Here is a 57,671-nt window from a genome sequence, read left to right on the forward strand (position 1 = left end):
TTGAATATACTTTCCGCCCAGTCCATGGAAAGTACCATCAATGAATAGTTTTGCGTTACCAACTATCGTATGCAGCCATTTCAACATGTCTTTGTCTGCATTGAACACATCGAATTTGTGGAAATACCTGTTTGCTAGAGGCTTTCGATAGCTTTGATACGCATCGCTTTCTACAATAGAACCTTCTTTTATATGCTCCCTCGCAAACTGCCCCACGGTAACACCCTTGAGATTTTTTAAGACATTCATTTGGACGTATTTCGGCTTACCGTTCTCATCTTTTGAAACAGCGACAGCAATCTTGATTTTATCAGTTCCTATGCCTCTTTTTGAACCTTTTTTCGTGCTACCGTAATATGTGTCATCGACCTCGACAATCCCGGACAACATATAGTTTCTGTTACGTTCTGACATCGCATACCTGATACGGTGAAGCAGAAACCAAGCAGTTTTGTATCCAATATTAAGCAGCTTGGCAAGCTGTGAAGCGGAGCATCCGCGTTTGTCGGAGACGAGAAAGTAGATAGCATGAAACCAAGTACGGAGCGGAAGATGCGTTCTGTGCATAACCGTGCCGCTTGTCAACGAAATCTGATTGCGGCATGTCATACATTGGAATAGCTTGCGGCTTCCGATATAGTAAAACTCTGTGCAACCACATTTTGGGCACACCATGCCGTTCTTTTTCCGTAGTTCGATAAGATGATTTTCGCAAGCTTCTTCAGTTCCATACTTTTCATTAAACTCAATTAGCGACATAATTTTTTTCTTTGCCATAACGCTTTTTCACTCTTTCTCGTTGTTATGGCTCTATTATATCATATCAGCTGTCCTATATTCAGGACTTTCCTAGCTGCGTTAAAGGGATAAGCATATAAAAGAATATGATAATTGCCGAAAAATAGTGTCTCTTGTCGCTCAGATGGACGAAAGCGCAGATGGAACAAGAAGTTATAAAATAATTAAAAAGGAACCTGATGGAAAAAGTCATGCGCGTGATATCGCTATGAAATATGGGATTGAGCGGAAAAATATTGTTGACAGAATAAAACATAACGGTGTTTAAAACGGATATTGATAAAATTAAGCCGCAGAATTTCTGCGGCTGTTTTTATGCTAAAACAATGTTTATTGAATAATAATGCTACTTACCGTTGAAGATGTTTCTGTATATTGGTTTGCCGCCGTCTAAAAAGTCCGATTATATCCCGATTTGAGAGGAAATTCAAGTCTGAGAAAGCTTACCGGGAGGGAATGTTAGCATCTCTTCTTGCGACAGCTGGGACTGACTAATGATGAAATCTATAGAAGGTTTTTATGCGGCTGTTAATGCACAAAGACTCATCTGCGTTCGTGTTAAAAAGCCAGTCAAAAACCGCAGGGACAAACTGGTCGGGATGCTTCATTGATTATTAAAATTAAAACGGTAATTATTAAAACGGCATTAAATAAGCCTTATTTTATAAGAGAGAAAAGCACATATACCAGAGCCTTTTCTCTCTTTAAGCAGTAATTATTTAATTGCCGAGTTAATAAATATTTTGTACAGACTATTTACAAAATATTAAAATCATAATATAATATCTATAATAAAAAGTAAATAATTTATACATAGTATTTAAGGAGCTATAATGTTTGCAAAAAGGATGACCGGCCTTCTGCTTTGTTTGGCGTTGCTGATTTTTTTGATGCCGTTTACAGCAATGGCGGCGACACAGACACAGAACGGATTACAGGTAAAGCTGACAACGGATAAGAGCGTTTATTCGGTAAATGAAGATGTGGCGGTTATCGTTACAGTAACAAATACGAACGACTTCGCGGTATCCAATGTGAATCTGGAGCTGCTTTTGCCGGAAGGAATGTCGGTGAAATCCGATGAGCCCAAAACGATCAACCTCGCGGCGGGGCAAACGTTGGACGTTTCTTTTACAGCTCAGAATGACAATTCGGGCAACGTACCTAAAACGGGAGACGGATATACGGCTTTGCTTATCGCTTTTATGCTTGCGGCAGGTATTTTTGCTTATTTATTAACTATGCGAAGAAGAACATGCCGTTCTCCATCGTGTAATTCTGCATCCGGATTAGTCTCCTCTTTAAAAAAGATATTTCCCAAGATATTGTCCCTTTTCCTTTGCTTCGCTCTTCTGATACCTAACATAAATGTTTTTCCGGTATCGGCAGAAACAAGCGGTAAGGATTTTACTGTTGAAGAGACTGTGACAATCGGCGGGAAGCAACAGAAAATCGCCGTCCGGATTTCTATTCTTTCATCTGACGGAAAGCTTACGGTGAGCTTTGAGACAAACGGAGGCAGTGAGATATCTCCCGTTTTGGTAACGAGCGGCAGCGAGCTTTCTGATGTATCGGTTCCTCTCAAGGATGACTATGTCTTTACAGGCTGGTATAAAGACAAAAACCTAACTGAAAAGTTTTATTCCGATGTTCCGGTATCGGAAAATATGACGTTGTATGCGTCATATACAGAGAGAGATTATAATTATCAGGAATACACGGATTCGGTCAAATTTATAAAAGATTGCGATAATGATATAGCAATTGAGGTTTTATCTTCAGAAACAATTACCGAAGAGAACATCGATGATTACATAACGATCAAGGATGAATGCGATGAAATTCCCGGGCTTGACGTAACGAGCATAGGCGGAGACGTTTATTCAATTACGCCGCAAGAACCGTATTACACCCCCGGAGATACATACGAAATGACATTGTCCGACTATGATGTTTCTTTTAACGACCAAAAAGAACAAGTCAGGACGATTGCTTTCAGTGTTTTCAAGCCGGAAACCTATGATGTCGCAAGAGACGACGAAATCGTATATCTTCTTTGGAGCGACGTGAACATCGAAGATGATGAAAACGGCGTATATAGCCTGACCGCCGCATTCGCACAGCAGAAGGGAATTGCGGAAGGCGTTACGATCTGCCTGTGGAACGGGCAATTCGATGAACAGACAAAGCTGCGTAATATTCTGAGCTGCGAAGCGGCGGAAGGATCTGATCCGCAGCGTGTTCTGCTTATTACCGAACCAAGCAATATAGAAGATATTTACAATAAACTTGACGTCCATTTAACAGAGATCATAGATCCTGAGGAATACATTGACTCTCTGGATACAAAACAAATAGAGCAAACGCTGAAAAACAGCGAAAGCACGTTGAAATTTACTAAATTTCTCGCGGCGGCGCTCGGTGAAAGCCGAACTGTTGCGGGGATGTCGTCATCTGCTTTTGCGGCGCCGACTGAAAACAACGATAAATTCAATCTTACAGTCGATGCCCTTGTAAGCGGCCTGACGATTACAGCATCCGTCGGTACGGCGCAGAATACGAATTTCCCGGGCGCGGCTTCAAACACATGGCTTGTATTGACGGTTCAGTTTGCCTACAACACCGTTATCAGCGGAAAAGTTCAGGTAGACGCCGACTTTACGTTTAAAGAATTTATCACGGTTTCCGTCGGAAAAAACATTGACTGGGAACCGTTTGTAAAATTCGATTATGACGTATGGCTCGACACCTATTCGCAAACCGAGGTCAGCTTCAACATACTTGTAAAAACGGTCAGTGAAGACAGCGATTTTATCAATATCACAGACGAAATACAAAATCTGATTGATAATGTTTCGGAAGACAATTCCGCCGTGCCGGGAATAATCAGCGAGGTTCTTGGATCAAAAGGCGATTATATCGATCTCGCCAAAATCGATCTGTATGAGCATACATTTAATATAAAAGAACCTGTTCCGGTCGTTCAGATAAAATTGGACATGGATTTCGTTGTCCGTCTGAATCTCGCTGTCGGCCTTTCGGCGAACAGCACGCTTATGTCTGCGAACCGCATCGGCATACGCGGAGGCAGAAGCAAGGATACCGAGGAGTACAATTATTCGCTCGAGGGTGACGGACGTCAAAGCTTTGATTTATACTGCGCCGGATATCTGGGAGTAAAAGCGGGTATAAGACTTACGTTAAGCGCGAATTTCATGGGCCTTGAAGACGTGGGCAGAGTGGGCTTTACCGGAGAAGTGGGAGCCTATATGGATCTGTACGGTTTTTTACAGCTGCATTTATTGAAGAACAATCAAAATGCCTCGCCTAATATCAACATAAACGGCGGTATTTATATGGAGGTCGGTATTTATGTTGAACTGAGTATTTTCGCAGAGTCGAAGATCTTTAAAGTAAAAGCGGAATGCTCTTTACTCGATAAAAAATTCCCGCTCTATTCTCTCGGGGACAGATATGTTCTTTACAGCTTTGAAAACGCGGGAAACACTGTTATAATGAATGCAAATTCATATCCGCTTGGCGGCGGAGGGCTGCTGGAGGTACAGATGCTTGATCTGACCACCGGTCAGCTTGTTCAGGGCAATTATTCTAAGCTGAAAAATTTCTATTTCAGTTTTTCTCATCCGTTTTTCTATATAGATGATAACGATAAAGAAAATCTGAAAGTCGCTCAGTTTGCTTTCGACACGTCGCATCAGGGTGTTTTTGTGCCGGTTAATACACAGCGCCTGGATGCTACGGTGGAAATTTATTACGGCGGTTCCAATCTCTGCTTCAGCACAAAGAAAAAAGGCTATACCTATAATGAAATTAAAATCATATGGATCGATCCGGGTGTAGACGCAAGCAAGATCGATAATTTAGATACAGTGACCGCAACATATGTTTTGAATTTGGACGGAGAAAAGACTGTCCTGCTTACAAAGCCGGTGCTTGCGGGAATGGTCGCCGGAGCATATGATTTGTCTGAATATACAGATTACGCGAAAGTTACCGGTTATGAAAACGACTGGAGCAATGCCATGTGGCAAGATACTGTGTATACAGTCGATATGAGTATGCTTCAGGTGCTTGTGTCGTATATGTACGTACATGACCGGGTATGGCAGTATAAAATATACGCATGCCAAAAGGATTCAGTCGCTCCGGATCCGAGTCCGGAGGAGTTGTCTACCGGACAGTTAAGAAAGTTCCGAAACTGGCTAAGAAGCGATTACCGTTTTCTGAATCCGTATCCGACTAAGACAATGAAAACGGACACGATCACGCAAAATGACATAGTGTGTGCCGATATGCTGGGAATGACATATACGGGCTATGATACAACGGCTCCGGTTTTCAGCTTTTCCGGTACATATAAGCAATGCTGTGAAAAATTTTATGAAAATCAAAAAACGATGAACACAATGCTACTCAAAGTGGCAAATTATGATTATATCGCTCCGCAGATCACATTCGTTTATCCTTCTATGAGATACCGTGTTTTCGGACAGGATATGTCGGTTTCTTTCCAGGATGAAACAAGATATAATGTATTTTATGATGAGATTCCTGCGCCGACCAAACACAATGTTTATCCCGGCTGTGATATACTCGGCTGGGATGAAAACGGAGACGGAATTGCGGATTATACATATGACGGTCTGCCTCCGGTGACTGAAAGTAAAAAATACAAGCTGATCGTTAAAATAAAAACATATACTGCGACCGTTCTCGACGCCGACGGAAATACTTTGGGAACAGAGACGGTTAATATCGGAAATCTGCCGGCCGCGATTTATACAAAGCCCGCTCATCCCTCGGGAAACGATAAATACCGGTTTGAATACTGGGAAGCCTCAGTTTCCGGCGGCGATTTTGTAAAGTGGGATGAATCGAAGGATTACGGGATGAATTCCGACTGGACTCTGCGTCCGGTATATGCCGAATATTACAATGTGACCTTCGACTATGGCGAGGGAAGCTATAACGGGAAGGACTGCGAAACCGTCTCGGTCAAAGCTGGGCAGTATATTTTATCAGAGCTGACTTCCGCCGTGCCGGTATGTACCGGAGACAATATAACCTATTACACCTTCGGTGGCTGGGACGGCGATTCAGTTGTAAATGTAAACCGAAACCTTGTTTTCCATGCGATGTATACACCCCATCCGGTTCAGTATACGGCAACGTTTGAGACTTCTGTCGGCCAATTCAGCGGAGGGACATCCACTGTGACCATGACGGGGAGCTACAGCGAATATATCACGTTTATCAACGACTTCCTTGCCTCAAACTCGCAGTTTTTTCATGTATATACGGATGATACAGTTTACACTTTCCATTCCTGGAGCATCTATAACGGGGAATATTCAGTGCGTTATGTGGCGAACTGGAGTTCCTCTGCGAGGACATACACCGTGGCTTTCGACGCTGGAGAAGGTCAATTCGGAGGCGGAATCACCGAGTATTCTCTTCCGTATTCCTATGGAGCGAACGCTGATCTTTCCTCTGCAAACGGTGCATATAAATCCGCCGATAATTATTATATCTACAAACTTGCCGGCTGGCGTGATCAGAACGGAAATGTATATGGCGTAAACGGAGTTGTCACTGTCCATGGAGATATGACCTTTACCGCAATTTATGAGCAGGACGGACATGTGCTTTACACCGTTACTCTTATTGCTGGAGGAGGTAAATTTGCGAATGGAACGGATGTGAAAACATTCGTCGGCGCTTATGGAGATCCGACGAACATTTCGGTAAGCGATCCTGTATGGGAGACGAATTACGCTCAGTATTATTATGTGTTTGACGGCTGGTCTGCCGATTTTCCCGCGACATTTTCAGGAAACCAGACGATCAGCGCAAGATACAGAACCGTTTATTACAACTATTCCATCACATTTGACGCGGGAAGCGGTTCGTTTGCGGGCGGCGTGAAAACAATCGGCCAAACATATCACTATGGAGATGAGATCGTTCCGCCTGACGATCCTTCCATACCGGAAAACGATTATTTCCGTTATGAATTTACAGGCTGGTCGCCGGCACTCACGGCTGGTCAAACCGTGGCTTACAACCGTACATATACGGCGGCCTATCGCTCGATATCCAAGAACGCGACTTTGCCGGCAAGCGGAATCAATGTGACTAAAAACGGAGTGACAGAGGATATCTGTGTTGGCAGTATCGCAGGCTATACCTATAGTATGATGGAAACCTACAATTCGGGAGTTTATATTCCCGTATTGACGATAACCGGAAACGGACTGACCTTCAGCGGAACAAGCAGCACGGTTTATGTTATTGTTTCCGAAACTGTCACGAACGTCACCTTCAATGGTCTCAATCTGTCCGGCGGCTATGAATATATGGACGGTGTTATCAATGTTCCCAAAAGTGTAAGTGCATTAACAGTACATATCACGGGAAGCTGCGTCTTCCGGAACACAGCTGAATACAGGAGCACCATGCGTATCGAGCGTCCCGCGGCATTTATTGGCTCGGATGAAAATGCCTCGATGCAGCTCGATTCGATCGAAAGTACGTTGATTTACAGCGTTAACGACCTCACCTTTGACACGCTGCATTTGACGATCTCCGCCGATAACGGCATCGACAATGACGACAGTTATGTATATGTACTGTCAGGGGATACTGGCGGAGAAGAACAGATTGTATGCAGCTTCCTGAATTCAAACGTGAATATCACTTCGGACGGCTTTGGGCTTTCGACAATGATGCTTTCATTAGTAATACGAAACAGTGTGTTCAACATCGATTGCGAGGGTTGTGCTTTCTCTGCTCTCGCCGTATTTACGGTTCAGAATTCTGCCATAACGGTCACAACGGAGCAAGGTGTCTATGTTGCCGGAGATGCCATGTTCTCCGGTTCGTCGCAAATCACGCTAAAAGTATCTGATTCCTCTATCGATATGCCGGTTTTGTGGGCTGACGGAATGATCAGTTTCAACGATTTTACAGGCAGCTTTGAGGCTTACTGGATCGACGAGAGCACAGGGCGCGCGGCTGTGTGCGCGGTCGGAGAAATACGCTTCGTTGAAAGCGGTCAGGAAGTGAGCTCCGCGGGTTATAATCTAAACGGGGCGGTAATCATGCTGTTCACAGATCCGGCAGGAAATTATTACAGCTTTTCGAATGTTGCAGATACGCCTGTGGCCCATGTCAGAATAAATTAATTATCGCGTATCATATCATAAAAACAAACAGCGCAGAGGCTTTTTAAAGCTTCGGCGCTGTTTGTTGATATAAAATCGAATTTCTTGCCAGGACTTCTTTTCAAAGAAGCCGCGTTCCTTAATACCTTTATGCGTTTTTAATGTATCTCCTCGTTTTCCGGTATATTTACCATTCTTTCCGCTTCGGCCTTCGCCATCGCCATGACACCGGCGTCGGCAAGACCTGCGAGAGCAAATACCGGCTGTCCGGACTGACGGGTTCCGAAGAAATCACCGGGTCCTCTCGACGCGAGGTCGAATTCGGCCAGCTTGAACCCGTCGTATTCCTCGCATAGCTTATTAAGTCGTTCTGATTCGCTTTGTCCGGAGGAATGCGAAGAAAACATAATCATAAAAGACTCCGCGCTTCCTCGCCCGACACGTCCGCGCAGCTGATGAAGCTGTGCAAGACCGAAGCGTTCCGCGTTTTCGACGATCATAACAGTCGCCTCCGGCACGTCGACACCGACTTCGATTACCGTGGTTGAAACAAGCACGTCAAGCTCTCCGCAAGTAAATTCGCGCATTATGCCGTCTTTTTCTGACGGCTTCATTTTTCCGTGCATCAGTCCGATCCTCAGTCCGGGCAGAGCATTTGCCGCCTGATCCCGGCGCGATACCGCATCGCACAGCTCCGCTCCCGTATCTTCATCATCCGGTTCTATGGCGGGGCAAACGATATATGTCCTGTGCCCGGATGTGGCTTCCTTAATTATAAGCGCGTCGATCCGTTTTCTCATATCGTCGCCGCAGAGGAAGGTACGCACGCGTCTTCGACCCGGCGGAAGCTCGTCAATAACCGATATATCGCGATCGGCATATAAAAACATGGCTAATGTGCGCGGAATCGGAGTAGCGGACATTAAAAGAATATGTCCTCCGCCGGATTTCTCCGCGAGCATATCGCGCTGACGGACGCCGAAACGGTGCTGTTCGTCGGTTATGACAAGCCCGACGTCAGATATGTTTACCCAGTCGGATATCAGCGCATGCGTGCCGAAAACAAAAAAACGCTGTCCGGACGCGGCTTGGGATAAAAATCTTTTACGCGCTGATGCCGGAGTGGAGCCGGTTATTAAAATACATTCAAATCCCGGTTCGGACATTTTTGAAAATAAAGCGGAAGCTTTTTCATAATGCTGTGACGCGAGAATTTCCGTCGGAGCCATCAGCATGACATTATATCCGTTTTTTAATACGGTAAAAGCCGCGCAGAAGGCGACGGCGGTCTTTCCGCTGCCGACATCGCCCTGTAAAAGGCGATTCATCGGCTTTATATGCTTATCCGAAGAAGGATTCCGGCATATATCGGAGCGAATTTCGGATATGACTCTATTTTGTGCGGAGGTAAGAGCAAAGCCCAGCGCGGAAAAAAAGCCGTCCAGCGAGACGGGATTCATCGGGATAGCAGTGGCGGCTGTACGCTCTGTTCCTGATTTCTGCATTTTAAGGGCGAAATCATAGAATTCGTCGAACGCCAGTCTGTTGAGAGCCGATTTAAGCTCCGTTTCGCTTTGCGGACGATGAACGGCGCGGACGGCGTCCGCGCGACCCATAAATCCAAGACGTGAAAGTTGTTCCGCGCTCAGGGTTTCCGAAATGACAGAGTCCGTTTCTCCCAGTACCAAGCCGATGAATTTTTCCGTCTCGCGCGAGCTTATTCCTTCAACGCAGGGATAAACGGGGCGGTATGGAAGCGACGGGTTAAATTCCTTTTCGCTCAAGGGAGAGCTTAAGTAGCGGACGCCGTTGAGCTTTTTGATTGCTCCCGTGAAATACCGCTTGTCTCCCACGGAAAAGCTGTTTTTTATATATGGATTGTTGAAATAGGTTATAACCGCCCGCGAGGAGTCATCAAAGACCGAAAATCTGACGGCCTTTAAACCGCTTTTCATCTTGAATAATGAAGGCCTTGAAGCAACAGTGAGGCAGAAGACACATGTTTTTCCTTCCGGCGCTTCAGCCAGATTGATTATACGGTTGATTCTGTATGAACGCGGAAACAAAAACAGCAGCTCGGAGACATTCGTGACCCCGAGCTTTAAATAATGTTCTGCTTTTACCTTCCCGATTCCGTTAACTGATGTCAGCGGACTGTCATAGAAGAAACGGAAGGAAGGCTTCATGCGCGTCTGGTTTCACCGAATACGATATCTCCGAATACTTTCGGATCCTTGAAATATGCGGCGCAGTCGTTATCGGAGGATGTGAAAAATAATATTTGATGCGAATCGGATTCAAGCATACGGCATAGACGCTTTGCGTTGTCCTTGTCGATATAGATGAAGCTTTCGTCGAATATCATCGGTACCTTGGATTTTAAAAGCTGTTCGGAAAAAGCAACGCGAAGCGCAATCATCGCAAGCTCCGTAAGTCCGCCGCCCGCCTTTGACAGGGGAAGTGTCTGAGAGCCTCTTTTATATTTAAGTTCAAAGTGCTCTCCGAGGACAAAGCTTTCGCCGGGCTTGAGCGCAAAGGAAATAAGAGCGTTTACCCGCGCAGAAACCGGCTGAACCGTTTTCTCTTCGAAAAGATCTATTTCGCGTGCAAGAGAATCGCATTTGAGCTGAACGGCGCGATATTTTTCAAGCTGCCCCAGCATGTCGTTCTCATTCTTTGTAACAAGAGACGAGATGTCACCGAGTTTTTCCGATTCCGCTTTGATAGCTGCAAGCTTTGATTCAAGCTCGTTCTGCTTTTCGTAAAGAACGTCATTCTGATGAGTCAGAAATGACAGCTCGCGCTCCAGCACGGCGAATTCATCGCTTATTTCAAGCGTGTCTTTCTTAATATCTGTACTGAGAAGCGCGCGGTATTGCTCTCGCTGGGCATTGAGGCTGTTTTCACATTCGAAAAGAGCGTCGTATTTGGACATAATCAAATCCGCTTTGGCAAGCGTCTCGGACGCGCTGAGCGGCGCTTTCGGAGCGGAAAGGGAAATTTCAAGCGTGGCGTTTTCCGCGGCTCCTATATCGCGGCGGATACTTGAGAGAGCGGATGCCGCTTCATTTTCAAGCCGGCGGCATTCAGCTTCAGCCTTTTCCAATGATTCACTGTATATATCATCGGATTTTTTATATGAATTGAACTGTTCACAAAGATCATCGAATTCGTTTTGCGTATCAAGATTCAAAGAAGAGAGAATGTTTTTCGCACCTTTTTTAAACAGAGAAGAACAGATGCCGAGGATTGCGGAAAATATAATTACCGCCGCCGTAATAAGGAGCGAAAAGATGAGTTCCTTCTCCATATAAAAGTATAAAAACGCGAAAGCGAATACGGCGATCAGTAAAAATAGCAGAGAAAACGCCGAGAAAAGGTTTTTAAAGCTGCGCTTTGTATCCAAAGCTGCGCGGGCGTTTTCAATTTCCTCCGCCTGACCGTCTTCAGGGAAAAGCTTACGGTTGATTTCGAGATTCTCTCTGGCCAGGTCGCAGCTTCCTTTTGCTTCGCGGAAATCCGCGTCGAGACGGCTGTATGCGGAGTAATCATTTTTTAAAGAGGCGAGAGAATCACGAGTCATACCGGTAAAGGCGTTTTTAGCTTCAAAGGCGAGGAGCTTTTGACGTTTTTCAATTTGCTGTATCTCGTTTTTAAGGCTGCCGGCATTCTCTGCGTTTTCTATCAGCTTGATATCATCGGCATAATTTTTCATGTCCGCTTTCAGAATGACCATACGCCTGTTATTGGCGGCCATACGTTTTTGAACGTCCTCCAATGCGCGTACCGTTTCCTCTTCACGGGTTTTATTCATACCGCGCTGCTGTGAACGGCTGTCAAATTCACGGCGTTCCGAAAGAAGCCTGTCGATCTCGCCTGATTTATCTTCATTCATAAGCGAGTTTCTTTCTTCAAGGACACGCCTGTATTCGGAATAAATGCCCGCCCCGTCTTTGTCGGAAAACGCTTCCGCCCAGGAGTCAAGCGCTTTCAGAGATGTCGCGGGATCGGTCAGATCATGCTGAACCAGGTTGTTTTGCTTTTGAGGAAGATAAACTGTACGGTCATATATATACGAATCAAGTCCGAGGAAAAACTTTCCCGGGGTTTCGTATATTTCTATGGCCGTTCCGTTTTTATCAGTTACTTTGACGCGTTCCTCAATTTCGGTGGCAGTGCGGATTATAACATACCGTACACCGTCGGCGCATATGGTCATTTCACCGTTCATGCGTTTATCGCCGTTCCAGGGAAAAATGTCGGAATGCCCGTCCACACCGTAGAACATAAAACGTATGAAATCGCATACGGATGATTTTCCGCAGCAATTATGCCCGATGAAAATATTTGTTTTCTCATCGGGACGAATTATGATATCACGCTTTCCCGCAAAGCGGATAAGATGAATTTCGCTTATAAATACATTTTGAAAGCTCATATTTCCGATATCCCGTTTTGATAATGTCGGGCGGACACAAAAGCATCCGCCCGCGAATTTTAATTATTAATAATCAACCAGAAGAAAATCAGGCGATATATTTTGCTTCTATCTGAGATTTAATTATGCTTTCTATTTCCGCGTTGTTATCGGACATGATATAGTAAACATAATTGCCAAAAGAACCGATAAGCGCATTGTCCGCCTTTTTCATAGAGGCTTCGTCATAGCCACGGAAGATGTCGGAGACATTTTTTGCGCGCAGCTTCATAAAGGCTTCGGTTGTTTGCTTTGTGGTGTCGAAAGCTGACGCGTCGGTCGCGGCGATTTTAAAAATTCCTACCTCGTTGGCGCTTGCTTCTCCGCCGGGAACCGACATGGCATAGTCTGAAAAGAGAGACATATCCGGAATGTTATTTTCAAGGTCTCCGTAAAAAATGGAAATTAATGATTCACGGTCGTCGCTTTCCATTGCGTCCATAGATGCCTTTGTATATTGGACATTGTCCCACTTTGCCGAAGCAATGGCGGCGGTGAGAATTTCTGACGGCGTGGCTGAGGATTCACGCGCTTTTTCGGAACAAGAGGAAAAAGCGAAAACGGAGAACGCCGAAATAACGGCGAGAATGAGACAATTGATTCTTTTCATTTAGGTAACAGTGCCTTTCTGAAAGCTGATTTATTTAAGGTGAAGAATGTACTTTATAATAGTATGATAACACACACCCGCGTAAAAATCAATCTTAATTATTGAAAGCCGTTTAATTTTTTGCGCCATGTTTTATTGACAGAAATGATATGGGAAGGTATAATATCAATGGCAATAGCAAAACGGTATTCAAAAATAATTCTTTTACAAGATGATATATAATAATTATGAATGCCGCGTAATCATCAAATTCGGAGTGATATGCCTTATATTACAGCCGCGAAAGAAGCGAGCGCAGAATTCACCGAGAAAAAATCGGTGTTTATATCATATATAAAGCCGATAGATACCGAAGCTGACGCACGCGGCTTTATATCGGAAGTATCCGAGAAAAATAATAACGCCACGCACAATGTTTTCGCGTATGTCAACCGCACGGGAAACGCCGTGCGTTGTTCTGACGCGGGCGAACCGTCGGGGACGGCGGGAGCGCCTGTCCTTGAGGTTATAAAGCGTGAGGGTCTTTTTGGCGCGGCAATTGTTGTGACGCGTTATTTCGGAGGTATTTTGCTTGGGGCCGGCGGGCTTGTACGCGCTTATTCGCGCGCGGCCGGTCTGGCAATTGAGGCTGCGGGCAAGGCGGTATTTGAAAAATACCTTACGGTCGATGTACCGTGTGATTATTCGCTGTCCGGAAAGCTTAAATATGAATTTGAAAAACGCGGTTATGCTGTTTCCGACACGGTCTTCGGCGAGCTCGTCACATTCCGTGTACTCTGCCCGGAAAGAGGCTTTGAAGCTTTTTCACTTTTTTTGGCCGATATTTCCGGCGGAAGGATTTCACCCCGCGTTACCGGTGAAAAATTTGCCATCGCATAAAAGCAAAGTTTATAAACAAGAATAGCATCAAACAGAAAGGCATGGTTATAACTATAGACAGCATTGACGCACCGATTTTAAAGGCGCTTTGCGAAAAAGCCGGAAAGAACGAAATGAGGATGCACATGCCCGGACACGGCGGCAGAAATTCCGACGGAATTCCGGACAGCTTGTTTAAATTCGATTATACCGAGCTTTGCGACACCGATAATCTGCTTGATCCAAAGCCGGACGGAATGATATCACGCTCAGAACATATGTGTGCCGATATGTATGGCGCGCTCGATTCGCTTTATTCCTGCGGCGGCGCGACACTTTGCATACAGACGGCTGTTGCCGCGGCGCTTCGTTTTTGCGGCAGGAGGAATCCGCGCGTTTTATGCGACCGGGTCTCGCATAAAAGTGTAATCAATGTGCTTTCGCTGCTTGAAATTGATCCGGAATGGTTTTTTATTGATGAGCTTACCGAAGAAAAGGTACTCGGAGCGGATATACTGGTATATACAAGCGCATCATATTACGGAGAGCTTGCGGATTCCGCCGCCATATGCTCTTTATGTCAAAGGCATGGGGTTATATCGATAGCGGACAATTCACACGCATCACATATCGCTTTTACCCGCCAAAAAAAGCTTCATCCTTTAAATAACGGCGCCGATTTTGTCGTGGATTCATTTCATAAAACACTGCCTGTGATGACCGGAGGCGCCGCGCTGCATATAGGCTTGGCAATGACACGATTTGGAACGCAAAAGGAAATAAGGGAATATTTGCTGTCGTATATGCGGCTTTTTTCGTCAACAAGCCCGTCTTTTACAATACTTGCTTCAATTGATTCGGCTCTTGCCGGCATCCGCGCCGGTATTGATCCCGATGAGGGCGGAATATGCCGCAGCTTTACCGATTCGGCAAGAGCTCTTGATGACCTCAGAAAAAGTATATGTGAGCTGTTTAATTTTAAAAGATATCAGGGAACTGAATACGACGCATTAAGGCTCAGTCTTTTCGGAAATTATGACTTCGGAAAGCTCTATTCCGCGCTTTATTCGGAAGGGATATGTGCCGAAATGTTTTCTCCGGACGCGCTTGTGATGATTCCCTTTTTCGGCTTTTCCTATTCGGACGCTGAGAGAATCTCGGCGGTTTTACGCAGATTGGCGCCGAAATTCCGCGCGGAACCGGTCGGCGTGAATGGGGCGGATGCGAACGCGACCGGCATTTACAGACGCCATATTCCGTTAAAGGGTGCTCCGGCATATGAAATGCTGTTTGCTCCGAAACGCTGTGTCGGATTGAGCAAAGCGGTCGGTGAAATATGCGCCGATGTATACGCCGTATATCCTCCCGGGATACCGGCGATAGTTCCCGGAGAAATATTCGACGCGGAAACCGCGGAGGCTCTTAACGGAGCCGTAAAACAAGTTTTCGTATATAATGTCTACTGAGGTTTTAGCAGTTGAAAAGCCAGCCAAAACCTGCGGTGTTCATTAAAATAATTTATAAGGAGTATATAATAATGAAGGAAGTTACAAAAGACACTCTTATAGGAGAAGCTCTGGAATTGGACGGCGGCATAGGTAAGTTTTTTCTTGAAATGGGAATGCATTGCCTCGGATGCCCGTCCGCGAGAGGAGAATCCATAGAGGAAGCGTGCGAGGTTCACGGAATGGATCCTGACGAGCTCGTCGAGAAAATAAACGAATATCTCAAAGACAAATAAGTTTGGAAGCTAAAAATTATACCTTGCCGGGTGAAAGGCTCGCGGCCTGCGCCCGGCTTGTTTCAAAATGCCGTGTTTTCGCCGATGTCGGAACGGATCACGCGCTTCTGCCTGCTTATCTTTTATCGTCCGGATGTGCCGGATCTGCCGTGATAAGCGATATAAATCCCGGTCCGCTTTCGGCGGGTATAACCACGCTTACGGAACGCGGACTTGATAAAAATGCCATAGCGGTCCTTTGCGACGGGCTTTCCGGTGTTATGGGATATCGCCCGGATGTTATTGTCATCGCGGGTATGGGCGGAGAAACAATTGCGGAAATACTTTCCCGCGCGATTTCTTCCGGAAGCTTGAAACCGGACAAAACAAGCTTTGTTCTGCAGCCGATGACAAAAGCTGAAAGGCTTCGCCAATATCTTTATAGATCCGGATTCTTTATCGAAGCTGAGGAGCTTGCGTCGGAGGACGGCAGAATATATGTTGTTGTTTTGTGTACTTATGACGGAATAAAACGAGAATGCTCTGAGGTCGAAGCATATATAGGAGCTTCCGCCGCAAGGCGTGACGCGCTTGCTTTGAAGTATTTTCTTAAATTGAAAAAGGCTGCTGCGCGGCGCGCCGACGGTCTTGCCGGAGCGGGACAGAAATTGCCCGCGGTAGAAGAAGAGCTTTCAGCTGTTCTCGACAAGCTGGTCAAGGAATGCGGGGATGCGCGGCTTCTTTGAAAAGAAGCCTGGCAAGAAACTCAATTCTAAATCTTCAAAATTAAAATTTTCTGGGATTCTTAAGGGCTCTTTTTTAAAGAGCCTCTTAAGCGGGGTTTGGGGCGGAGCCCGTAAAAATCTACGCCGGGGCATTTATTGCGAAAGCGGGGTTATCCCTAAAGAACAATTCTCAAACTCTCAAATTAAAATTTTCTGGGATTCTTAAGGGCTCTTTTTTAAAAGAGCCTCTTAAGCGGGGTTTGTGGCGAAGCCCGTAAAAATCTACGCCGGAGCATTTATTGTGAAAGCGGGGTTATCCCTAAAGAACAATTCTCAAACTCTCAAATTAAAATTTTCTGGGATTCTTAAGGACTCTTTTTTAAAAGAGCCTCTTAAGCGGGGTTTGGGGCGGAGCCCTAAATATAATATAATAATGGTAATAAAGAATGAACACATATGAATTTGCCGCCGCGCTTGCCGCGGCGCTTTCTGCTCCGCTGCCGTGGGACAACGACCTTGTCGCGGTATGTGCCGAGCCCGCACGGCAAATTAAAAAAGTACTGTGTGCGCTTGATGCGTCGCCGCGCGCCGTGGCATACGCCTGTTCAGGCAGTTTTGACGCGCTTTTAACTCATCATCCGTTGCTGTTCGATGTGCCGCGTAGAATTGCCGCCGGCGATCCCGTATCTGACGCCGTCATCTTGCTTATCAGAGCCGGAGTGTCGGCAATTTCGCTTCATACGCGGCTTGATCTCTCGCCGTGCGGGATAAACGCAGAGCTGGGCCGCCTTATCGGCATGGAAGGAGCTTTCCCTTTCGGAGAAGAGGAAATTCTGCTTGTCGGAAATATCGCTGAATGCTCTCCGGAGGAATTCGGAGCGCGTTGTTCCGCTGCCACAGGAGCACCTGTAAGGCTGTATCCCGGTTCCCGCCGGATTTCCCGCGTAGCCGTATGCTGCGGCAGCGGGAACGATCAGATATCTATAGCGTTAGAATCCGGCGCGCATGCGATTTTCAGCGGCGACCTTAAATATCATCCATCACGTTCAGCTTCCGACGCGGGACTAACCGTGTGCGACGGAGGACACTATTTTACCGAGAGATCCGCTCCGAGACTTTTAAATGAGCTTGTGATCAGGACATGCCCATACGTTGAAACAGAGATATTCGACGAGCCGGAGCTTGGGGGAAGGATAATTTTACCTTGAAGAATATATGCCTTTTCGCTTTGAACAGCTCTTATGTACATACAAACCCTGCGATAAGAGGCATCCGCCGTGCAATTGCCGCGGCGTTTCCGAGCGCAGGCGTTACGCTGATAGAAAGAACTATAAACGACAAACCGGAAACGCTTATAAGGCTGTTGTACGAATCCGGCTGCAGAATATTCGGTTTTTCTGTTTATATTTGGAACAAAGCTGAAATGATGTCATGCGCCTCTGCGATTAAACTGCTTATACCCGATGCTTTTATATTTTTCGGCGGACCCGAGATGTGCGGCCAGAAGGAGGCCGGTCTCCCGGTTATGAAGGAATGTCCGGCTGTCGGCGCCGTGGTAGAGGGCGAAGGGGAAATATCGGTTTGCACGCTTCTAAATGACTTATTTAAAGGTAAAGCTGATACATGGTATTTTACGCCGGATTCATCCGACGCGTTTGACGGGAGCTGTGTTTATAATCCGGAGGAGGATTTGTCAGGAAGGATAGTATATTATGAATCGTCGCGCGGATGTCCGTTTTCTTGCTCGTTCTGCCTATCCTCGGTGAAGAACGGAAACAAATCCGTGCGTGCGGTCGATCCCGAAAAGGTAATGAATGAAATAAGACCGCTTAAAAACCGCGGCATTCGCGTTTTGAAATTTATCGACAGAACGTTCAATTTTGACAAAAAGAGAGCGGCAAGGCTCGCAGATGCGATAATCAAAGAGAATTTTGATTTCCCGGTACAGTTTGAGTTTTGCGCCAGGCTTGTGGACGACGAGATGCTTTCCGTTCTGTCTGAGGTTCCGCCCGGTAAGATCCAACTTGAGGCTGGGCTTCAGAGCGCGGATCCGGAGGTGCTTTCGGCTGTCGGAAGATTTCCCGACGCAAATACCGAAGCGGAGGCGATATACCGTCTTTCGGAGATTAAAAATATTCATCTGCACTGTGATCTTATCGCAGGGTTGCCTATGGAGACATATGCTTCGTTCAGAATGGCTTTTGATTTACTTTACGGACACTGTGATATGCTCCAACTCGGCTTTTTAAAGCTGCTGCCAGGTACTCCGCTCCGTACCCAGGCTGAAAAATTCGGAATTAAATACCGTTCCGACCCGCCTTACACCGTGCTTGAGACGGCTTCGATGTCATTTAATGAGCTGTGTGCTTTACGGGGAATTGAGACGCTCGTATCGCGTTACGGTTCAGGTACGACATCTGAAATAATAAAGGGAATATCAGAAAACAGCAGCGCATTTGATTTTTACGAAGGCTTTTACCGCTTTCTTATTTCTCGTACACCGGAAGCCGACTCACTTTCGGGCGGTGTTTCGACAAGGCGGGCATTTTCAGAGTTGCGCGATTATTTGATTTTTTATGGTGTTGACGAAGAAAAACTGCGTCCCGTTCTGCGGCTTGCGTTTCTGCTGACCGACACAGGAGCATTGCCCGATTTTCTGCTCCCGGAAGAAAATGAAAAGCTTACAAAAGAAGAAGCGGGAAGATACAGGGCGCTCATACCGGAAGAAAGAAATGCTTATTTATATATAGGAAAATTCGGAAGCTCATGCGCCGCTGTTTTTCGGCTTCAGAAAACAGTTCGCGTATATAACGAAAAAGAAAGCGTTTTCAATTCTGAAATGAGCATAAATAATCCTGATATTCAAAATTTATTTACGATAAATATAAACATTGTACATTAATAAACTGTTATCCTATCATGTGATGTCTTGGTTTTGTGCATATTTTACAACAAAATATGTTTAAATTGTGCAAATCAAAGAATATATAAATTTAAGTTGATTAATATTGAATTTGATGTTATAATATAATGTAATCGGGTAATAACCCCGTTTGCATCAAGATTTTGACGCCTACTTCAAGGAGGAAGCTTTCCATGAAAAGAATTACTGCGTTATTGCTCCTCACAGCAATGTTTGTGGCAGTACTCGCCGGATGCGGCTATGACCCTGAGGACACCGGTTCCATTATCCCGCTGTATCTCGGCGCCGAACAAAGAAATTTCGATCCCACGCTCACGCTTTACGATAAGGATACCGTAAAATATCTTGAACTTATAAATGAAGGTCTCACCGTGGTCGGAGAAGACGGAACCATTTCAAAAGGTCTCGCGAAGAATTGGTATACCAAATTCGACGAAAAACGCGGTGAATATTACCTTTATATCGAGCTTTATCCGTCTAAATGGAATGACGGCCGCTCGCTTATTGCCGATCATATCGTATACGCATGGAAGCGTCTCCTTTCACCTGAAACCAAATCGCCCGCTGCCGCTCTGCTTTATGACATAAAAAATGCCAAAGCGGTAAAGGCCGGAGATATGTCGATAGATTCAGTCGGCATCGCTTCTGTCGACAACTTACTTATCGAAATTCAGTTTGAGAAAAAGATTGATGTCAATCTCTTCCTTGAGGCTATCGCCAGCCCGTCGCTTGTCCCGATACGTGACGATGTTGTCGTCGGAGCCAACGCGGCTACCTGGGCCACCACACTTGAAGAGCTTGCCACCAACGGACAGTTTACTATCAAGGATATGACCCAAAAGACCTCCTGCGTAATTGAAAAGGCGACAGCATATCGTGAGAACGATGAAGAAGATGTCAGCCCGATCAAATATGTTAAGCCGCTTCGTCTTCTCATAGATTTTACAAAGCCTATCAGCAAACAGATTGATATGCTTAAAGCAGGCGAAATATATTATGTAGGCGGGCTTGATAAAGCTGCATATACCGCAAACGCCTCATCGGCGAAAACACAGGCTATGCTTTCCGTTATGACGGTTTTCTTTAACTGCACAAAGCCCGCGCTTGCCAAGGAAGAGGCTAGACAGGCATTGAGCACCGCTCTTGACAGAAATCAAATCGCAGATATCGTGGGCGCTCCGAATAAGCCGGCAACCGGATTTGTAACGCCCGGAATTTTTGACTCAACTATGAAAACCTCCTTCAGAAGTGTCGGAGGAGACATCATCTCCACCAATGCCGATGTAGCAAAAGCAAAATCGCTTGCTTCATCCGGCGGACTTAAAGGCACCCTGACTCTTGCATGCAAAATAGGCGAAGTAAACAAAGCGGTCGCCGATTATTGTGTATCCGCATGGAAAGAGCTTGGCGTTACCGTTACAGTAAATGCAATGACGGATAAAGATTATACCGCCGCTCTTTATTCCGGCAATTTCGATATGATTCTTCTTGATTATCAGGGACTTTCTACGAGCGCATATTCCTTCCTCGCTCCGTTTGCAACTCGTTATTCCGGCGAGCCGGTTTCCGTTGAAGACAACAGTAAAGGATACACACCGAGCGTCACAGGATTTGAAAATGCCGAATATGACGCGGCTATCGATGCCGTCCTCGCCGCTACAACCCGCGCTGACAGGGCTTCGCTTTTACATACAGCTGAGGGTTTGTTTGTAAAATATATGCCAGCCGCTCCGCTCGTATTCTATTATGATTCGTATCTTGTTTCATCTGAGCTTACCGGATTGAAGAATTCCGCCTTCGGCACCCGCATTTTCAAGGATGCTGTCCTTAAAAATTATAAGGACAAGAACGCGGCATATCTCGCAAAAAAGGATGCGAAAGATAAAGAGAATACAAAGTCTGCCTGAAAACGATTACAAAAGTTCACGGGAGAGAACCGCTTTCGGTTCTCTCCCGTTTTTAAAGAATTCCTTGTCATTAAAACGGCAATATAATAATCCTTGTCTTATTAAGAGATAAAAGCCCATATATCAAATCCTTTCCTCTCTTTAAGCGGTGATTATTTAATTGCCGCGTTAATAATAAAAAGGATTGAAAGATAAACCTAAAAATGGGCAATATTTGCCTTTGCGGTTTAACAGCTCATTTCGGTAAGCCAAAACCGAAAAAGTTTACGGTTCGGCGGAAAGGTATGGATCATATACATGAAAAATTTTGATCTGGTAAAAAAAGAAATTTCAGAAGCGGCGGACAGAAACGCCGCATATATACTGGAAAAAGCAGAAGATATTCTGAAAACCCCGGAGCTAGGATACAAGGAATTCAGGACATCGGAATATGTCAGACGGGAATTCAATTCTTTCGGCGCGCTGGAAAAAGCGCAGGTCGCGTACACCGGAGTGCGCGGAAGCATAGGAGATTCTTCGCCCGACGCGTTGAATATTTGCGTGATGGGTGAGCTTGACGCCGTCGTATGCCCGACTCATCCTTTTGCCGATAAAACCACAGGCGCCGCGCACGCTTGCGGCCATAACGGACAGATCGCCGTGATGCTCGGCGTCATGAGGATTCTGCGCGAATGCGGATTAGACAGGATCAGAGGAGTGCGCTTCACATTTCTCGCAGTCCCCGCGGAGGAAATGATCGACATAGATTACCGCCGCTCGTTAATTGCTGAAGGCAAAATTAAATATCTGTCCGGTAAGCAGCAGCTTATATATGAGCGTGAATTTGACAACTGCGATATATGTATGATGATCCATTCACAGCCCGGAGAGGAAACAGCCGCGTCGTATATCGGAGGCTCGAGCTTGGGCTTCGTGATGAAGACGATTACCTTCAAAGGAAAAGCGGCTCATGCGGGAGCGGCGCCTTATGAGGGAATCAACGCGTTGAACGCGGCAATGCTTTCAATGATGAATATGCACGCCGCGCGTGAAACTTTCCGCGACGAGGATAAGGTCAGGATTCATCCGATAATAGTAAAGGGCGGCGACGCAGCAAATATCGTGCCAGATAATGTTATTATGGAAAACACGGTAAGAGCGTACAATATGTCGGCGCTTGCCGACGCGGATGAAAAAGCCACGCTTGCCGTGCTCGGCGCGTGTATCGCAACAAGAGCGTCCGCCACGGTTGTCAGTACGCCCGGATATCTGCCGTTAAGGCAGGACAAGCTTCTATCGGAACGCTTCTATGAGCTTTCAAAGCAATTTATACCGCAATCCTCGCTGTATATGGGACGCGACATGATAGGCTCTTCGGATATAGGAGACGTCGGCCATTTGATACCGACGATTCAGCCCACAATGGGCGGTGTGACCGGTTCTGCTCATACCAACACCTTTTGCCTTTCTGACAAGACGGCATCCCTGATTATCCCTGCGAAAATTCTCGCCCAGCTCTGCGCAGAGCTGGTTTATGACGACTGCCGGCTAGCGGCGCGGGTTAAATCGGAATTTGTCCCAGTTTATACGAGAGAAGAATATATTGCTTATCTCGACGGATTGTTTTATACGAAAAAGCTTAATATACCGCAAGTTACAATAAAAGATATCTGATCGGAGTTTATATAAATGGAGACTCTCTCTGCCGCAGAAAAGCAGATCAAGCTTGATTCGCTTAAGGAAGCATGCGGAAAATGCAAACGCTGCCCGCTTGGTGAAACGCGTATTAATCTTGTATTCGGAAAAGGCTCGCCGGAATCAAAACTGATGTTCATCGGCGAAGCTCCGGGTGAAAAGGAGGATCTTTCGGGTATCCCGTTTGTCGGCGCCGCCGGAAAGCTTCTCGACAAATACCTTGCTTTTATAGGGCTTGAAGCTGATGATGTATACATAGCCAACATATTGAAATGCCGCCCTCCGCATAACCGCGATCCGCTGCCCGCGGAGGAGGACGAATGCATCGGGTATCTTCGCGAACAGGTTGCGATTATCCGCCCGAAGCTGATTGTCTGCCTCGGACGCATAGCTGCCATGCGGATAATAAAGCCCGATTTTAAAATAACCTCGGAGCACGGAAAGTGGTTTAAAAAAGGAGACTGCCTTATAACGGCGGTCTATCATCCGGCGGCGCTTCTCCGCGACCCGCGGAAAAAAGGGGAAATGCTCGACGACTTCAAGGATATTGAAAAAATATTGAAAGAAGAAAATCATTCTGACTCTATATAGTAAAAATTCCGAATTAGTTACGGTATAGATATGATTATATTATACCGACTTTAAACGGAGCAGTCATGAAAAAGAAAATCGTTCTGATCATAATTCGTTCGGTAATTTTCATTCTTGCGACATTGATGATTGTTGTATTAATTCTGACGCATATCCCGCGTAGCTGGAGCGGAGAGTGCGGTCTTTCTCCGGCAACGGATGCGGATCATTACAGCAAAGAAGCTGCGGAATTTATCGGGCTGATATTATGTAAATATGATATCAAATACCGCAGAGTGCTTTTCAATACGGTAAAAATTAATATGAAAATTGATCTTGCGGATATATCGCTGGATGAATCATATGAATATCGAGATCCGATAACTCCCATATCTAAAATATCAGATGAAATAAAATATATCGGATCGTACAAACCCGGATACGAAAACATAGCACATAACATTTCATGCGAAAAAACGTATGAAACGGAATCCGGCAGGCTTGTCATTGAGAATATTCGGGTCGAGTATGGACCTGATAACGAAAAACTGCAGTTGCAAATCAAAGGAAAGCTGTATTCCGACGATGTGATATACCATACATTCAATATTAAATATATAATGTCTACTGAATAATTGCCATTTTCGAACGCAAATCATTGATTTTGGAGTTAAGTATCCATTGATTGCCGCCTGGGCAGATATTATAAAGCTCCGGGGCTTAGCCCACTTTGCTACGCTCTCCGATTAAGAGCCCATTTGAAAAATGGCTCTTAAGAATCCCAGGAAACTTCCATGTAGGAATTTTATGTTGGTATACCTAATATTAGAGTTTCTTGCCAGGCTTCTTTTCAAAGAAGCTGCGCATCCTTTTTTATAATTTTCCGCGGCTTTCACATCGCGAAAGCCGCATTTTTTTCATTTTGACAGAAATTCATATATACAAGAAAGCGGATTTGTGTTATAATAAGTCTGTATAAATGTAAGAAAGGGCTTCTTTAGCTATAAAATGACAGAGGAAACCTCCGATATAGTTGTCGGGCGCAATGCTTTGCGCGAATTGCTGAAATCCGGAAGACAGATTGACAAGCTGCTAATTCAGTCCGGTACGCGTGAAGGCTCGGTTATCGAGCTGATTGCGAAAGCAAAAGATAGAAAGATACCTGTAACAGAGGTGTCAAAATCAAAGCTTGATGAGATCTGCGTACGGGCCGGCTGTGCGGCAAATTCACATCAGGGAGTCGCCGCATATACCGCCGTAATAGAATATGCTTCGCTTGACGACCTTTTTGCCGAGGCGGAAACGCGTGGAGAAAAGCCGTTTTTTATAATGGCCGACAGAATTTCAGATCCTCACAATCTCGGAGCATTAATACGTTGCTGTGAAGGAGCGGGGGCGCATGGAATTATCATACCTAAACGCGGGGCGACAGGCGTCGGAGCCGCTGTTATGAAATCTTCCGCCGGTGCCGCCGAATATTTAAAAATATGCCGCGTCACAAACCTTGCGGAAACCGCTGAAACGCTTAAAAAGCGTGGTGTATGGCTTTTTGCGTGCGAATCCGGAGGGAAAAAATATTGCGAAGCCGATTACGATCTTCCGCTCTGTCTGATCCTCGGAAGTGAGGGAGAGGGAGTGTCGCGCCTTTTACGTGACAAGAGCGATTTTGTTATTTCAATTCCCATGCGCGGCGCCGTTAATTCTCTGAATGTTTCCTGCGCCGGTGCTGTGTTCATGTATGAGGCGTTAAGAAACAGACAAATCTGTGCGGCTTCCTCGGACACATAATTAATCATTCATTTTTGAATAAAGCGACAGAACAGAATATAACGATAAACTTCCGAAAATGAAAAACGATCATTTAAGACGGACGTTCAAAACACAAGGAGGAAACGGATTCGTGCGAATGCAATGCATGTACGATACTTATGCGTTACGCAACGGTTCCGGCTGAAGAATGGCCACAGTATATAAAATAGTACGTAAAAAACTGAAATCTTCACCAACACCGGCATCTGCAAAGGCTGCCGAAGCCGATAAATTTGACACAAAGTCATTTACTCCGGCAACGAGTGCCGACACAATAAAAAAAGAACTCCTCGGAATCCTCGGAACGTCGAAGGCGCCGTCTTCTTCTCCGTCCGGCTCTTCCATTCCTTCTTCCGACGCGACAACGGTGTTTAAGCCGGTATCTGATGTAAAAGATAAATCGGCGGATAATACGAAAAAGCCCGAAGAAAAGCCTATAAGCCGCAGCAAGAATTCTCCGCTGGAGTCTTATGTCGGTTCAGATCCGAAGACGAATAAACTGAAAAGTTCGGTGGGCCAGAAAGTCAATGAGATTTACGGCGCATCCAAATCCGATGCGGCGGTAAATGAAAAAGCAAATGAAGAAGATGAAAGCTCCGACGAGGCTGACAGAATTCTTCGCAGCGTTTTCGGCGGTGAATACGAACCGAAAAAGAAAAAAGATAAAAATAATAAAACTTCCGATATTCTGTCCGCTGTAAAACGAGCAGAAGAAAGCAAGCCCGGTCCGGAGCAAATGCCGCGTCCCGCAGATGCGGCGGCAAAAGCTGTGCCGGATATATCGGAGATAAAAGCCGCTAAGCCCGACACGGACAGCGCGGATAAGACAGACAATAATATTGAAAAAGCGAAGATTATATCCGAACCGGCTTCCGAGGAAAAAGTAAACGAGACAATCGAAGACGACTCGGATTATGACGATGCTGATGAGGATACAAGAGAAAAAGAACCGATAGATGAATTCACTGCTCCGGAGCAGTATGACGAGCTTTCGGAAACATTGAAATCACGCGGAAGCAAGATGCTTCTCGCTTCTCTCTGGACTCTGCTGACGACTTTGGGATTGATATATCTTGAATCCGCCTGCTTTACCGACATATATCACCCGATATTCCTGATGCCGGGGAAATTCGGAATTGTATTTTTACTTATCGATCTCCAGTTATTATTTATCAGCGCTTTGTTTATACTCGGCAACCTCGCTGACGGCGTAAAAGCCCTTTTTAAAGGGAAAGCAAATTTTAACAGCGTCACTTTTGCGATTATGCTTACGTGCGTCATAAATGTCATTTCAAACATGATATTTAAAGCTTCATCAAATGACCTTATGCTCTATTCGACTATAGGTTCGCTTGCCGCGTTCTGCAATGCGTTATGCAGCACATTTGAAGCGAAGCGTGTATATGGGGCATTTCGTATAGTGTCAGCAAAAAAGCAAAAATATATCGCAAAGCGCCTTCCGCCTGACTGCGCCACCGGAAAGACTTTTTCTGAATATCTGCCCGAAAATCCAGATATATTTTCAATAGAAAAAACAGATTTCGTAGACGGATTCTTTAAAAATCTCAAGGCTTATCCCCAGTCGGATTCAGCATTCAAGATCAGCGTTCCTTTCTCCCTGATTGCCGGACTGATATTTGCCGTCGTCACATTTATTACAAGGAAGTCGGTTCCGATCGCGATAGATAATTTTACTTTGATGGTTCTGATGGCGCTGCCGCTCGGAGCTGTGTTTGTATCGGTATTCCCGATTTGTGCTCTTTCCAAACGCGCCGTTAAAACAGAAACCGCTTTAATCGGGCTTGATTCAGTCGAAAAATACTGCAATACCGCCGCGGTAGCGTTCAATGACAGCGAAGTATTCCCGTCAAAGGGGATAAAAGTTACTATAGTAAGGGCATACGGCAGTCATCGCATCGATAAGACGATTTTGTACGCCGCGAAAATATTTAAAAAGATCGGCGGTCCGCTTGCTACTGTATTTGAGAATTCCGTGTCGAGCATCGGCGGCGAAATTACCACCGATATAGAAATACTTGAAATATCGCCCGACGGCATATGCGCGAAGATAGACGGCCAGGAGGTCTTTATCGGAAACAAGGAATATATGCTTTCGTATGATTTCGGATATATAAAGGATCAGATAGATCAGGTATTCGAAAACTCGGTCGGACGCATAATGTATATGGCGATAGAGGACGAAATCGCGGCGAAATTCTATATTCGTTATGCGATAAGCACCGGGTTTGAAAAGCTTTTGCGTCAGCTTGGATCAGTCGGAATTTGCGCCTCTATACGCAGCTGCGATCCGAATATAGATAACGAGCTTTTAAAGCATCTCTTGAAAAAGGGAGATTATCCGGTCGGCATATTAAAAACCCCGGAAGCCGCAAAAACCCATCCTGTTTCACCCAGAGAGGACAGCGGCATTGTTTGCACCTCTACAACAGCAAATATGCTTCGCGGCTTCATCCTCGCGGATAAGATCAAGCAGAGGATAAGCGCGAATACTCTCGTGAAATTCATTTCATTATTACTCGGCGTATTCATGGTTGTATTCCTATACATAACGGGATTTTCGGACAAGCTAGACACATTCAGGATGCTTTTGTATCACGGGCTGTGGCTGCTTCCAATAATAATTCCGTCGCTTGTGGAATGATGTCCGCCGTTAAATAGCAGATAATTGAGGCGAAGCAGCCGTATGTTGCTTCGCCGACACATTTATATTTATATATTTCGGCAGCTGCCGAAACGCGATAAGAATATAGGGTATTAAATTATTAACAGGTCTAATAACTAAAAATTACAACAAAATTAAAAGCAGATATTGTTGTTGTTGCACAATCGATTTGAATACGATGATTCGAAAATTCGAGTTTTTTAGAGGCTGCCTAACTATACTTATACAACGGAGATGCAATATGGATATGCGAAAGAACGCGAATCTTATCGATGAATACGACAAGACCTGTCGTATGTGCGAGTATTCATCGCCTCTTTCCGACGGTATGCAGCTCTGCGATTATCACGGAGTCGTTTCTCCGTATTATAAATGCGCGAGGTTTTACTTTGATCTGACGAAGATCGAAATTTCACCAAAAAGGCTTGCGCAAAGCGAATCCGAATAGGTTAAGCGCGAAACAATGAAAGGTACGGAATATAAACAGATGGAAAAGAACAAAAAATTGATGCTCGGCAACGAAGCGATAGCACGCGGACTTTATGAAGCGGGATGCCGTCTCGTATCAAGCTATCCCGGGACGCCAAGCACCGAAATCAGCGAATGCGCCGCGAAATATGACGAAATTTACGCCGAATGGGCGCCAAATGAAAAAGTCGCGCTCGAAACAGCTCTCGGTGCGGCCATCGCGGGAGGACGCAGCTTCTGCGCAATGAAGCATGTCGGCTTGAATGTGGCGGCCGATCCGCTTTTCATTACCGGCTATACCGGCATAAACGCGGGGATGGTTATAACAGTTGCCGATGATCCGGGAATGCACTCTTCTCAGAACGAACAGGATTCCCGGCATTATGCCATGGCCGCGAAGCTTCCGATGCTTGAGCCGTGTGACAGCGGAGAAGCGCTTGCGTTTACGAAGCTTGCATATGACCTTTCCGAACAGTATGATACGCCGTTTATAATAAGAATGACGACCCGCGTCGCTCATTCACAAAGCCTCGTGCCGCTTTCCGACAGACAGGAAAGGGAAATAAAACCATATGAAAAAAACCCTCAGAAATATGTAATGATGCCCGCGTATGCGCGTCCTAAGCATAAGGTATGCGAGGACAGGCTCGATTCTCTCCGCGTGCTTGCGGAGAGAACGGATGCGGGAATAAACAGAATTGAATATAATTCACCAAAAACAGGAATAATCGCTTCAGGCGTTAATTATGATTACGCAAAAGAAGCCTTCGGTTTGGACGCTTCTTATTTAAAACTCGGAATGGTATTTCCGCTGCCCGAGAAGCTTATATTCGAATTCGCCTCAAAGGTGGACAGACTGATCATCGTCGAGGATCTTGATCCGATAATAGAAACTCATGTGAAGGCTCTCGGCATCAAATGCGACGGAAAAAACTTATTGCCAATTACAGGCGAATTCTCACACACAATGCTCCTGGAGCTGTTAAGAGGCAAAAAGACCGAAAAGCTTTCGATGGACGAAGCTCTGCCGGGACGTCCGCCGGTCATGTGCCCGGGATGCCCGCACAGAGGACTATTCTATACACTTAAAAAAATGAAGCTGACCGTAATGGGCGATATCGGCTGTTATACGCTTGGGGCGGCGCCGCCGCTCAGCGCCATGGATACTACATTATGCATGGGCGCGTCGATTTCATCAATCCACGGATTTACCAAAATCCGCCCAGATGACGCGAAAAAAACCGTGGCTGTCATCGGAGACAGCACGTTTATGCATTCAGGTATAACCGGACTTGTAAATATAACGTACAACAAAGGCATATCGACCGTACTGATTCTCGACAACAGCATAACAGGCATGACAGGACATCAGCAGAATCCGTGCACGGGCTTTACGCTTAAAAACGAGCCTGTTCGCGGGATTCTCCCGGAAAAGATAGCCGAAGCCGCCGGAGTCGATCCGGAACACATAAAAATCGCCGATCCCGGCGATCCTGCAGCTCTTGAAAAAATAATCGCCGCGGAGCTTTCCTGCGATTGCCCATCGGTTGTTATCGTCCGCCGTCCGTGCGCGCTTCTTAAATGCGTCAAAAAAGACAGCTTTTGCCTGATAGACACTGATAAATGCAAAAAGTGCCGCGCATGTATGAATATCGGCTGCCCCTGCATAAGCATCGGAGCCGACGGACGCCCGGTAATCGACAACTCGCTATGCACGGGCTGCGGTTTATGTGAAAAAATGTGCCGCTTCGGAGCAATAAAAACAATCAAAAGATAAATAAGGTTAGGAATATAAAATGACTAAAAACATAATGATAGTGGGCGTCGGAGGTCAGGGCAGCCTTCTTGCCAGCCGCATAGTAGGCAATGCCGCGATTGAGGCGGGATACGACGTAAAGGTCAGCGAGGTGCATGGTATGTCACAGCGCGGAGGCTCTGTCGTTACATATGTCAGATACGGCGACAAGGTCGAAAGCCCGGTCATCGGCGAAGGAGAGGCGGATATAATCCTCTCGTTTGAGCTTTTGGAGTCCGCACGATTTCTTCCTTTTTTGAGAAAGGGAGGAAAAATAATAACGAACACACAGAAGATAAATCCGATGCCCGTCGTCACGGGACAGGCCTCCTATCCGGAGGAATTGGCGGAAAAAATCAGACAAAAGGGCGTAAATATAATTGAGACAGACGCGCTTGCCCTCGCGGCAAAGGCAGGGAGTGAGAAGGCTGTCAACGTCGTGCTTATCGGATGCATGGCTCGCGACTGCGATTTCACAAAAGAACAGCTTCTGGCCGCGACACGGGCTTGTGTGCCCGCGAAGCTTGCGGAGATAAACCTCGCCGCGTTCGAACTCGGTTATAACGCATAAATTATAATTTAAGGTAATATTAATATGCAATACTACAACAAAATGCTTGAAACGGCGCCGCGTCATGAAATGAAAGCGCTGCAAAGCTATAACCTGTCAAGAACCGTAAGACGCATATACGAAAACGTACCGCTTTACCGCAGAAGAATGGACGAAGCGGGAGTAAAACCGGAGCATATAAAATCTATTGATGATCTTCACCTTCTGCCGTTCACGGTCAAGCAGGACTTAAGAGACACTTATCCTTATGGTCTGTTTGCCGTTCCGATGGATCAGGTCGTCCGTCTCCACGCTTCATCCGGCACGACAGGAAAGCAGATTGTCGTCGGATATACTGAAAATGATATAAAAATGTGGGCTCAATGCGTTGCTCGTTCTCTTTGTGCGATAGGCGCGACGAAAAAGGATTTCATTCAGATTTCATATGGTTACGGTTTGTTTACCGGAGGACTTGGGCTTCATTACGGGGCGGAGCTTTTGGGCGCTGCCGTAATACCGACTTCCACCGGTAACACCGCGCGCCAGATCCAGATCCTGCGCGATTTCGGATCGACGATAATATGTTCGACGCCTTCATATGCGTTATATATCATCGATTGTCTTAAGGAGAGCGGCATTCCGCTGTCCGAATTGAAGTTAAGAGCCGGATTTTTCGGAGCGGAGCCGTGGACCGACAACATGAGAAAGCAGATTGAGGCCGGACTTAATATCAAGGCATACGATATATACGGTCTAAGCGAAATCACCGGCCCCGGTGTTTCCTTCGATTGCGAATGTCAAAACGGACTTCATGTAAACGAAGATCATTTCGTGCCGGAAATAATCAATCCGGACACGCTTGAGGTGCTTCCGGACGGAGAAAAAGGAGAGCTTGTATTTACCTGTATAACAAAAGAGGCTTTCCCGCTGATCCGATATCGGACCCGTGATATAGCTTCGATAACTCATGAGCCTTGCTCATGCGGAAGAACGCTTGTGAGGATGTCAAAGCCGCAGGGACGCAGCGACGATATGTTAATTATCCGCGGAGTAAATGTATTCCCGTCTCAGATTGAAAGTGTGCTTTTAGGCATAGGAGAGACATCTCCGCATTATATGCTGATTGTTGATAGAGTCAATAATACGGATACGCTTGAAATTCAAGTCGAGCTGTCACGTGAAATGTTCAGCTCGGATTCCGTTAAGCATCTTCAGGAGCTTGAGGCGTCAATACGTTCGAAAATCGATTCAACTCTCGGTATTTCCGCGAAGGTGACGTTTGTAGAGCCGAAGACCCTGGCGAGAACCGAAGGAAAAGCGAAACGCGTAATAGACAAGCGCGTATTGATATAAGTATTAATAAAGGAGAAACGCCATGATAATCAAACAGATTTCTGTATTTGTGGAAAACAGGCCGGGACGGCTTGCGGAAATAACCGCCATGATCGCCGGCTGCGGCGTAAATATCCGCGCGCTCTCCATTGCGGATACATCGCATTTCGGAATAATGCGCTGTATAGTCGATAAGCCTGAAGTGACGGAGGCGGTGTTGAGAAACGCCGGACTTACGGTCGCGATAACGGATGTCATAGGACTACGAATACCGGATTGTCCAGGCGGACTTGCCGAAGCGCTTAAATTTCTGGCAGATAAAGGATTTACGGTTGAATACGCATATGCCTTTATTGAAAAGACGGAAAATGACGCTTATGTCGTTCTTCGTATAGATGACGCGGAGCGCGCCGTCAAGGTCCTGAAAGCCAACGGTTATAAAGGCGCGGAGCCCAGTAAACAATAAAAAACAATATCAGTTTCTGCCGCTTTTAACGAGGCGGCAGAAAACACAGCATACAGCGATAACTGATTTATCGCGGCGATTATTATTACCATTTAAATAATAACAAACAGGCCCGAAAGGCGGGGAAAGACAGAATGAAAGAAAAATTTTATATCACCACAGCGATTATTTACGCGTCTGGAAAACCGCATATAGGAAACACATATGAGGTAGTGTTTACCGACACCATCGCTCGTTTTATGCGGCTCATGGGTAAAGACGTGTTTTTCCTCACCGGAACGGATGAGCACGGTATAAAAATACAGGAAAAGGCTGCGAAAGCCGGAATGGCCCCGAAGCAATATGTCGACAAGGTGGTCGGCGAAGTCAGACACATATGGGATCTGATGAATACAAGCTACGATAAATTCATCAGGACGACCGACCCGGAGCATGAACGTATTGTCTCGGAGATGTTCGATAGGTTTTATGAAAACGGCGATATATACAAAAGCGAATATTCAGGAAAATACTGTACCCCCTGTGAAACCTTTTTCACTGATAATCAGCTCAAGGACGGAAAATGCCCTGACTGCGGTGGAGAAGTAACGGAGGCACATGAAGAGGCATATTTCTTTAAAATGAGCAAATATGCGGACAGACTTATGAAATATATCGAGGATAATCCCGATTTCATAACACCGGAGTCACGCAAAAAGGAAATGATCAACAATTTTCTGAAGCCCGGACTCAGTGATCTGTGCGTTTCAAGAACGAGCTTTTCTTGGGGCATTCCGGTCAGCTTTGATAAAAAGCACGTCATTTATGTGTGGGTGGACGCGCTTTCAAATTATATTACAGCGCTCGGATACGATACAGACAAGTCAAAACAGGGCGAGCTGTATAAAAAATACTGGCCGTGCGATATGCATGTCATTGGCAAGGATATTTTACGATTCCATACAATTTACTGGCCGATATTCCTTATGGCGCTCGGCGAGCCGCTTCCTAAGAAAGTGTTCGGACACGCATGGTTTTTAAACGGTATAGACAAAATGTCGAAATCGAAGGGAAATACTATATACGCGGATGAGCTTTGCGAATATTTCGGTACGGATGCGGTAAGGTATTATCTTTTAAGTGAAATGCCATATGCGAACGACGGAACAATAACATATGAAGCTGTCATAAAGAAATATAATTCCGAGCTTGCAAATACACTCGGCAATCTCGTGTCACGTACGCTCGCGATGACGGCAAAGTATTTTGGTTCCGTAATACCCGAGCCGGGTGATCAGAACGATATTGACAGAGAGCTGATCGGAGAATGTGTATCGAGAAGTACAGAAATCATTGAAAAGATGAAGGAATACCGCGTCTCAGAAGCTCTTGAAGCGCTATTTGATATACTGCACAGAGCAAACAAGTACATTGATGAAACTTCGCCGTGGGTCCTCGCCAAGACGGAAGAAGGAAAAAAGCGTCTTTCAACGATCATATACAATTTACTTGAAACAATTCGCATAGCGGCGGTATTATTGAATCCCTTCATGACATCGACCAGTGACAAAATTCTCTCATCGATCGGCGCGGAAAGCGGAGATTTTTCGCTTTTAGGCTTCGGCGGCCTTGTTCCCGGCGGAAAGGTGACGGATTGCGGCATACTCTTTACCCGCATTGATGAGGAAAAGCTGCTTAAGGAATTATTCGAAAAGCATAACCCTCTCGCATCCGTATCGGAAGCGCGAACGGAAAAAGCCGAAAAAGATAAATCCGCTTCTTTGCCGGAGGGTGTTATATCTATAGACGAATTTGCCAAGGTAAAGCTTCGCGTTGGCGAAATTCTTTCATGCGTTCCGGTTAAAAAATCCGACAAGCTTCTCGCAATGCAGGTTGAGCTGGGCGGAGAAACGCGTCAGATAGTTTCCGGAATTGCGAAGTTCTACAAACCGGAGGAGCTTACAGGCAAAAAGGTGGCGGTTGTTTACAACCTTGCCCCGGCTGTTTTACGCGGGACCGAAAGCAACGGTATGATACTTGCGGCCTGCTCTGAAGCCACAGGCGAAGACGGAAGCAAGAACGAAACGGTAAACGTCCTATTTATAGATCCCGCGGTGAAAAACGGTTCGGTCATACGCTGAAAATGGGTATTATAGATACGCACGCGCATTATGACGACGAGAAATTTGAAGGCGACAGAGACGAGGTGATTCGGTCGCTGTCTTCGGCGGGTAGAAAAGACGCTGACATCAACCCTCTTGGGATATCGTATGTGATAAACTGCGCCTCGGATCTCGCTTCATCGGCGGCAGGGCTGAGGCTCTGCGAAAGATATGCCTTTTTCCGCTTTGCGGCGGGCGTTCATCCTCATGAAGCGGCTTCATATGATTCCGGATCTGCGGATAAGATAACGACATTTTTAAAAAGTCCATATGCGGTCGCCCTTGGTGAAATCGGGCTTGATTATCATTATGATTTTTCGTCCAGAGAAAAGCAGAGAGAGGTATTTGCCGCTCAGCTTTCGCTTGCCGGGGAGCTCGGATTTCCGGTCGTTGTACACGACAGGGAGGCACATGGTGACGTTATGAATATCATTTCGGCTTATCCCGGGACATATGGTGTGATGCATTCATTTTCGGGAAGCCGCGAAATGGTCAGAGAGCTCGTGAAACGCGGATATTATATCTCATATTCGGGTTCGGTCACGTTCAAAAACGCCGATCGCCTGAGAGAGACTGTTTCTTCTGTCCCACTCGACCGGCTTCTTGTTGAAACTGATTCGCCGTATCTCGCGCCTGTTCCTTATCGCGGTCGGAGAAACGACTCGAGGTTTATATATTCGACGTTATGCACTATAAGCGGTCTTATCGGAAAAACACCGGAGGAAGCGGCGAAGATAACATCGGAAAACGCAAAAAGACTGTTCGGCGCCGATAATTTCAAGGTTTAATCTAAAAGCGTACTATACCTGCCCGCGTCGAAAAATTCATAATTTTATGATATAATCATGTCTATTGTTAGCAGATATTATATTAAGCTATCAACAAATATTCGAGGATTATTAATATGCATTACGTTTTTTCAAATAAAATGGAGGGTATGAAGCCCTCTGCGATAAGAGAAATATTCAAATCCCTGACCGATCCGACAATCATTTCATTTGCCGCCGGAAATCCATCACCGGAATCCTTTCCGACTAAACAGCTCGGAGAGCTTTCCGCAAAGATATTTTCCGACCCGGCGCTCTCAAATACCGCTCTTCAATATAGTATCACGGAGGGATATCCTCGTCTCAGAGAACAGGTCGCGGCGCGTCTTCGCGATAAATTTTCGATCGGCCGGGAATTTGATTCGACAATAATTACCTCCGGCGGACAACAGGGGCTTGATCTCGCGTGCAAGGTTCTCTGTAATGAAAACGATGTCGTTATATGCGAAAATCCGAGCTTCATCGGAGCTCTCAACGCGTTTCGCGCAAACGGAGCAAAGCTTATCGGGCTTAATTCGGGAGATGACGGCATCGATCCGGAGAAACTGGACAAAACGCTTGAAAATGAAAAGCGCGTGAAGCTTATTTATCTTATCCCGACCTTTCAGAATCCGTCCGGCATCACGACATCTCTTGAGAAGAGAAAAGCGATATATGAGATCGCCAAAAAGCATGGAGTTATGATCATGGAAGATAACCCATACGGCGAGCTCAGATTTGCAGGTGAGGAAATTCCGACGATTAAAAGCTTTGACGATGAGGGAATTGTCATTTATTCAGGGAGCTTTTCAAAGATACTGTCAGCCGGGATGCGCGTCGGCTTTTTGTGCGCTCCGGAGCAGGTAATATCAAAAATCGTCGTCGCCAAGCAGGTCAACGACGTACATACGAATATTTTCTTTCAAATGCTTTGTTCAATGTTTATTGACGAATATGACCTTGACGGACATATCGCATCGATAAAACGTCTTTACGGTCATAAATGCGCTTTGATGCTCTCTGAAATGGACAAGAGCTTTCCGGAAACGGTAACTTATACGCGTCCGTGCGGCGGAATATTCATCTGGTGCGCGATAAAGACAAATCCCGACGGAACACCTTGCGCTGACTCCACGGAATTTGTCAAGGCGGCGATAAAAAACAAGGTCGCGGTCGTTCCCGGCGCCACCTTCAATGCAGATCAGGCTTTGCCTTCAAACGGCTTCAGGCTCAATTATTCAACTCCCGCCGACGAACAGATTGTAAAAGGCATCGGTTTGCTTGCAGAGTTATTAAACAGCGGCCGCTGATTATATTTATATCAGGAGGATTATTCTAATGCCAGGTGAAACAAAGAAGATCATTTTTTCCGGAGTACAGCCGAGCGGAAATCTCACAATCGGAAATTATCTCGGAGCTCTTAAAAACTGGAAAATATTCCAGGATGAATATAACTGCTTTTATTGTGTCGTCGATATGCACGCAATCACTCTGTATCAGGAGCCGGCGTCGCTGAGACACAGAACATTGGAAACCTTGGCGATATATATCGCATGCGGGCTTGATCCGGACAAGGTTACTTTGTTTGTTCAGAGCCATGTTCCGGCACATGCGGAGCTTTCCTGGGTACTGGGATGCAACACTATGTTCGGCGAGCTTTCACGTATGACCCAGTTCAAGGACAAAGCTGCAAAAAATGAAAAAAATATCAACGCCGGTCTGTTCACTTATCCTGTGCTGATGGCCGCCGATATTCTTCTTTACCAGGCGGATCTTGTTCCTGTCGGAGAAGATCAGAAGCAGCATATCGAGCTTGCCCGTGATGTCGCGGAAAGATTCAACCGCGTTTATTCACCGACCTTTGTCATACCCGAGCCATATATGGTCAAGGGCGGCACAAAGATAATGAGCCTTACTGATCCGGATAAAAAGATGTCAAAATCCGATGATAATCAAAATTCCTTTGTTCTCATACTCGACGACAAGGATACAATAATTAAAAAGTTCAAACGTGCCGTCACCGATTCCGGATCCGAAATCAGATATAATTCGGAAGGCGGCGGAATTTCGAACCTGATGAACATATATTCCTGCTTTACCGGTAAAAAGCCCGATGAAATCGAGCGCGAATTTGCCGGAAGCGGATACGGGTATTTCAAAGAAGCGGTGGGAGAGGCATGCGCTGACGGTCTGGCGGGAGTCAGAAGCAGATACAATGAGCTGATCAGCGATATCCCATATCTCGAAGCCGTTATGGATCACGGAGCACAAAAAGCATCTGCGCATGCGGGTAAGACACTTTCAAAAGTATACAGGAAAATAGGGTTTTACCGTCCAAACATAAAGTGATCTTTTATCATATTATTAACTCGCAATTAAATTATTACCGCTAAAAGAGAGAAAAGATTCTTGTATATGGACTTTTCTTTCTTATAAAACAAGACTTATTTAATTGCCGTTTAATAAATAACGGTTAATTTAAATCAAGGAATATTATCAAGGCGGCAACAAAATAGCCTTTTGCATAGTCAAAAGCTTTAAATAGCTTTGGATATGTAATTATTTTATTACCGAGTTGATAATAATAAACAGAAAGCAGATTTTTATGGTACCAGATATCAACACGCTTATAATCGGATTCCTCGCACTGATCTTTTCCGGAGTGTTATCTTTCGCGCTGACACCTCTAGTACGTGTTTTCGCGATCAAAATCGGGGCGGTAGATGTGCCGAAGGACGAAAGGCGGATGCATAAAAATCCGACTCCACTTCTCGGCGGGCTGGCAATATATATCGCGTTTGCAGTGACTGTTCTGATGTTCGGTAATCTTGACAGGCAGACGTGGGGGCTTCTGATCGGATCGGCTGCAATTGTCACGGTCGGCGTGATTGATGATATATATGATCTCAATCCGTGGGTCAAGCTTGGCGGACAGATAATTGCCGCCTCTGTTCCCGTGCTTATGGGACAGGTTATCTCATATATAAATATCTTCGGGAATTATATCTTTTTTGGCTCGTGGAGTATTCCGGTCACGATATTCTGGATTGTCCTGCTTACTAACGCTGTAAATCTGATAGACGGGCTTGACGGGCTGGCATGCGGTGTTTCGACAATATCCGCGGTCAGTCTGATGGTTTTCGCAATTTTAAGGGCGGAACCGTCTGTGGCACTCATTACCGCTATTTTAACCGGCGCATGTATTGGCTTTTTACCTTCAAATTCAAATCCGGCGAAAATATTCATGGGCGATACCGGAGCGCTTTCGCTTGGATATATTCTGGCTGTTTTGTCTATACAGGGACTTTTCAAATTCAGCGCGGTCATTTCCTTCGTTATACCCTTCATGATGTTCGGACTTCCTTTCGGAGATACATTCATCGCTTTTTTCCGCCGCCTGCTATCAGGGAAAGATCCGTTCAAAGGAGACCGCAGTCATCTGCATCACAAGCTTATCGATCTCGGCTTTTCGCAGAAACAATCGGTCACTATTCTATACTGCATCAGCGCTATATTCGGCATAGCCGCTATCATGTTTTCGGAAGAACGTATAGCGGCGGCCGTCATGGTTATAATTGTGGCAATAATTATTGCTTTACTAAACTGGAAGGTTTTTCATTCCGATGACAGCACGCGCAAAATGACAGGCTTTGACCTCGCTCAAAGAGATTCAAAAAACATCAATGCTTCTCCCGAAAGTTCTGATACCGGCCTAGACAAAACATCGGAAAAGACAGACGCTCCGCATGAAACGGTCTCGGCTGTTTCTTCCGCCGCTCCGGCTTTTGTAAAAAAATGAAAATCAGCGAAATTGCGAAGCGCATAGTAAAAACAGCCGCGGGCCTTTCAGCGATCGCGGTGATTTGCTTTGCGCTTCTTTTCTTTATAGTCAAATATGAAATTTTTACTCTGCCTGATTTTATAAAGGAAATATTTGTTAAAACGCCTGAAACCGTCCCCAAATCCGAACCTGATGAGGAGGACATTTTTACCGTTCTGAAAAGCCCTGACGCATATTGTGATAAATATACCTTTACCGAATTGACAATAAAAGCCGCACGCTCATTGCTTTCTTCCATTTCGGAACCGGCCACGTTTTATCGTGAAAGTCAGGTGACGCTGCGTGACGGAGCTGACGAAATGACGTCACTATGCAAAATATACAAGGATAAAGAAAAGTTCAAACTTTACATTTCGGGCGAAGACGAGCGAACTGTTATCCATTCAGGCGGGAAAACATATATCTGGACATCCCTTACCGGGAAAAGTGTCGTGTATAATTCCGACAGCTTTTCATATTGTGAAGAGACAGGAATATGCGATATTTCTTATTTTCTATCCGAGGGAGACAACGCTTTGAGCGAGATCAGGCTTGCCCAGACCAATTACGGCAGCTATTTATATATATCATTTACTTATGAGCCGCTCAATCAGCGCGAGGAATACATCATATCGCTTGATTACGGAATAGTCGATCGGGCTTATTGTTATGAATCCGACAAGCTTGTTTATACCATGAAAACCGATAAATTCACACCTGTTGAATCATTAGACTTAGACGCACAGGCGTTTGAAATTCCAATTTCAAAATAAAAAGACATATAATAAAACACAGACGAGAACTATATCGACTTCGCCGTTCTGAGATACGATAAAGGCAATCAGCGCGATGAGTATCAGGTCATCCGTATCGATATTCGCAAGATTTGACGCAATAGCAGGAAGCCCGCTTTTAACGGGCGGAGCTTCATGAGCATTTTTATCGGCGGGCTGGAAGTCATGTCTGGAGTTTGGCTCCTGCGGTGTGCGTATCTGAGGAATGCCGTTTGTAAAACTGGTAGGGACAATACGAGGTTGAGATGAAGCAGGCCGAAAAGACTTATCCAATCCGCCTTCTTTGATTTTTTTTATATATTCTTCACGTTCCTTGGTGTAATTCAGGCTGCCTGAATACATGCCGCCCTCCTTTATTAAAGCAGAAGATCCTTTGCGGAATACAGAGTGTCAAGCGTCTTCATGGTTTTTACTACGTTATCGAGCTTTACGCGTTTTTCATTACTTACGAAAGGCTTCAAAGCACATAAAAGCTCGTTCCTCTCCTTGCATCCTTTTCCAAACAGCATTTTCAGTTCCGGCATATTGAGAAAATCCGATATTCCGCGTTTAATGCCGTCATCAGCAAATCCGCCTCCCGTGCTGTCATTTTGCTGGTTACCGGCAGGAACGGCTGTTTCGGGCTGAGAATGCTGATGCTCGTTTGGTTCGTTCTGCGGGAGATTCAGGGTTTTTGCGACAGCTGCTATGCGTTCTATTGCCTGCGGATCGGAAAGAATCGTTTTAAGCTTATCTGATAATCCATCCAAATATACTCACCTCTGTGTTTTATTATCGCTGTTTGTTACAGATTTTGCCGCTGACATTATTTGAGTGAGCTTATCCTCGCCAACAGCGGATGCGATAGTATTGAGATCCTGCTGTGATAACTGAGAAACTGTTTTTTTCAACTTAGGCATATCAGAAACAAAGCTTTTTGCTTTTTCCTGGCTGACGCCCAATGCAGTGGCCAGCATAAGTATCTGATCCCTTAAAAGCCCGTCGTCGGCTTCGGCAAGCTTATCAAGCACGTTTTTGTCAATTTCCATATAATTACTCCCTTGTTAATTTTATTTGTATTCAGTTTATTTTATGCCAAATATTGTTCGTCTGTCACAACTTTCGAAAGGATATATTAATTATGTATAAGTTTGTTCCTGATTTTTTACCTAATAAGGTTACCGTTTTTTCTATTATGGCAGCTGTTATGACCGGAGTGAGCTTATATACCGCTTCGGTAATTCAGCAGTATAAATGGCTCTTTCAGATACTGGCTGTATTTTTCGCGGCTTCGTTTATACAGCTGACCGTGCGATATATGCTGTCAAAAATGATATACATACTCGATGGGAACAAGCTTGTGGTGGTAAAGGAACAGGGAAAACGCGCCGAACAACTCTGCAAAATTGATTTATCTGCGGGTATAGCAATATTATCAAAAAACGAATATAAATCACATGCGAAGGAATTTGGAAATGTCGCCATTGTCCGCAATTTCTGCCGTAATTTTTTGCCGAGCGATGCTGAATATCTCCTTTTTGATTTTTCGGGAAAACTTGCGCTCGCGATATTTGAACCCGACACGGAAATGACTGTGGGAATAAACAATGTCATCACGGATTCAAAGCAGAAAAATATTTAAAAGTGAATAAATAATGCTTTTAAATTCACTTTTATTTCAGAATCATAACGAATTATTTTAATATTTGGAGCTTAGAATATACGCATGCAATTGAAATAATCAGATTGAATAATTGGGAGTGATTCTATATGAAAAAAACATCTGTGAATCGTAATGGCGTGAAGCTTAAAACAATAACGTTTATTGCCATTTGTCTTGCCGCAATTATGTGTGCGACATCATGTTCGTTTCTGACAGAGGGTATTAATACGCTCAAAGATGGCGATAATACCGAGCAGACAGATACGGCAAGCCAAAATTCGTCAGAAAAAGGCGGAGTTAAAGCCGATCAGGTTGCGGAAAAGAGCGAACTGAGCAAGCTTATTGACGGGGCTGGTGCGTCTGACGGAAAACGTTCCGGAATCGCTGATATCATTGATGAAATCGCAGACAGTGTTGTGGCTATAAATGTATCGGGAACAGCCACCGATTATTTTAACAGAACATATCCTACCGAAGGCAGCGGCAGTGGCGTCATCATCTCTACTGACGGATATATAATGACAAACAATCACGTCGTGACAGGCGGAAACAGCATAACGGTCTTTTTAAGAAACAAGGAATCATATCCTGCGACTGTCATCGGCGTGGATGAAGAAACAGATATCGCGGTATTAAAAATCAATAAAACAGGTCTTGCTCCCGCGAGAATAGGCATTTCATCCACTTTACGCATAGGAGACATGACAATCGCAATAGGAAATCCCCTGGGCGAGCTCCAAGGTACGGTTACCACAGGTATAGTCAGCGCGCTTGACAGGCAAATAACCATCGACGACCGCAGCATGGCACTTATGCAGACAGATGCGGCTATCAATCCGGGCAACTCCGGCGGAGGGCTTTTTGACTCAAACGGAGATCTTATAGGCATTGTCACGGCAAAACAATCCGCCGCGGGTATAGAGGGACTCGGATTCTTCATTCCGGTTGATAACGCCAAGCCTATTGTCGCCGACCTTATCGAAAGCGGCTATGTGACCGGGCGTCCTTCTATCGGCATTGATACCATCACGATTTCATCAAAATACAGCGCGATGATCAATGGTGTGAACTGGCTCGGTGTTTATGTATACAATATGGATAGTGACGGCGCCGCGGCAAAGGCCGGTATAAAGAGGGCCGATTATATTTCCTCGGTTGACGGTGAAACAATTTCAACGGAAGAACGTTTCTGGGAAATTATAAATTCAAAGAAAATCGGTGACAAAGTTGATATAGAAATAAAGCGTCAGAATGATACCATTACAATTACGGTGACGATTCAGGAAAAGAAATCATAAATATTCATAAGGCATACCTGTAAATCGCATTTTCAGGTATGCCATTTATTATTAACGCGTCAACAAATAATAACTGCTTTTAAGAAAAATGCTTTGATATTTTTTCTCTTGTTTAAAATTTTCATTATTATAATGCCGGGAAATGACGATATATGAAGGGGAATTTATATTTAAAATTACATGGTGATTGACTTTTTAGCCGATATGGGATATATTGTAGACACCGGCTATCCACCGAAAAATGTCAGACAAGGTAACCTCTAATAACAAACTTACATCAAAAAAAGAACCAGCTGTTTCGCAATTGATTTTTATAATTTTGCGAAATATCATGTTTTTAAAGATTACCTTAAGAAATATAAAAACAACCGGAGGAACAGCAAATGCAGCAGACACTTATCGAGCTTTCGGCCTTGATACAAAGAGGCAGAGCAAAGCAAGTCGGGGAGCTTGTCACAAAAGCTCTTTCCGAAGGAATAGATCCGCAGACTATTTTAACAGATGGCATGATCTCCGCGATGAGCGAGGTCGGAGATAAATTCAAGAAGAACGAAATCCACGTTCCGGAGGTGCTTATTGCGGCGCGCGCGATGAATTCCGCTCTTGCGGTTTTGCGTCCCGAGCTGATCAAGGCCGGAGTAGAGCCTGTCGGCAAGGCAGTCATTTGCACCGTAGAGGGCGACTGCCACGATATCGGCAAAAACCTTGTAAAAATGATGATGGAGGGCGCGGGAATCGAATGTATCGATCTCGGCGTTGACGTAGGAAGTGACAGGATAATCGAAGCGGTAAAGGAAAGCGGAGCAAAGCTTGTTTGTCTTTCCGCGCTTCTGACCACCACGATGATGTCACAGAAAAAAATTATAGATGACCTTAAAACAGCCGGTTTACGGGATAAAGTAAAGGTTATGGTCGGCGGGGCGCCGGTGACTCAGGGCTTTGCGGATGAAATCGGAGCGGATGCTTATTCTCCTGACGCCGCGTCCGCCGCCCAAAAAGCGATTGAGCTTTTAAAGAGCTTCTGATGAAGAGCGAACCGGAAAATGTCACGGTAAAGCTGATACATCCGGTATATGGCGAAAAGCTTTTAACGCTTTCGCGCGGAGAGGCAATCATGCCGTATATCGCAAAGCTCGGCGCTTATGCGCCATGCGGCGGCAGGGGCAGTTGCGGGAAATGCCGGGTATTGGTTTCCGGCTGCGTGCCGTCTCCAAGTGAAAGAGATCTCGCCATGATATCCGATGACGAGCTTAAAAGAGGCGTGCGCCTTGCCTGCATGTTGAGAGCGGAAAATATGATGACGATAGAAATATCCGAAATCATACGATCGGGAGAAATGGCTGTCGAAAAGGGAACTGACGAGACTTTCCTGTACTCGGGGCACGGCGTCTCGTTTGCGCTGGATATAGGCACTACTTCACTCGCGCTGGCGCTTGTAGACAACGCAAAAAAGAAAACCATAGAGGTGTTTTGCGCTGAAAACCCGCAGAAAGCTTTTGGCGCGGATGTGATGAGCCGTATCGAGTATTGCTCGCGCGGCGGCTTGAACGAGCTTAATTCATTAATAATATCAGAAATCAACGGACTGGTAAAAAAAGCAGCCGCCAAGTATGATGTGCCGGAGTCCGAAACAAACGGTATTTATGTATGCGGCAATATGACGATGCTGCATATACTGTTTGGCATAAATTGTACATCTATGGGCGTCGCGCCTTATAATCCTTTTTTTATTAATTCAAAAAACATTCTGTGCGCGGATATCGGAATAAAGCTGCCGGGCTTTTGCCGGTCTCTTCCGGGTATTTCCGCGTTTGTCGGCGCGGATATCGTAGCGGGCATATATTCTGTAACATGTAAATTCGGATATCCCCCGGACGGCAAGTACGATATACTGATAGATCTCGGTACAAATGCCGAAATAGCGGTTTTCGATGCAAATGAATGCGTTGCTTCGGCGGCGGCCGCTGGTCCGTGCTTTGAAGGTGCGAATATAGAATGCGGCATGCCGGCCGTAACAGGAGCGGTATGCTCGTTTTGCCTTTCAAACGGAAAAACACGGTATGAAACGATAGGAAAAGCCGAGCCCGGAGGAATATGCGGCACGGGCTTGATCGACGCCGTGGCATTTCTGCTTCGCGAGGGGTTGATAGACGAAACCGGAGCCTTCGAGGGAAGCGAAAGATACGATATCGCTCCCGGAGTTTACATATCTCAGCGCGATATCCGCGAGTTTTCGCTCGCAAAATCCGCTGTCCGCGCAGCGACGGAGGTTTTGATAAATATTAAGGGCGCTTGCTTTGACAGCATACGCAATGTATATGTCGCCGGAGGCTTTTCATCGGCAATTAACATAAGTAACGCCTGCGAAGTAGGACTTTTCCCGAAAAAGCTCGCCAAAAAGCTCATACCTGTATCAAATTCGGCACTGTCAGGAACACTTTTCTCGCTGCTTTCGGGTGAATTGCCGTCGGAAAGCCAGGCGCTTGCGCGTATCTGCAAGGGAGCAAGATATATCGACCTGGCAAAGCAAGCTTTATTTACGGATAAATTCATACAGAACATGACGTATGAAGAAACATATTAAACAAAAATTTTTATTAATTCGGCAACAAGGATTATTTAATTGCCGTTTTAATAATGAATAACAGAGACAAAATATAACAAAACGAATCGGAGGCATTTATGGCGTATAAAACCGTGCTTGATGATTTCAAAAAGTGTATTTCACGCGTAAAACCGGATAAAATACCGGCTTTTGCCTGCAGCGAGGAATTCGACGTCCGAATGAGCGGGAATCTCTACTGTGATTATAATTCCGACTCAAAGATCATGGCTCAAACTCAGATTGACGCCGTAAAGAGATTCGATTATGACTGGGCATGGCTTCAGGTCGACGATTGCATTGAATTCGAGGTGCTTGGGGTAGGCGTAAAGGGCAAGGGAAACATACTTCCCGCCACCTGCGATTATCGCCCGGCGAACTGGGATACGCTTAGCTCTCTGAAGCTTCCCAAGTTTAAAAAAGACGGCAGAATGCCGGTTCTGCTGGACGCGATTAAACGCGTAAAAGACGCTCTCGGAGAAAGTGTTGTAGTTGTAGGCAGAATACCCGCTCCGTTTTCTGCCGTAACGCTTTTATATGGCATGAGCGAATCGCTTATAATGTTATATGACGATCCGGAGCTATTCAAAGCCACAGAGAAATTCTGTGAGGAGCTTGTCTGCGGTTTTGCCATAGCTCAGATAGAAGCCGGCGCGGATGCGCTCTGGGTCGGTGACTGCAACGCCTCCGGACACTTGATATCGCTTGATTTTTATAAAGAATTTGCTTTCTCCGGCGCAAAAGCCGCTGCTGACGCAATCAGGGATGCGGGGGGATATTCGATTTACCACGCGAGTGAACACGATCCTGAATATATAAAAAATATGATTCTGACAGGAGTCGATGTTGTCAGCGCCGGACCCGGAATAGAAATATCGAAGGCGAAAGCCGTCTGCGATTTGCTTGACAAGGGCTGTATATGCGGAAATGTCGATCCGATTGGCACTCTGCTATATGGCACCCGGGCGCAGGTACGAGCGGAAACGAAGCGCATACTCGATGCCGGGGCGCGTTCACCTGGATACATAGCGAACAGCGGCGAAATGATACCGCGCGACGTACCGGAAGAAAACATACGCGCCATGATAGAAACAATAAAGGAATATAAAATTTAAAGACGCAAAACGCCTTATAATGAGGAGAGTTATGACAAATATACCCAGATCGGAACATCCCCGTCCGCAATTTTACCGTCTGGAATTTGAAAATCTGAACGGCGAGTGGGATTTTGAATTCGATTTCAGCAATTCAGGAGAACAGCGCGGAATGTTTAATCCCGACTGTCATTATTCCAAAAAGATCATAGTGCCGTTTTGTCCGGAATCGGAGCTGTCGGGAATTGGATACAAGGATTTTATGGACGCGGTTTGGTATAGACGCGTGTTCACACTTAAGAAGGAACAGCTAAAAGGCAGGGTAATGCTGCATTTCGGCGCAGTCGATTACGAAGCAACTACGGCAGTCAACGGTCATGTTATAGGCACGCATCGAGGCGGATATTCATCTTTTGAATACGATATTACCGCTTTTGTACGAGAAGGAGAGAATGTCATCACCCTCCGTGCCCGCGACGATACGCGCAGCGGAGCTCAGCCTTCCGGAAAACAAAGCCAAAGCTTCCGTTCCGCCGGCTGCTCGTATACTCGCACGACTGGGATATGGCAGACTGTATGGCTTGAATTCGTCCCAAAATATTACATAAAACGCGTGGATATAACAACCGATTATAAAAACGGAGCCGTTTATTTTGAAGCAATAACAGCTGGAACGGAGCAAGAAGCTTCGGTATCCGCCGAGATATTCTATAATGGCGAATCCGTAACGAAAACTGAGACCGCGCTTTCATACGGAGCCAATCTGTTATGCGCCCGCATCGATTCACCGAAGCTCTGGGAGCCGGGGAAGCCAGAGCTTTATGATGTGAAATACACGATGAAAGCATCGGGAAAGATATGCGACGAAATAACCTCATATTTCGGATTCCGGACGGTGTCAGTAAAAAACGGCGCCTTGAATATTAACGATAAAAAGGTCTTCATGCGCACCGTGCTCGACCAGGGATTTTATCCCGACGGCATATACACCGCGCCGACCGATGACGCGCTCAGACACGATATAGAGCTTTCCATGTCGCTCGGTTTCAACGGAGCGCGACTGCATGAAAAAATATTTGAGGAAAGATTTCTCTATTGGGCGGACAAGCTCGGATATATAGTATGGGGAGAACACGCAAACTGGGGCTTTGATCTCTCATATCCGGAGAATATCAAATATTTTCTCTCTGAATGGACTGAGGCGCTTGAACGGGATTATAACCACCCTTCAATAATTGGCTGGTGTCCTTTCAACGAAACATGGGATAACAATCACAGAGCCCAGGACAAGGAGATGATTTCGCTCGTATATCATCAGACGCGCGCGATTGATAAAACGCGTCCGGTAATCGATGTAAGCGGCGGATATCATACCGAGGATACGGATTTTTACGATATTCACGATTATGAGCAAAGAATTGATGTTTGGGCTGAAAGATACGGAAGGATAGAGCCCGGTAAAATATATGATCCGCTTGCTTCCCGTCAGTATTCCTGCGGCCAGCCGTATTGGATAAGCGAATACGGCGGAACCTGGTGGGCGCCCGGAAGAAAGGACGGATGGGGATACGGCAACGCGCCAAAATCCGAAGAGGAGCTGGCTGAAAGGTATTACGGTCTTACCACGACGCTCTTAAAGCAAGAAAACATCTGCGGCTTTTGTTATACTCAGCTCACCGATGTCGAGCAGGAGCAGAACGGGCTTTACTCTTACGACAGAAAACCCAAATTTTCTGACGAAACATATAAGAAGATCCGTGAGGCGAATACTTATCCCGCTGAGCTTGAAAAGAAACAAGACAGCACTGAAAAATAAGAGGCAAATATATGCGGCAAAGAAACGCGGCAAAGAAACGCGGCTTCTTTGAGAAGAAGCCTGGCAAGAAACTTCATATTTATGTTCAAAGAAATTTGCTTGATTATAAATAATTTTGTAATGAATATAACCGAAAGCTTTTTCAGATCTGTTTTCTAAAAGTGACCACATAACGCAATAAGTAATAAATTGTAATTAAAATGGCTGCCGCGGAGCATTGCTTCGCGGCAGCTTTCTTTTCGTAAAATATATTTTATATACAATTTCTATAATTACGCTCCGCCTGATTCCAGTTGATCACATTGAACCAGTCTTTGATATAATCCGCGCGGACATTGTAATGCTTCAAATAATATGCATGCTCCCATACATCTATTGCAAGTATTGGGCAAAGTTTGTTCTGAACGGGAGAATTTTGATTAGGCGTTGTGACGATTTTAAGTACTCCGCGATCTGAAACCAGCCAGGCATAACCTGAACCGAAAACCGACATAGCTGCTTTTGTAAACGCATCCATGAATTTATTATAGCTGCCAAAGCTTTTATCAATTGCTTCGGCCAGCTTGCCGTATGGCTTTTCTTCAGACGTTTTTTTGAGCAGGTTAAAATAAAAGCGATGATTGTAAACGCCGCCCGCGTTGTTCCGCACCGCGTTTTGGAGTTCCTTTGGCAAGCGTGACGCGTTCATAATCAGCTGCTCAAGCGACAGCTTCTGCAGATAAGGATTGCCGATAAGCGCGGCGTTAAGATTGTTTATATAGGTTTGCAGATGCTTGTCGTGATGAAGCATCATGGTTTTTTCGTCTATGTATGGTTCGAGCGAGCCGTATTCATACGGCAGCGGTAAATTTATAAAAGGATAATACTCGTTTTCCACAGGCACACCTCACATTATTGTTTTTATATAAGGATATGCAGGAGCTTTCCGTTGTATTCGTTTAATACTTTATGAATAAAAATCAAGGCTTCGTATAAAATAAAGCTGTAAGAATTAAATATATATAAAAATAAAGGATAAGGTGATTTATATGCCATTGTGGATAACCATAATCTTTGCAATAATTTCCGCATTAACCATTTTTGCTGTTGTGGGAGTATATAAGAGAGGCGAAAAGCCATATGCGGAATCGGCTCTTTCATCTTATGTTTTTTATTTGATTGCTTTTATTGCCATATGGATATTTGATTTACCGGTTCCGACATTTATCATTGTTCTTACGATGCTCACGGTGTTTATAAGCGGATTTTTCGGGCATTACCTGGGGTGGTATATAAAATCAAAGGTATTTGACCGGTATCTGCATGCATTCGGATCATTTTCTTTTGCGTTGCTTGCGTATTTTATGGTCACTGGAATAATTACGACCGGTGAATCAAAAATATTTCAAGCTTTATTCGTGTTTACCGCGGGGATGACGCTCGGATCTGTATTTGAATTGTCCGAGGCGTCACATGACAGAGGCAATGTATTGAAAAACCAAAAGGGATTAAAGGACACAAACATGGATATGCTTTGCGATCTTTTGGGCTCCTTTGCTGCGGGGGTGTTTTATTTCTTTTTATGAATGCGGCTTGCAAGGCGGAAATGAAGGATGTGGAAATCATCGGCATTAGTTCATGCAGTAAGGATAAAAAGCTCATAAATTCGAAATAAATATTTAGTGTTGACAAAATCTATAATAAATAATATAATGAGGAAGTAAAGGAATATAATTCCTTATATGATTATTTTATAAGATAGGTATTATGAAAGTTTACGACAGATTTCATTTGTCCTTACGCTTATGTACTGGCGTTCTTTTCAGCATTTTAATAACATGTTTTGTTTTAAGCGGATGCGCCGATCCTACCGATCTGAAGGGACAAAATACCGATTCATTTCCTGCTGCCGGACAAACCAGCGAAAAAGTCATAGCCGAAAAAGGTGTATACAAGAATTAATTAATTACCATTTTAATAATTAATACATGTCAGAGGAAATGAAAAATTCTATAAGATTCTATGCTCGTATAATACATTGCTAACGGCGTAATGCCAGGATAAAGCGGCCATTCAAAAAAGACTGTTATTTAAGCTTGTATTAAAAAAATTAAAATAAAACCGCGCTGCGAGTGATCGTTGCGCGGTTCTTTTCGTAAACATTTTTCTCATAACAGCATATCATACTATTGACCGCCGCATGATTATCACATGCAACGGTATAAGCGCCGTTGCGCGTGCCGGTGCTTCGTTCACGGGAGACAAACGAAGCACAACTAATATATTTTTAAGTCTCCCGGGAAAAGGAGCCTTTATGATAGATAAAACTCGTGCCGCATCGGGTTGCGGTAACGACAGGGACGCCGACGACGTTTTATGCAGAAATGACAGCGGAGCGTGCTGTATCGATACATATCGCATATACGATTCATGTCGCGCCCAGGAATGCATTGAAGATCTTCGGGTTTTCGTTACCGATGTAGGACAGGAGATCCTCAACAACGCAAACGCAGTCAGAGTAAAATCGTGCCGCATCCTTTGGACGCAGATATCGACAGAAGAAATGGCGTTCAACCACGGATATTTTCAGATTGATATCAGATATTATTTCTATTTGGTTCTCGAATGCTGCCTGGGGTTTGGAAATGCACAGGAAATACAGGGACTTGCGATTTTCGACAAAACAGTCATTCTTTACGGCGGAGAGAGCAATATATCTATATTCCAATCTGATATTTACCAGCAATTCTGCACAGCTCCTGATTATGGAGTGAATGTTACAACGAATCTGCCGCGCGTAATTGTCGAAGCTGCAGATCCTGTGGCATTGAAGCTTGTTGTTGTAGACGGATTAAATAATCCATATGGTACATGCCCGGTAAACCTTGAATCGATTCCGGCTTCCGTATGTTCCTGCTTCAACGGCAGCTTCTGTTCAAAATGCGAACCGCATAAAAATGCGTATATCACACTCGGTATGTTTTCGGTTGTTAGAGTGGAGCGCCCGTCACAACTCGTTATACCGGCTTGCGATCTCTGTATACCTGAAAAAATCTGTGATGTAATATCCGAATACAGCGATCCGTGCACCCTCTTCCGTTCACTTAACTTCCCAATTTCGGATTTTTATCCCTCTACCAATGCAACGCCTGCGAACGCGCAGACACTTTGTTCTTCACGCGTTACAGCCGAAATGAAAAAATAAAGAATTCTTTTAATCGATGATTTCTGCTTCGCCGCCGGCCGCCACTTAACCGGCGGCTTTTTTTGCTTGTGAAAGGTTAATAAACCGGTTTTATATCCGATAACTCGACCGTAAAACTATATATTAATGTATCCGACATTTATGAGAATACTTTGTAAATTATAAGAATTTTTTTTGATATATGTCATTTATTATAATAAAATGAAAAAAGTTGAAACTTACTATTGATATTTTATGATATTATGTGTATAATTGGTACATATTTTATTCATGATTCATTAATGGAGGAAAGCTATCTTATGGACAAATTCTTTAAGATTTCCGAACACGGTTCGAATTACCGAAGAGAAATCATCGGCGGGCTTACCACTTTCTTCGCAATGGCTTACATAATATTTGTCAACCCGAGCCAGCTTTGCAACGATTTCGCGGCAAGTATTTCGGGCGCGATGGATGCGAGTTATGCTGCCGGCGTTATGGTGGCGACTTGTATTGCCTCTGCTCTGGGCTGTTTTCTTACCGCGTTCTTAGCCAATGTTCCGTTTGCTCAGGCACCCGGTATGGGGCTTAACGCATTCTTCACCTGGACATGTTGCGTTGTTATGGGATATACATGGCAGCAGGCATTGACAATCGTTCTTATTTCCGGCATTCTTTTTCTCATCATCTCGGTTTCTCCTCTTCGCAGCAAAATTATCGCGTCGATTCCCGCCGGACTTAAATCGGCCATTGGCGCAGGAATCGGGCTTTTCATCGCCTTTATCGGACTCATTAATTCCGGAAAGGGTATAATAAAGCTTGATGGCGATCTCCATATCACCGGGCTCAATTTCAAGCTTAATGTTCTTGATGAAGCGGGAAATGTTACCGGCTCAGTATGGAACAAAGCGGCTCTTCTCACTATAATGGGCGTAATTATCATTGCCGCTCTTATGGCATGGAAGGTAAAGGGCGCAATATTCATCGGAATTATCGCTACTACGGTTATTGCCCTCCCGCTCGGCGTTACGTCTCTCCCGACGGCTGATTCATTCAACTTTAATGCCATAGGCGATATAAGCAAGGTTGCTTTCAAATTCGATTTCGCTGGGCTTTTCGGGCATGGAGTGCTTTCATTGATTACCGCCATAATCAGCTTCCTTGTAGTTGATATGTTTGACACAGTAGGAACGCTTATCGGCACTGCGGGCAACGCTGGAATGCTTGATAAGAATGGCAATCTCCCGGGAGGCGACAGAGCGCTCATCGCTGATGCTGCCGCAACCTGCGTCGGGGCCTGCCTCGGTACATCCACCGTTACCACCTATGTGGAATCCTCCGCCGGTATATCCGAAGGCGCAAGAACGGGGCTTTCATCCGTGATTGTCGGAGTTCTGTTCCTTCTCGGTATATTCCTTTATCCGATTGCCGGTATTATTCCCGGCGCGGCAACTGCTCCGGCACTTATCATTGTCGGCGTTCTTATGCTCAAGAGTGCGGCAAAGGTCGATTGGGGCGATATTGAAATAGCGATTCCGGCTTTCCTGACGATTGCTATCATGCCTTTTGCATACAGCATTTCGGACGGTATCGGATTCGGCTTTATTTCATATACAATAATTAAGATGGTTCGCGGAAAATTCAAGGAAATACCTGTTCTTATGTATATTCTTTCCGTTATCTTTATCGCGATGTATATTCTTAAAAATCTATAAATAGCGTCTTCGACACAGATACAAGTAATAAAGGGGAGATTGCTTTACGCAATCTCCCTGTTTGTATTAATTAGAGATATCAGTAATTCTCTTTGCGGACTTCAAAGAAACTTTGTGGATGTGAAACATCCACACCAGAAGCAGATATCAGTAAATAAAGAGATATCAGTAATTCTCTTTACGAACTTCAAAGTAACTCTGTGGATGTAAAACATCCACGCCTAAAGCAGATATCAGTAAATAAAGAGATATCAGTAATTCTCTTTACGAACTTCAAAGTAACTCTGTGGATGTTTGCATACCGGGCATACCTCAGGCGCTTTTTTGCCCATTACGAGATGCCCGCAGTTGCGGCATTCCCACATCGTTTCTCCTGATTTTTCAAAAACAGCTTTCATCTGTATATTGTTAAGTAAAGCGCGGTAACGCTCTTCATGGGATTTTTCAATTTTAGCGACTCCGCGGAACTGAGCGGCAAGAGCCTTGAAGCCTTCTTCTTCGGCATCCCTCGCAAAGCCTTCGTACATATCGGTCCATTCATAGTTTTCGCCTTCGGCAGCGGCGGCAAGATTTGCGGCCGTATCGCCAATCCCGTCCAGCGCTTTTAACCAGAGTTTTGCATGTTCTTTTTCGTTATTGGCAGTAGCTTCAAAAATTGCCGCTATCTGTTCATAGCCTTCTTTTCTTGCTGCGGAAGCAAAATAAGTATATTTGTTGCGAGCCTGCGATTCGCCGGCAAAAGCGGCGGCGAGGTTTTTTTCTGTTTTTGATCCTTTGAGTTCCATAATATTTCTCCTTTTATGTTTTATAGGCAACATTATTTATTGATTTTTTCTTGCTCCGGCACAATTTGGGCACCGTCCGAAAAAGATCATTTCATATCCTGTCACATCATATCCGGCGGGATATTTCTCCGGAATTGACAGCTCGTTCGCACATATTATATTAAAGTCCGATACTTTCCCGCAGCAAACACATTTAAAATGGAAATGCGGAGACACATTGCGGTCGAATATATCAGGGCCGTGCACAACGGCAACCCGCAGGATATCCCCTTCGCCGGAAAGCAGCTTCAGATTCCGATATACGGTTGCTTTGCTGACATTAGGACATTTTGTTGACACCGCATTATAAACTTCATCTGCTGTGGGATGGTCGCACATTGATCTCACTGCTTCGAGTATCAGAACCTTTTGAATGGTTGTGCGCTTGTTCATGATAATATTTCCTTATTGATATCAATTACTGATAACAGTATATCACAGCTTTGATGCCTTGTCAATACCTGAAACAGTAGATTCGCAGCTCATTCATAAAAATCTTAATTTCATAGTTCCCAAAGTAAGTTCCACGGCTGAATTTACAGTGGAAATATGATTGAAAAAATAACAGCGAAAATCAACTCCGCTGAATGTATGCTGCAGATTGTTGTCTTCGGTAACAATATACCGGTTATGATTATTTTAAATTTATAGATTTTTTAAAATTGCTATTGCATTATGTTTTAGAATGTGTTACAATGATACAAACGAATATGATGAAATTAAAAGAGTGGTTCGCCACTCTTTTTTGTGGTATTAAGGAAGCTTAAGATGTCACAAAAACAGACACAGCATTCCGTCCGAATTGCGGACACGGTCAAAGCTCTTATCAAGGATAAGATTTCTTCTCTCGGATATATTCTCTGGGATGTGGAATATTACAAGGAAGGCGCATATTATAATCTGACCGTTACCATCGACAGCCCGGAAGGTATTTCGCTTTCCGACTGCGAAAAGGTAACAAAGCAGATTGACCCGATTCTCGATGAAAATGATCCTGTTCCTGACAGCTATTATCTCGAGGTTTCATCGGCCGGACTCGAACGCGAGCTTAAAACGGATGACCACATACGCGCATATATAGGAAAAGAAATAAAACTCGGCTTTTTTACCGCACTTGAATCCGGAGACAAATCTATATCCGGTATATTAAACGGATACAGAGATGAGGAGCTTTCGGTCACCATCGATGCAGGACTGAATAAAAGCGCCGAAACGGGATGCGATAAAAAAGAGCTTCGAATTTTGAAAAGATCCTGCGCATATATTCGCAGTGTATATAATGAAAATGAAGCGAACGCTGAAATAATTGAAAGGAACGATAAGCAAAATGATCAGCAATGAATTTTTTGACGCACTCGAGGCGTTGGAAAAGGAAAAGGGCATACCGAAGGGCTATATGCTCGAAAAAGTCGAGGCGGCGCTCCTGACCGCATATAAAAAAGATACAGATGGACACAGTAATGTGAGAGTTTCTCTTGATATGGAGAAAAAAACAATTAAAATGTATAGCCAACGCACCGTTGTCGAAGAAGTAACGGATGACAAAAATGAAATATCGCTTGATGAAGCTCATAAGACAAATAAGAAAGCGGAGCTGGGCGATATAATTGAATTTGAAATAAAGCCCAAAAATTTCGGCCGTATTCCCGCTCAGACTGCAAAAATGGTCATCATTCAGGCCATAAGAGAGGCAGAACGCGGAATGATGATAAAAGAATATGAAAGCAAAAAGGAAGATGTCGTAACCGGCGTCGTCCAGATAATAGAGCCGGTCACAGGAAACGTGATACTCGAACTTGGAAAGAACCAGGCCACCCTGATGAAATCGGAGCAGATGCCCACCGACCGTTTCCGTGTCGGCGATCATGTCAAAGTTTTCGTTATGGAAGTTAAAAAGGAAACCCGCGGTCCGATCGTAATCCTTTCCAGAACTCATCCCGGGCTGGTCAAGCGAATATTCGAAATCGAGGTTCCAGAAATACGCGACGGCACGGTTATCATCCAATCGATAGCGCGTGAAGCAGGAAGCAGATCAAAAATCGCAGTATATTCCCGAGATGACGATGTCGATCCGATAGGCTCATGCATAGGAGTGCGCGGAATGCGCAAAAATAATATATTGAACGAGCTTGCCGGCGAAAAGATTGACATAGTAAAATATTCCGAAAAGCCGGAGGAATATATAAAGGCGGCGCTTTCGCCCGCTTCAGTGCTTTCGGTAAAGATGATCGGAGAAAGATCATGCCGTGTCACTGTCAGCTCGGATCAGCTTTCACTTGCGATAGGAAAAGAAGGTCAGAACGCAAGGCTCGCCGCAAAGCTTACCGGTTACAAAATCGACATCAAGCCGGATGGCTTTGTCGATGAACAAGAGGCGGATGAAACAGAAAACGCCTGATAAACTAATATATAAATAATTATATAAAGGGGTGAACCGGACGATGCAAAAAAAGATTCCGGAGCGCAGATGCACTGGATGCGGCGAATCAAAGCCCAAAAAGGAATTAATCCGCGTCGTGCGTTCGCCTGAGGGCGAAATATCGCTCGATTTCAAAGGTAAAAAACCCGGGCGCGGAGCATATGTTTGTCACGATCTGAAATGTCTGGCAAAAGCAAGGAAGACAAAGCGTCTAGAGCATTCGCTATCATGTGAAATACCCGACGAAGTTTATGGGGCGCTTGAAAAAGAAATGGCCGAAACGGCCGAAACAACGGAGGGCGAAGCCAAGGCTTGATACAATTAAATTCACAGAACGCGCGAAAGCTTTCCGCGCTCGGACTTATTAAAAAGGCGGGAGCGCTTGTAGCGGGAACCGAGCTGTCGGAAAAAAGCGTCAAAAGCGGAAAATCCGCGCTTGTACTTATAGCTTCAGACGTCTCTGAACGCACCGCAAAACGTATGCTTGACGCGTGCGCTTATTATAAAACAGAAGTGCGAATATCCGAATTCACAATGGACGAAATATCAACCGCTATCGGACTTGTTCGTCCGACGGCGGCAATATCGATAACGCGGCGAGAGTTTTTAAAGCTGGTTGAATCGGAGAATCGATCGGCAAATAACGGAGGGATCTCATGTCAGAAGAAAGAATAATAAAAGTCGGCGCGCTTGCAAAGGATCTGCAGGCAAAGCCGAAGGACATCATAACCGTATTGAAGGATCAGACCGGCATCGTCAAGACCACCTCGGCTTCACTTGACGAAAAAGACGTAAACGTGATCCTCGATTGGTATTCGAAAAAGACCCAGATACCTGATATAGATAAGTATCTCAAGGGTGAGCTTTATATAACCTCACCGGCCGCCGAACGCGCCCGCGCTGAAAAAGCCGCGGCCGCAGAAAAAGCCGAAGCGGATAAAGTCGCCGAAGAAAAAGCGGCGGCGGAAAAAGCTGTCGCGGATAAAGC

Annotated in this window: 48 protein-coding genes (1 of these 48 running past the window's edge); 38 read left to right on the top strand and 10 right to left on the bottom strand. The window is 45.1% G+C overall.

Annotation, left to right across the window (positions count from 1 at the left end):
- A partial coding sequence (locus tag VB118_10825; protein MEA4833091.1) for an IS1595 family transposase occupies positions 1–777 on the bottom strand: 777 nt, incomplete at its 3' end.
- A gap of 854 nt (positions 778–1,631) precedes the next feature.
- On the opposite strand from VB118_10825, the gene VB118_10830 reads away from it, so the two are divergent.
- Positions 1,632–8,003, top strand: a complete 6,372-nt coding sequence (locus VB118_10830; GenBank protein MEA4833092.1) for an InlB B-repeat-containing protein — start codon at positions 1,632–1,634, stop codon at positions 8,001–8,003.
- A 137-nt stretch (positions 8,004–8,140) separates the two neighbouring features.
- On the opposite strand, the gene VB118_10835 is transcribed toward VB118_10830, so the two are convergent.
- The 3 genes from VB118_10835 to VB118_10845 all read right to left on the bottom strand — a co-directional run bounded on the left by VB118_10835 (position 8,141) and on the right by VB118_10845 (position 13,069).
- Complete coding sequence (locus tag VB118_10835; GenBank protein ID MEA4833093.1) at positions 8,141–10,168, bottom strand: ATP-dependent DNA helicase RecG; 2,028 nt, start codon at positions 10,166–10,168, stop codon at positions 8,141–8,143.
- A complete protein-coding gene (locus VB118_10840) occupies positions 10,165–12,420 on the bottom strand; it encodes a hypothetical protein (protein ID MEA4833094.1) in 2,256 nt (751 codons plus the stop codon). Before VB118_10840 ends, VB118_10835 begins: the two co-directional genes overlap by 4 nt.
- A gap of 88 nt (positions 12,421–12,508) precedes the next feature.
- Positions 12,509–13,069 carry a DUF4358 domain-containing protein gene (locus VB118_10845; GenBank protein MEA4833095.1) on the bottom strand — a complete coding sequence of 187 codons (561 nt, stop codon included), beginning with the start codon at positions 13,067–13,069 and terminating at the stop codon, positions 12,509–12,511.
- 261 nt (positions 13,070–13,330) lie between these two features.
- Here VB118_10845 and VB118_10850 point away from each other — a divergent pair, with 261 nt between their 5' ends.
- From VB118_10850 to VB118_10960, 23 genes are all read left to right on the top strand, one after another.
- Complete coding sequence (locus VB118_10850; GenBank protein MEA4833096.1) at positions 13,331–13,948, top strand: YigZ family protein; 618 nt, start codon at positions 13,331–13,333, stop codon at positions 13,946–13,948.
- Between the two features lie 41 nt (positions 13,949–13,989).
- Positions 13,990–15,393 carry a hypothetical protein gene (locus VB118_10855; protein ID MEA4833097.1) on the top strand — a complete coding sequence of 468 codons (1,404 nt, stop codon included), beginning with the start codon at positions 13,990–13,992 and terminating at the stop codon, positions 15,391–15,393.
- A 71-nt stretch (positions 15,394–15,464) separates the two neighbouring features.
- Entirely contained in the window at positions 15,465–15,668 is a 204-nt protein-coding gene (locus tag VB118_10860) for a DUF1858 domain-containing protein (GenBank protein ID MEA4833098.1), read from the top strand.
- A gap of 2 nt (positions 15,669–15,670) precedes the next feature.
- Positions 15,671–16,393, top strand: coding sequence for a class I SAM-dependent methyltransferase (locus VB118_10865; GenBank protein ID MEA4833099.1), 723 nt, complete (start codon positions 15,671–15,673; stop codon positions 16,391–16,393).
- Between the two features lie 425 nt (positions 16,394–16,818).
- On the top strand, positions 16,819–17,580 hold the full coding sequence (locus VB118_10870) for a Nif3-like dinuclear metal center hexameric protein (GenBank protein MEA4833100.1): 762 nt from the start codon (positions 16,819–16,821) through the stop codon (positions 17,578–17,580).
- Positions 17,577–19,274, top strand: coding sequence for a DUF4080 domain-containing protein (locus tag VB118_10875; GenBank protein MEA4833101.1), 1,698 nt, complete (start codon positions 17,577–17,579; stop codon positions 19,272–19,274). Before VB118_10870 ends, VB118_10875 begins: the two co-directional genes overlap by 4 nt.
- A 194-nt stretch (positions 19,275–19,468) precedes the next feature.
- Positions 19,469–21,202 carry an ABC transporter substrate-binding protein gene (locus VB118_10880; protein MEA4833102.1) on the top strand — a complete coding sequence of 578 codons (1,734 nt, stop codon included), beginning with the start codon at positions 19,469–19,471 and terminating at the stop codon, positions 21,200–21,202.
- Positions 21,203–21,499: 297 nt separating this feature from the next.
- Positions 21,500–22,855: an amidohydrolase gene (locus tag VB118_10885; protein MEA4833103.1), complete on the top strand. Its 1,356-nt coding sequence runs from the start codon at positions 21,500–21,502 to the stop codon at positions 22,853–22,855.
- A 15-nt stretch (positions 22,856–22,870) separates the two neighbouring features.
- Positions 22,871–23,467, top strand: a complete 597-nt coding sequence (locus VB118_10890) for a uracil-DNA glycosylase (GenBank protein ID MEA4833104.1) — start codon at positions 22,871–22,873, stop codon at positions 23,465–23,467.
- A 65-nt stretch (positions 23,468–23,532) separates the two neighbouring features.
- The gene (locus tag VB118_10895) at positions 23,533–24,081 is read left to right on the top strand and encodes a hypothetical protein (protein MEA4833105.1); all 549 of its coding nucleotides are present in this window, start codon (positions 23,533–23,535) and stop codon (positions 24,079–24,081) included.
- A gap of 373 nt (positions 24,082–24,454) precedes the next feature.
- Positions 24,455–25,234, top strand: coding sequence for a 23S rRNA (guanosine(2251)-2'-O)-methyltransferase RlmB (rlmB, locus tag VB118_10900; GenBank protein MEA4833106.1), 780 nt, complete (start codon positions 24,455–24,457; stop codon positions 25,232–25,234).
- 169 nt (positions 25,235–25,403) lie between these two features.
- On the top strand, positions 25,404–27,917 hold the full coding sequence (locus VB118_10905; GenBank protein MEA4833107.1) for a hypothetical protein: 2,514 nt from the start codon (positions 25,404–25,406) through the stop codon (positions 27,915–27,917).
- Positions 27,918–28,179: 262 nt separating this feature from the next.
- Positions 28,180–28,386 (top strand): hypothetical protein, encoded by a 207-nt coding sequence (locus VB118_10910; protein MEA4833108.1) that lies wholly within the window; start codon positions 28,180–28,182, stop codon positions 28,384–28,386.
- A 39-nt stretch (positions 28,387–28,425) separates the two neighbouring features.
- The gene (gene iorA / locus VB118_10915; protein MEA4833109.1) at positions 28,426–30,183 is read left to right on the top strand and encodes an indolepyruvate ferredoxin oxidoreductase subunit alpha; all 1,758 of its coding nucleotides are present in this window, start codon (positions 28,426–28,428) and stop codon (positions 30,181–30,183) included.
- 19 nt (positions 30,184–30,202) lie between these two features.
- Positions 30,203–30,772 carry an indolepyruvate oxidoreductase subunit beta gene (locus VB118_10920; GenBank protein MEA4833110.1) on the top strand — a complete coding sequence of 190 codons (570 nt, stop codon included), beginning with the start codon at positions 30,203–30,205 and terminating at the stop codon, positions 30,770–30,772.
- A 24-nt stretch (positions 30,773–30,796) separates the two neighbouring features.
- On the top strand, positions 30,797–32,104 hold the full coding sequence (locus tag VB118_10925) for a phenylacetate--CoA ligase (protein MEA4833111.1): 1,308 nt from the start codon (positions 30,797–30,799) through the stop codon (positions 32,102–32,104).
- Positions 32,105–32,126: 22 nt separating this feature from the next.
- Entirely contained in the window at positions 32,127–32,549 is a 423-nt protein-coding gene (locus VB118_10930; GenBank protein ID MEA4833112.1) for an ACT domain-containing protein, read from the top strand.
- Positions 32,550–32,614: 65 nt separating this feature from the next.
- Positions 32,615–34,669, top strand: a complete 2,055-nt coding sequence (metG, locus tag VB118_10935) for a methionine--tRNA ligase (protein ID MEA4833113.1) — start codon at positions 32,615–32,617, stop codon at positions 34,667–34,669.
- Positions 34,670–34,671: 2 nt separating this feature from the next.
- Entirely contained in the window at positions 34,672–35,478 is an 807-nt protein-coding gene (locus tag VB118_10940; GenBank protein ID MEA4833114.1) for a TatD family hydrolase, read from the top strand.
- 116 nt (positions 35,479–35,594) lie between these two features.
- A complete protein-coding gene (locus VB118_10945; protein ID MEA4833115.1) occupies positions 35,595–36,806 on the top strand; it encodes a PLP-dependent aminotransferase family protein in 1,212 nt (403 codons plus the stop codon).
- Positions 36,807–36,834: 28 nt separating this feature from the next.
- Positions 36,835–37,845, top strand: a complete 1,011-nt coding sequence (trpS, locus tag VB118_10950; protein ID MEA4833116.1) for a tryptophan--tRNA ligase — start codon at positions 36,835–36,837, stop codon at positions 37,843–37,845.
- Between the two features lie 256 nt (positions 37,846–38,101).
- Complete coding sequence (locus VB118_10955) at positions 38,102–39,295, top strand: MraY family glycosyltransferase (GenBank protein MEA4833117.1); 1,194 nt, start codon at positions 38,102–38,104, stop codon at positions 39,293–39,295.
- Positions 39,292–40,089: a hypothetical protein gene (locus tag VB118_10960; protein MEA4833118.1), complete on the top strand. Its 798-nt coding sequence runs from the start codon at positions 39,292–39,294 to the stop codon at positions 40,087–40,089. The genes VB118_10955 and VB118_10960 overlap by 4 nt, the downstream gene beginning before the upstream one ends.
- On the opposite strand, the gene VB118_10965 is transcribed toward VB118_10960, so the two are convergent.
- From VB118_10965 to VB118_10975, 3 genes are read right to left on the bottom strand one after another with little or no spacing between them, the layout of a single operon-like run.
- Positions 40,081–40,452, bottom strand: a complete 372-nt coding sequence (locus VB118_10965) for a hypothetical protein (protein MEA4833119.1) — start codon at positions 40,450–40,452, stop codon at positions 40,081–40,083. The genes VB118_10960 and VB118_10965 overlap by 9 nt on opposite strands.
- Before the next feature lie 14 nt (positions 40,453–40,466).
- Complete coding sequence (locus VB118_10970; GenBank protein ID MEA4833120.1) at positions 40,467–40,859, bottom strand: hypothetical protein; 393 nt, start codon at positions 40,857–40,859, stop codon at positions 40,467–40,469.
- Between the two features lie 6 nt (positions 40,860–40,865).
- Positions 40,866–41,138, bottom strand: a complete 273-nt coding sequence (locus tag VB118_10975) for a hypothetical protein (GenBank protein MEA4833121.1) — start codon at positions 41,136–41,138, stop codon at positions 40,866–40,868.
- Between the two features lie 92 nt (positions 41,139–41,230).
- Between VB118_10975 and VB118_10980 the strand changes: the two genes are divergently transcribed.
- From VB118_10980 to VB118_11005, 6 genes are all read left to right on the top strand, one after another.
- Entirely contained in the window at positions 41,231–41,731 is a 501-nt protein-coding gene (locus tag VB118_10980) for a hypothetical protein (protein MEA4833122.1), read from the top strand.
- Between the two features lie 128 nt (positions 41,732–41,859).
- The gene (locus tag VB118_10985) at positions 41,860–43,050 is read left to right on the top strand and encodes a trypsin-like peptidase domain-containing protein (GenBank protein ID MEA4833123.1); all 1,191 of its coding nucleotides are present in this window, start codon (positions 41,860–41,862) and stop codon (positions 43,048–43,050) included.
- A gap of 383 nt (positions 43,051–43,433) precedes the next feature.
- Positions 43,434–44,075, top strand: coding sequence for a corrinoid protein (locus tag VB118_10990; protein MEA4833124.1), 642 nt, complete (start codon positions 43,434–43,436; stop codon positions 44,073–44,075).
- Positions 44,075–45,634: an ASKHA domain-containing protein gene (locus VB118_10995; GenBank protein ID MEA4833125.1), complete on the top strand. Its 1,560-nt coding sequence runs from the start codon at positions 44,075–44,077 to the stop codon at positions 45,632–45,634. The genes VB118_10990 and VB118_10995 overlap by 1 nt, the downstream gene beginning before the upstream one ends.
- Positions 45,635–45,732: 98 nt before the next feature.
- Positions 45,733–46,767 (top strand): uroporphyrinogen decarboxylase family protein, encoded by a 1,035-nt coding sequence (locus VB118_11000; GenBank protein MEA4833126.1) that lies wholly within the window; start codon positions 45,733–45,735, stop codon positions 46,765–46,767.
- Positions 46,768–46,798: 31 nt separating this feature from the next.
- A complete protein-coding gene (locus tag VB118_11005) occupies positions 46,799–48,562 on the top strand; it encodes a glycoside hydrolase family 2 TIM barrel-domain containing protein (protein ID MEA4833127.1) in 1,764 nt (587 codons plus the stop codon).
- Positions 48,563–48,815: 253 nt separating this feature from the next.
- Here the strand turns inward: VB118_11005 and VB118_11010 are convergent, their stop codons facing one another.
- Entirely contained in the window at positions 48,816–49,439 is a 624-nt protein-coding gene (locus tag VB118_11010; protein MEA4833128.1) for a superoxide dismutase, read from the bottom strand.
- Positions 49,440–49,590: 151 nt separating this feature from the next.
- On the opposite strand from VB118_11010, the gene VB118_11015 reads away from it, so the two are divergent.
- The 3 genes from VB118_11015 to VB118_11025 all read left to right on the top strand — a co-directional run bounded on the left by VB118_11015 (position 49,591) and on the right by VB118_11025 (position 53,440).
- On the top strand, positions 49,591–50,127 hold the full coding sequence (locus VB118_11015; GenBank protein MEA4833129.1) for a hypothetical protein: 537 nt from the start codon (positions 49,591–49,593) through the stop codon (positions 50,125–50,127).
- Between the two features lie 728 nt (positions 50,128–50,855).
- Entirely contained in the window at positions 50,856–51,746 is an 891-nt protein-coding gene (locus VB118_11020; protein MEA4833130.1) for a hypothetical protein, read from the top strand.
- A 299-nt stretch (positions 51,747–52,045) separates the two neighbouring features.
- A complete protein-coding gene (locus VB118_11025) occupies positions 52,046–53,440 on the top strand; it encodes an NCS2 family permease (protein ID MEA4833131.1) in 1,395 nt (464 codons plus the stop codon).
- A gap of 251 nt (positions 53,441–53,691) precedes the next feature.
- Here VB118_11025 and VB118_11030 read toward each other — a convergent pair whose 3' ends face one another.
- Positions 53,692–54,225: a rubrerythrin family protein gene (locus VB118_11030; GenBank protein MEA4833132.1), complete on the bottom strand. Its 534-nt coding sequence runs from the start codon at positions 54,223–54,225 to the stop codon at positions 53,692–53,694.
- Between the two features lie 36 nt (positions 54,226–54,261).
- On the bottom strand, positions 54,262–54,657 hold the full coding sequence (locus tag VB118_11035; protein ID MEA4833133.1) for a transcriptional repressor: 396 nt from the start codon (positions 54,655–54,657) through the stop codon (positions 54,262–54,264).
- 375 nt (positions 54,658–55,032) lie between these two features.
- On the opposite strand from VB118_11035, the gene rimP reads away from it, so the two are divergent.
- The 5 genes in view from rimP to infB are tightly spaced (at most 43 nt apart) and all read left to right on the top strand, a layout consistent with a single transcriptional unit that may run on beyond the window.
- Positions 55,033–55,605, top strand: a complete 573-nt coding sequence (gene rimP / locus VB118_11040) for a ribosome maturation factor RimP (GenBank protein MEA4833134.1) — start codon at positions 55,033–55,035, stop codon at positions 55,603–55,605.
- On the top strand, positions 55,592–56,662 hold the full coding sequence (gene nusA / locus VB118_11045; GenBank protein ID MEA4833135.1) for a transcription termination factor NusA: 1,071 nt from the start codon (positions 55,592–55,594) through the stop codon (positions 56,660–56,662). Before rimP ends, nusA begins: the two co-directional genes overlap by 14 nt.
- A 43-nt stretch (positions 56,663–56,705) precedes the next feature.
- Entirely contained in the window at positions 56,706–56,999 is a 294-nt protein-coding gene (locus tag VB118_11050) for a YlxR family protein (protein ID MEA4833136.1), read from the top strand.
- Entirely contained in the window at positions 56,996–57,358 is a 363-nt protein-coding gene (locus VB118_11055; protein MEA4833137.1) for a ribosomal L7Ae/L30e/S12e/Gadd45 family protein, read from the top strand. Before VB118_11050 ends, VB118_11055 begins: the two co-directional genes overlap by 4 nt.
- Positions 57,340–57,671 carry the 5' portion of a translation initiation factor IF-2 gene (gene infB / locus VB118_11060; protein MEA4833138.1) on the top strand. It continues 2,326 nt past the right edge of the window, so only the first 332 of its 2,658 coding nucleotides appear in the window; its start codon is at positions 57,340–57,342; the stop codon falls past the right edge of the window. The genes VB118_11055 and infB overlap by 19 nt, the downstream gene beginning before the upstream one ends.

This window comes from Oscillospiraceae bacterium (assembly GCA_034925865.1).
Taxonomy (GTDB): Bacteria; Bacillota; Clostridia; order Oscillospirales; family SIG627; genus SIG704.

Bases quoted from the DNA above. Each gene is read 5' to 3' on its own strand.
- rlmB (MEA4833106.1), top strand. From the start codon at position 24,455: ATGACAGAGGAAACCTCCGATATAGTTGTCGGGCGCAATGCTTTGCGC.
- VB118_10860 (MEA4833098.1), top strand. From the start codon at position 15,465: ATGAAGGAAGTTACAAAAGACACTCTTATAGGAGAAGCTCTGGAATTG.
- VB118_10880 (MEA4833102.1), top strand. From the start codon at position 19,469: ATGAAAAGAATTACTGCGTTATTGCTCCTCACAGCAATGTTTGTGGCA.
- VB118_10895 (MEA4833105.1), top strand. From the start codon at position 23,533: ATGAAAAAGAAAATCGTTCTGATCATAATTCGTTCGGTAATTTTCATT.
- VB118_11050 (MEA4833136.1), top strand. From the start codon at position 56,706: ATGCAAAAAAAGATTCCGGAGCGCAGATGCACTGGATGCGGCGAATCA.
- nusA (MEA4833135.1), top strand. From the start codon at position 55,592: ATGATCAGCAATGAATTTTTTGACGCACTCGAGGCGTTGGAAAAGGAA.
- VB118_10940 (MEA4833114.1), top strand. From the start codon at position 34,672: ATGGGTATTATAGATACGCACGCGCATTATGACGACGAGAAATTTGAA.
- VB118_11000 (MEA4833126.1), top strand. From the start codon at position 45,733: ATGGCGTATAAAACCGTGCTTGATGATTTCAAAAAGTGTATTTCACGC.
- VB118_11005 (MEA4833127.1), top strand. From the start codon at position 46,799: ATGACAAATATACCCAGATCGGAACATCCCCGTCCGCAATTTTACCGT.
- VB118_10980 (MEA4833122.1), top strand. From the start codon at position 41,231: ATGTATAAGTTTGTTCCTGATTTTTTACCTAATAAGGTTACCGTTTTT.
- VB118_10845 (MEA4833095.1), bottom strand. From the start codon at position 13,069: ATGAAAAGAATCAATTGTCTCATTCTCGCCGTTATTTCGGCGTTCTCC.
- VB118_10830 (MEA4833092.1), top strand. From the start codon at position 1,632: ATGTTTGCAAAAAGGATGACCGGCCTTCTGCTTTGTTTGGCGTTGCTG.
- VB118_10965 (MEA4833119.1), bottom strand. From the start codon at position 40,452: ATGTATTCAGGCAGCCTGAATTACACCAAGGAACGTGAAGAATATATA.
- VB118_10905 (MEA4833107.1), top strand. From the start codon at position 25,404: ATGGCCACAGTATATAAAATAGTACGTAAAAAACTGAAATCTTCACCA.
- VB118_11015 (MEA4833129.1), top strand. From the start codon at position 49,591: ATGCCATTGTGGATAACCATAATCTTTGCAATAATTTCCGCATTAACC.
- VB118_10920 (MEA4833110.1), top strand. From the start codon at position 30,203: ATGACTAAAAACATAATGATAGTGGGCGTCGGAGGTCAGGGCAGCCTT.
- VB118_10930 (MEA4833112.1), top strand. From the start codon at position 32,127: ATGATAATCAAACAGATTTCTGTATTTGTGGAAAACAGGCCGGGACGG.
- VB118_10975 (MEA4833121.1), bottom strand. From the start codon at position 41,138: ATGGAAATTGACAAAAACGTGCTTGATAAGCTTGCCGAAGCCGACGAC.
- VB118_11020 (MEA4833130.1), top strand. From the start codon at position 50,856: ATGATAGATAAAACTCGTGCCGCATCGGGTTGCGGTAACGACAGGGAC.
- VB118_10835 (MEA4833093.1), bottom strand. From the start codon at position 10,168: ATGAAGCCTTCCTTCCGTTTCTTCTATGACAGTCCGCTGACATCAGTT.
- VB118_10840 (MEA4833094.1), bottom strand. From the start codon at position 12,420: ATGAGCTTTCAAAATGTATTTATAAGCGAAATTCATCTTATCCGCTTT.
- VB118_10925 (MEA4833111.1), top strand. From the start codon at position 30,797: ATGCAATACTACAACAAAATGCTTGAAACGGCGCCGCGTCATGAAATG.
- VB118_10985 (MEA4833123.1), top strand. From the start codon at position 41,860: ATGAAAAAAACATCTGTGAATCGTAATGGCGTGAAGCTTAAAACAATA.
- VB118_10995 (MEA4833125.1), top strand. From the start codon at position 44,075: ATGAAGAGCGAACCGGAAAATGTCACGGTAAAGCTGATACATCCGGTA.
- VB118_10945 (MEA4833115.1), top strand. From the start codon at position 35,595: ATGCATTACGTTTTTTCAAATAAAATGGAGGGTATGAAGCCCTCTGCG.
- iorA (MEA4833109.1), top strand. From the start codon at position 28,426: ATGGAAAAGAACAAAAAATTGATGCTCGGCAACGAAGCGATAGCACGC.
- VB118_10870 (MEA4833100.1), top strand. From the start codon at position 16,819: ATGAACACATATGAATTTGCCGCCGCGCTTGCCGCGGCGCTTTCTGCT.
- VB118_11025 (MEA4833131.1), top strand. From the start codon at position 52,046: ATGGACAAATTCTTTAAGATTTCCGAACACGGTTCGAATTACCGAAGA.
- VB118_11030 (MEA4833132.1), bottom strand. From the start codon at position 54,225: ATGGAACTCAAAGGATCAAAAACAGAAAAAAACCTCGCCGCCGCTTTT.
- VB118_11035 (MEA4833133.1), bottom strand. From the start codon at position 54,657: ATGAACAAGCGCACAACCATTCAAAAGGTTCTGATACTCGAAGCAGTG.
- VB118_10910 (MEA4833108.1), top strand. From the start codon at position 28,180: ATGGATATGCGAAAGAACGCGAATCTTATCGATGAATACGACAAGACC.
- VB118_10855 (MEA4833097.1), top strand. From the start codon at position 13,990: ATGGTTATAACTATAGACAGCATTGACGCACCGATTTTAAAGGCGCTT.
- rimP (MEA4833134.1), top strand. From the start codon at position 55,033: ATGTCACAAAAACAGACACAGCATTCCGTCCGAATTGCGGACACGGTC.
- VB118_10955 (MEA4833117.1), top strand. From the start codon at position 38,102: ATGGTACCAGATATCAACACGCTTATAATCGGATTCCTCGCACTGATC.
- VB118_10990 (MEA4833124.1), top strand. From the start codon at position 43,434: ATGCAGCAGACACTTATCGAGCTTTCGGCCTTGATACAAAGAGGCAGA.
- VB118_10890 (MEA4833104.1), top strand. From the start codon at position 22,871: ATGGAGACTCTCTCTGCCGCAGAAAAGCAGATCAAGCTTGATTCGCTT.
- VB118_10850 (MEA4833096.1), top strand. From the start codon at position 13,331: ATGCCTTATATTACAGCCGCGAAAGAAGCGAGCGCAGAATTCACCGAG.
- VB118_10885 (MEA4833103.1), top strand. From the start codon at position 21,500: ATGAAAAATTTTGATCTGGTAAAAAAAGAAATTTCAGAAGCGGCGGAC.
- trpS (MEA4833116.1), top strand. From the start codon at position 36,835: ATGCCAGGTGAAACAAAGAAGATCATTTTTTCCGGAGTACAGCCGAGC.
- VB118_10960 (MEA4833118.1), top strand. From the start codon at position 39,292: ATGAAAATCAGCGAAATTGCGAAGCGCATAGTAAAAACAGCCGCGGGC.